Source organism: Streptomyces cellostaticus, assembly GCF_001513965.1.
Classification (GTDB): domain Bacteria; phylum Actinomycetota; class Actinomycetes; order Streptomycetales; family Streptomycetaceae; genus Streptomyces; species Streptomyces cellostaticus.
On sequence record NZ_KQ948022.1, the window covers coordinates 302908 to 360578 of the forward strand.

The following is a 57671-nucleotide window of genomic DNA, read 5'->3' on the forward strand; positions in this document are numbered from 1 at the left end:
TGCGCCGATTCGAATCGTTTGGGATGTTTGACGAGGCGGATCTTCCACGGATGGTTCTCCGATTCGACGCCGCCTGGCTGGAGTTCGGCGTGGGCCATGGCTGACCTCCTCGGCCGAGCCCCGCGGCCTGGCCCCCGCCGCGCGGGGCAAAGTTCCCCCTGCACTTATCGTGCGCCAGGAACCGGTGTGCCGCGACTTGGGCGAAGGCCCTCGGGGCGGCGACGCCGGACCCGCTGACTGTGATCAGCGAGGAACTACTGCTCGTAGCACCGACGCGCGAGATGGACGGTGATGTCGGCGGCAATCTCGACCGTCTCAGGCAGAACCTGCATGATCTGACCGAATACCTGCTCTCGCTCCAAGCTCGGCAGTACGAGATAAGCCGAGACGGTCGAGAGCTGGCCCACGTAGTCGCGAGCACTCATCGTCAGGCGCCGTTCGACCACGGACTGTTGAACACCGGTGAACCACTCGGACCGTTGGAGCTCCGTACCCGGCCACTGCAGGTCATGCCCCGGAGGTGTCCCGTCTGGGGACGGAATCTCGTCGCTCTGCAAGAACGGTGCTCGTGCCGCGCGAACCGCTTCCTCCACCGCCGGGTCAGCCAGCCGGATCGGCCCGCCGAACGAGGCGAACACGCCACCCGGCTCCAGCAGCGAGGCCATGCGGGACCACCGACCCTCCGGGTTGGTCCAATGCAGCGCCGCTGCCGCGTAGACCAGCCCGTACCTCTCGCCCGGTCGCACGTCCTCGAACGCGGCTTGCACCGTCCTGACACTTGCCGGCACATGCTTGCGCAACTCGGCGAGCATGGCTCCGTCAGGCTCGGTCGCGGTGACCACGACCCCCCGTCGAGCGAACAGGCGGGTTGCCTTGCCTGTCCCGGCGCCGATCTCAAGAGCAGTCCGAGCCGGCTGACCCGCGTAGGCCATCACCCTGTCGAAAAGCTCGTCGGGATACCCCGGCCGGAACCGTTCGTATGCTTCCGCCACCGCTCCGAAGCTCAGTGCGCGACCAGACATGCGAGCATCCTGACACGATCCACGTCGAACATGCCTGCTCTTTTGCACGACCTGGCGGCCCCGGCCAAGTCCGCTCCTGAGCGGTCAGTTCCGCGGCGAGCGACGGGGCACCGCTGCGCTCAGGACCTTCAGCGCCACCGAGGGATGGAACAGCACGGCCGGAGAGGCCACCATGTTCACCACCTGCACGAACCTCGCCCACACGGCCGCGTCCTTCACCGCCACATGGAAGAGACGGGTGTTGTACCAGTGGGCGAAGCGCGCGGCGAGGGGCTGGCCTTCCGGGTTCCACATCAGGTCGGAGTTGGTGGACAGCGTCCAGGGGCCCAGCAGCAGGCGGCCCACCTTCTTCTGGAAGCCGCCGGCCAGGCCGTCCAGCCGCGCGGACGCGCTGTGCCGGGCCAGCATGCCCTGCAACAGCTCCGCCTCCATCGCGGCCACGGTCAGGCCCTGGCCGTAGACGGGGTTGAAGACGCAGACGGCGTCGCCGAGGGCGATGAGCCGGTCCGGCCATTGCCGGACGGAGTGGTACGGCCGCCACTGGTTGTCGACGTTGGTGTAGCGATAGGTGGGCTCCTGCACGGTGCGCCGGCCGATCTGCTGTGCCAGGCGCGGGTTGTTCAGGGTCTCGGCGAACGCCAGGTAGCCCTTGTCGTCGGTCGGCGGCTGGTCCTGGAAGCCGAACAGCGAGCACGTCCACCGGTTGCGCTCCACGGCGAGCAGAACCCCGGCCCGGGGCACCCGGGGAGCGAACAGCATCTGGTAGGCGACGTAGAAGTCCGGATGGCCGGGGTGGCTCTCCTCGGCCCGGTCGAAGTTCATCGACGTGTACGTGACCTTGGCCTTCACGGTCCGCTTCGGCGGCACGGCGACCCCCATCGTGCCCAGCCAGTCCGTCAGGGAGCTGGACCGCCCGGAGGCGTCGACGACCAGATCGGCGGCCAGCTCGAAGGGCTCCGCGTCCTGCGGGCTGCACGATACTGCGCTGACCCGGCCCGAGGGGTCCCGGGTCAGGCCCGTGCACTGGGTGGACGGCATGAGCGTGACCTCGGGGAGTGCGAGCACCTTGCGCCGCAGCCGGCGTTCCAGCTCGTCGCGGGTGAAGGTCTGGATCCTCACGCCTGTGCGCTTGCGGGGCGCGAGGCCGACGGGCAGCAGGAAGTCGATGCCTTCCCCGTAGTCGAAGACCGGTGCCCCCGCTTCCCTCAACTCCTCGCGCAGCCCTGGGAACAGCCGCTCCAGGATCTCCCCGCCCTTGGCCAGCATCGCGTGTGCGTGGTAGCCCTGCGGGGCGCCCGGATGGACGCCGGTGTCCTCGTCGACGGCGTCCCGTTCCACGAGGACGACCTCGGTGAAGAAGTCGGCCAGCACCCGCGCGGTCACCAGTCCCGCGTAGCTGCCGCCGATGACTACGGCCTTGCCCCAAGGGCGATCTGCACTCATGTCGTATCCCGTGTGTGACCGGACCAGCGCGTTCAAGCAGGTCAACGACTCCGTCGAGGGCAGGACACGGGGCTTGGGGGGAGCACTGGGGGATCTTGTCGGCGAGTGGTCCGACGGCAACCCGTGTCGCGATCTGGCCAAGCCTGGCTCGGGGCGTTCACGAGGCACATCGGGAGACGAAGCGCCTCGGCCTCGGGGATTGAATGTGCGCCCCTTGCCTGCGTTCCCCCGGTTTTCGCGCAGAGGCGCATACGGATCCTTGACCGCCGCTCGGTACTCCACGATGCTGTGTTGCGACACGTGAGATGTGTGCCGTAATGAGCAACATCTCGACTCTGTACCAGCCGAGGAGTGGCCATGACTCACCAGGTTCGTGCTGTCGTCGCGCGGAGCAAGGGCGCCCCCGTCAGTCTGGAGACGATCGTCGTGCCCGACCCCGGTCCGGGTGAGGTGCTGGTCAAGATCGAGGCCTGCGGTGTCTGCCACACCGATCTGCACTACCGCGAGGGGGGCATCAGTGACGACTTCCCCTTCCTGCTGGGGCATGAGGCGGCGGGCGTGGTGGAGTCGGTGGGCGAGGGTGTCACCGAGGTGGCGCCCGGTGACTTCGTCATCCTGAACTGGCGTGCGGTGTGTGGCCAGTGCCGTGCCTGTCTGCGTGGTCGGCCGTGGTACTGCTTCAACACCCACAACGCGAAGCAGAAGATGACCTTGGCCGACGGCACGGAACTGTCGCCGGCTCTGGGCATCGGCGCCTTCGCCGAGAAGACGCTGGTGGCGGCCGGGCAGTGCACCAAGGTGGACCGGGCCGCGTCGGCTGCCGCCGCCGGGCTGCTGGGATGCGGGGTGATGGCGGGCATCGGCGCGGCGATCAACACCGGCCAGGTGGGGCGCGGTGACAGCGTGGCGGTCATCGGCTGCGGCGGGGTCGGGGACGCGGCGATCGCCGGGGCGCGGCTCGCGGGCGCGGCCAGGATCATCGCGGTGGACATCGACGACCGCAAACTGGCCACGGCCAGGAAACTGGGCGCGACCCACACGGTCAACTCCAAGGAGACCGATCCGGTCGAGGCGGTCCGGGAGCTGACCGGCGGGTTCGGTGCCGACGTCGTCATCGAGGCGGTCGGCCGCCCGGAGACGTACAGGCAGGCCTTCTACGCCCGCGACCTGGCCGGCACCGTCGTTCTCGTCGGCGTGCCCACCCCCGAGATGAAGCTTGAGCTGCCGCTCCTCGACGTCTTCGGCCGGGGCGGATCGCTGAAGTCGTCCTGGTACGGCGACTGTCTGCCCTCCCGCGACTTCCCCATGCTCATCGACCTCCATCTCCAGGGCCGCCTGGACCTGGACGCCTTCGTCACCGAGACCATCGCCCTGGACGATGTCGAGAAGGCCTTCGAGCGGATGCACCACGGCGACGTCCTGCGCTCGGTGGTGGTCTTCTGATGGCCGCCGCACGCATCGAACGCCTCGTCACCTCGGGGACGTTCTCGCTGGACGGCGGCACCTGGGAGGTCGACAACAACGTCTGGATCGTGGGTGACGACCGTGAGGCGGTCGTCGTCGACGCCGCCCATGACGCCGACGCCATCGTCCGGGCCCTCGGCGGACGCGTCCTGCGCGCGATCGTGTGCACCCACGCCCACAACGACCACATCGACGCCGCACCCGATCTCGCCGCCCGCACCGGCGCCCCGATCCTGCTGCATCCCGACGATCTGCCGCTGTGGAAGCAGACCCACCCCGACCGGATGCCGGACGGCGAACTGGCCGACGGGCAGACCCTCACGGTCGCGGGTGCACGGCTGACCGTGCTGCACACCCCCGGCCACGCTCCCGGAGCCGTCTGCCTGTATGCGCCCGACCTCACCGCGCTCTTCAGCGGCGACACGCTGTTCGCGGGCGGGCCGGGCGCGACGGGGAGGTCGTACAGCCATTTCCCCACCATCATCGACTCGATCCGCGAAAAGCTGCTCACGCTGCCGGACGACACCGTGGTGCACACCGGTCATGGGGAGGCCACCGTCGTCGGTGCCGAGGCACCGCACCTTCAGACGTGGATCGACCGCGGCTTCTGACCGCCCGTCGACGGCCTCGCCGCCGGTGACCGTGTCCGATGCCGCCACCGCCCGCAGCGAGGTCGTCGCCGTCCCGTACAGCCCCTGTTCCGCCTGCTCACGCTCGTGGTCCGGGGCGCTTTGGCGTGCGTGAAATGCAGCCGTCGCAAGCGAGTCGCACCGGCCCCTGGATGCCTTGACAACGGTTCCGGGCGGCCTCCAGACTGGCGTTGCGCTAATCGCAATCCGTTTCGTTATACGCACCGAGGTGTCATGATGATTCCCGCGTGCCGTCTCGCGGATCTGCCGCGAGGCGAGGCCCACCGGCTCGACATCGACCCGCCGGTCTCGGTGTTCCACACCGACGACGGCGAGCTCTACGCCATCGACGACACCTGCACCCACCAGGACGCCTCGCTCGCCGACGGCTGGCTGGAGGGCTGCGAGGTGGAATGCCCGCTGCACGCCTCCAAGTTCGACCTGAGGACCGGTGCCGTCGACTCTCCTCCGGCCAAGCTCCCGGTCCGTACCCACGAGGTCGTCGTCGAGGACGGCATGATCTACGTGCGGCTGTCGACGCAGGCTCCCAACCTTCCGCCCTGCGTCGCCGCCCGCCTGGCCGGAGGCCCCGCGTGAGGACCGTGGCCGTGGTCGGCGCCTCGCTGGCCGGACTGTCGGCCGCGCGCTCACTGCGGAAACGGGGGTACGACGGTCGGCTGGTCGTCATCGGCGACGAACTCCACCGTCCGTACGACAGGCCGCCGCTGTCCAAGGAGTTCCTGGCCGGCGCCATCGGCGAAGCGGATCTCGCACTCGAGCGGGACGACGAAGACCTGCGGGCGGAGTGGGTGCTCGGCACCCGTGCCACCGGGCTCGACCGCACCGAGCGGGCGATCCGGCTCGCCGACGGCCGGGACATACGCGCCGACGGCGTGGTCATCGCGACCGGTGCGGCCGCGCGCAGGCTGCCCGGCACCGAAGGCCTGGCCGGCGTGCACGTGCTGCGCACCCTGGACGACGCCCGCGCGCTGCGGGACGACCTGGCCCGGGGCGGACGGCTGGTGGTGATCGGCGGCGGATTCATCGGCGCCGAGGTCGCCGCCACCGGGTACGGCCTCGGACTCGACGTCACGGTGATCGAGGCGGCGCCGACGCCGCTGGCCGGGCCGCTCGGCGAGACCATGGGCGGCATCGTCTCCGCCCTCCATGCCGACCACGGCGTACGGCTGCTGTGCGGTGTGGCGGTCAAGGGGCTGAGCGGGGACGAGCGAAGCGAGATGGGGGTCCCCCCGGACGGAGTCTGGGGGAGGGTCGACGCCGTGCTGCTCGAGGACGGCCGCAGCATCCCCGCCGACACGGTCGTCGTCGGTGTGGGCGCGCGTCCGTGCGTCGACTGGCTGGAGGGGTCCGGCGTCGCGCTCGACAACGGAGTGAAGTGCGGCTCCGACGGCCGCACCAGCCTGGCCGGCGTGGTCGCCGTCGGCGACTGCGCCTCCTGGTACGACCCGCGCACCGGAGCCCACCGCCGGGTCGAGCACTGGACCGGTGCGATGGAGCGTCCCGATGCCGCCGTGGCCACCCTGCTGGCGCACGGCGCGACGCAGCCGGGCGTGCCCCGGCCGCCGTACTTCTGGTCCGACCAGTACGGCGTGAAGATCCAGTTCGTCGGTCACGCCGCCGGCGCCGACAGCGTGACGGTCGAGGAAGGCGCCACCGACGACCGCAGTTTCCTGGCCGTCTACCGGCGGGCCGGCGAACCGGTCGCCGTGCTGGGGATGAACCAGCCGAGGCTGTTCACCCGCTGGCGCAAACAGCTCACCGCCGATCCACGACGTTTCCCGAGGAGTGCAGCGTGACCTCGACAAGCCTGCCGGACAGCCTCATCGCCACCCTCCCCGGCTCCTCCTACACCGACCCGGGCGTCTTCGCCCAGGAGCAGGAGCGCATCTTCGAGGCGATGTGGTTCTGCGTCGCGCGCTCGTCCGACCTGCCGAAGCCCGGCGCCTTCCGCACCGTCGACGTGGGCCGCGAGAGCATCCTCGTCACCCGCGCGCGTGACCACGCGATCCGTGCGTACTTCAACGTGTGCCGGCACCGCGGCGCCAAGCTCTGCACCGAGGAGACCGGCGAGGTCAAGCGCGCCTTCCAGTGCCCGTACCACGCCTGGACGTACGACCTGAGCGGCAAGCTCGTCGCGGCGCCCAACCTCACCAAGATGCCCGACGTCGGCCGCACCGAGTACGGCCTGGTGAGCGTGGCCGTGCGCGAATGGCTCGGCTACGTCTGGGTGTGCCTCGCGGAGAACCCGCCCTCCTTCGAGGAGGACGTCATCGGCGCGGTCGTCGAACGCCTCGGTGACGTGGAGTCCATCGAGCGCTACGACGTCGACAACCTCGCGGTCGGCAAGCGGATCGTCTACGACGTCAAGGCGAACTGGAAGCTCATCATCGAGAACTTCATGGAGTGCTACCACTGCGCCACCATTCACCCCGAACTCACCGAGGTGCTCCCGGAGTTCGCCGACGGCTACGCGGCGCAGTACTACGTCGGTCACGGCGCCGAGTTCGGTGAGGAGATCCAGGGGTTCACCGTCGACGGCAGCGAGGGCCTGGACCGCATTCCCGGCGTGTCGCAGGAGCAGGACCGCCGCTACTACGCGATCACCGTCAAGCCGCAGGTCTTCATCAACCTCGTGCCCGACCACGTGATCTTCCACCGCATGTATCCGGTGGCCGTCGACCGCACGGTGGTCGAGTGCGACTGGCTCTACCTCCCCGGTGTGGTGGAGAGCGGCAAGGACGTCAGCCGGTCCGTGGAGCTCTTCGACCGGGTCAACCGCCAGGACTTCGACGCCTGCGAGCGCACTCAGCCCGCAATGAGCTCCCGGCTGTACGCCAAGGGGGGTGTCCTGGTGCCCAGTGAGCACCACATCGGCGCCTTCCACGACTGGGTGCTCGAGCGCCTGGGCACCCGGCAGCCGTGACCCGGCGGCTCAGCCCAGGTAGCCCATGCGGTGGCTGATCTCCTCCGCGCCCTTGACCAGTACCGGAGCGAGCTCGTGCATCCGCTCCTCGGTGAACCGGTACGAGGGCCCGGACGCGGTGACCGCCGCGATGACCACTCCGTCCCGGTCGCGGATCGGCGCGGCCATCGCGTGCAGCCCGATCTCCAGCTCCTCCAGGGTCCAGGCGTAGCCCCGGTCCCGGGCCTCGGCGAGGTTCTTCTCGAGCTTCGCCTTCGAGGTGATGGTGTGCGGGGTGAGCTTCTTCAGCCCGGCCTCGGTCAGCAGCGCGGCGCGCTCCTTGGCGGGCAGGTGGGCCAGCAGGATCTTGCCGCTGGAGGTGGCGTGCAGCGGGGTCAGCTGGCCGACCCAGTTGTGCGCGGTCACGGCGCTCGGACCGCGCACCTGGAAGAGGTTGATCGCGTAGTGCTCCTGCATCACGGCGATGTTGACGGTCTCGCCGATCTCCTCGGCCAGGCGCTCGCAGACCGGACGCCCCTGCTGGGTGATGTCGATCCGTCCCGTGACCGCCCCCGCCAGGCGTACGATGCCGAAGCCGAGCCGGTACTTGCCGCGCTCGCCCGACTGCTCCACCAGACCGCGCGCCTCCAGGGCACCGAGCAGGCGGAACGCGGTGGACTTGTGCACATCGATCTCGGCGGCCACCTCGCTGACGCCCGCCTCGCCGCGCTGGGCCAGGATCTCCAGGACGCTGATGGCCCGGTCGACGGACTGTACCCCGCCGGCCTGCGAACCGTTCGTTTCGGCATTCGGACTGAAGTTGCTCATAGCGAAACTATACGCGCAGTAAACAACTCTCTTGCAAGCAACGCGCGGGAAACGCAGGCCTCGCAAGTTGCGTGGTTCGCAACCTAGTGCGTATAGCGATACCCGTACTAGCATGCCCCGCGTATCGACAGCGCGAGCGAGACGAGGCACCATGGCTCCCCTGCAGTACGACTTCGTCATCGTCGGTGGTGGATCAGCCGGCAGCGCACTGGCCAATCGACTCTCGGCCGACCCCGGAAACCGGGTGCTGGTGCTGGAGGCGGGCCGGTCCGACTACCCGTGGGACGTGTTCATCCACATGCCCGCGGCGCTGACCTACCCCATCGGCAGCCGCTTCTACGACTGGAAGTACGAGTCCGAGCCCGAACCCCACATGGGCGGCCGGCGCATCTACCACGCCCGCGGCAAGGTGCTGGGCGGCTCCAGCAGCATCAACGGCATGATCTTCCAGCGCGGCAACCCCATGGACTACGAGCGCTGGGCCGCGGACCCCGGCATGGAGACCTGGGACTACGCCCACTGCCTGCCGTACTTCCGGCGGATGGAGAACTGCCTCGCGGCCGATCCCGACGACGAGTTCCGCGGCCACGACGGCCCCCTCGTTCTGGAACGCGGCCCGGCCACCAACCCCCTGTTCGGCGCCTTCCTCAAGGCGACCCAGGAGGCGGGCTACGCCCCCACCGACGACGTCAACGGCTACCGTCAGGAAGGTTTCGCCAAGTTCGACCGGAATGTCCACCGCGGACGCCGACTGTCGGCCTCCAAGGCGTACCTCAAGCCCGCGATGAAGCGGCCCAACCTCACCGTCACCACCCGCGCTCTCGTCACCAGGGTCCTCTTCGAGGGCAAGCGGGCCGTGGGCGTCGAGTACCAGCGCGGCCGGGGCCCGGTCCAGCAGGTCCGCGCGAGGGAAGTCATCCTGTGCGGCGGCGCCGTCAACTCCCCGCAACTGCTCCAGCTCTCCGGCGTCGGCAACGCCACCGAACTGGCCGCCCTCGGCGTCGACGTCGTCCACGACCTGCCGGGCGTCGGCGAGAACATGCAGGACCACCTGGAGGTGTACGTCCAGTACGCCTGCAAGCAGCCCGTCTCCATGCAGCCGTACATGGCGAAGTGGCGTGCCCCCTTCATCGGGCTGCAGTGGCTGTTCAGGAAGGGGCCGGCGGCCACCAACCACTTCGAGGCCGGCGGCTTCGCGCGCAGCAACGAGGACGTGGACTACCCCAACCTGATGTTCCACTTCCTGCCGGTCGCGGTCCGCTACGACGGCTCCTCGCCGGCCGGCGGCCACGGCTACCAGGTGCACGTCGGGCCCATGTACTCCGACGCCATCGGCTCCGTGAAAATCAAGAGCAAGGACCCGCGGGAACACCCGGCGCTGCGCTTCAACTACCTCTCCACCGAACAGGACCGCCGGGAGTGGGTGGAGGCGATCCGCGTCGCCCGCAGGCTGCTCAACCAGCCCGCGCTCGCCCCGTACAACGGCGGCGAGGTCTCGCCGGGGCCCTCGGTGGAGACCGACGAGGAGATCCTCGCCTGGGTCGCCAAGGAGGGCGAGACCGCCCTGCACCCCTCGTGCACCTGCAAGATGGGCACCGACGAGATGGCCGTCGTGGATCCGCTGAGCATGCGGGTGCACGGTCTGGAGGGGCTGCGCGTCGTCGACGCCTCGGTGATGCCGTACGTCACCAACGGCAACATCTACGCGCCGGTGATGATGATCGCCGAGAAGGCGGCCGACCTGATCCTCGGCAAGGAGCCGTCGGCGCCCTCGAAGGCCGCGTACTACCGCCACCGTGACGCCCAGAAGCAGGCCGGGTAGGCCTTGGGTGCCGAGGTCCTGCGGGCGCTGCTCGGCCGCGTCCGCTACGAGGTGCTGCCGGCGAAGGCGACGCAGGAGAAGGTCCTCGCCCATGTCCCGCGCGACGTCGTGGTCACGGTCACGGCCTCGCCGGTCAAGGGACTGGAGCCGACGCTCGGCCTGGCCGAGCGGCTCGCGGCGCACGGCTACCGTGTCGTCCCGCATGTGCCCGCACGGCTGCTGCGGGACGACACACACCTGAAGGAGGTCATCGAGCGGCTGCGCACGGCGGGCGTCGACGACGTCTTCGTCCCGGCGGGCGACGCCGATGCGCCGGCCGGGGTGTACGACGGGGCGCTGCCGGTGCTGCGCAGGCTCGGCGAGCTGGGCAGGCCCTTCGCGCACCTGGGGATCACCGGCTATCCGGAGAGCCATCCGCTCCTCCACGACGACATCACCATCCAGGCGATGTGGGACAAGCGGGCGCACGCCACGTACATCGTCAGCAACCTCTGCTTCGATGCGCGTGTGCTCGGCGACTGGATCGCCCGGATACGGCGCCGCGACGTCACGCTGCCCGTGCACGTGGGCGTCGCCGGGCCCGTGCAGCGGGCGAAGCTGCTGTCCATGGCCACGAAGATCGGGGTGGGGGAGTCCACGCGCTTCCTGACCCGGCACCCCTCCTGGTTCCTGCGGTTCGCGACGCCCGGGGGGTACGTGCCCGAAAAGCTCCTCGACCGCGCCGCGGAGGCGTTCACCGCGCCGTCCGCGGGGGTGGTGGGCCTGCACGTCTTCACGTTCAACCAGATCGCGGAGACCGAGAGGTGGCGCCGGGCGCTGCTCGACCGCCTCGGCTGAGCCCGGGCGGGCGTATACGAACGCCGGGCGGGGCCGGATCCCGTGACATCCCGTGGATCCGGCCCCGCCCGGCTCGGTGCGCGTGGCTCAGCGGAAGACCACCGTGCGGTTGCCGTCCACCATGACGCGGCTCTCCGTGTGCCACTTCACCGCGTGGGCCAGTACCTGGGCCTCCACGTCGCGGCCGACCGTGACGAGGTCGTCGGCATCGAGGGAGTGGTCGACCCGCACCACGTCCTGCTCGATGATCTGTCCCTCGTCCAGGTCCGGCGTCACATAGTGAGCCGTCGCGCCGACCAGCTTCACCCCGCGCTCGTACGCCTGCTGGTAGGGCCGCGCTCCCTTGAAGCTGGGCAGGAAGGAGTGGTGGATGTTGATGGCGCGGCCCTCCAGCTCCTTGCACAGGTCGTCGGAGAGGACCTGCATGTAGCGGGCCAGGACCACGAGGTCGACGTTCAGCTCCCGTACCAGTCCCAGCAGACGCGCCTCGGCCTCGGGCTTGGTCTCCTTCGTCACCGGGACGTGATGGAAGGGGATGCCGTAGGTCTGCGCCAGTGACTCGAAGTCCCGGTGGTTGGAGACGATCGCCGGGATCTCGATGTTGAGGGCGCCGGTGCGGCAGCGGAAGAGCAGGTCGTTGAGGCAGTGGCCGAACCTGGACACCATGATGAGCGTCCGGGTCGGGGTCGCGGCGTCCCGGAGGGTCCAGGAGATCCCGTAGGCCTCGGCGACGGGGCCGAATCGGTAACGCAGACTTTCCCGGTCGACGTCCGGATCGGAAACGTCGAAGTGGACCCTCATGAAGAAACGGCCCTGCTGCCGGTCGTCGAACTGCTGGCTCTCGAGGATGTTGCCGGAGTTCCTGACGAGGAAGCCGCTCACGGCGTGCACCAGTCCGGCCGTGTCCGGACAGGAGAGAGTGAGGACGTACTCACGGCCAGGATGCGGGGCAGGGGACATGCAGGGCCTCCCTTGGTGCGTATGGCACAACTTGGTGAGCGATACGCAACATGGTTGGGTCCGGCGCGGGTCGCGGTCAAGGGGTGGAAGGGCACTCGCCCAGGTGTCCGAATCGGGATCCGCCAACCCCTTGACGTATGTCCGCCCATTCGGCCAGGGTGTTCCACCACAAGCAATTCAATGCACAATGCGCAACGAATTCCATTGGAAGGGCCCGGCGCGTGGCAGATCTGTATGTGGACGGAGAATGGCGGGCCCCGGTGGCCGGCGGCCACCGGGAGATCCGCTGCCCGGCGGACGGCACGCTCGTGGCGACGGTGTCCGAGGGGACCCGCGCCGACACCCGGGCGGCGATCGCCGCGGCCCGGCGCGCCTACGACGAAGGCCCCTGGCCGCGCACCCCCGAGCGTGAGCGCGGCGCACTGCTGCTGCGCACCGCCGACATCCTCGAACGCGACGCCAAGGAGTTCGCCCGCGCCGAGTCGCTGGACACGGGCAAGCGGCTGGTCGAGAGCGAGTACGACATCGCCGACGTCGTCTCCTGCTTCCGCTACTACGGCGGCATCGCCGGCACCAGCGCCGGACGGGTGGTGGACACCGGCCGCGACGACGCCCTCAGCCGGGTCACCTACGAGCCCGTCGGCGTCTGCGGACTGATCACCCCCTGGAACTACCCACTGCTCCAGGCCTCCTGGAAGGTCGCCCCGGCCCTCCTCGCGGGCAACACCGTCGTCCTCAAGCCCAGCGAGCTCACGCCCTCCACCTCGATCCTGCTGATGCGGGCCCTCCAGGAGGCGGGACTCCCGGCCGGTGCCGCCAACCTCGTCCTGGGCGCCGGAGCCGAGGCGGGCGCGCCCCTGTCCGAGGACCCGGGCGTCGACATGGTGTCCTTCACCGGAGGCCTCGAGACCGGCCGGCGCATCATGGCCACCGCCGCGGCGACGGTGAAGAAGGTCGCACTGGAGCTCGGCGGCAAGAACCCGAACGTCGTCTTCGCCGACGCCGACTTCGAGACCGCCGTGGACTTCGCGCTCACCGCCGTCTTCCTGCACTCCGGACAGGTCTGCTCGGCCGGCGCCCGGCTGATCGTCGAGGACTGCCTGCACGACGCCTTCGTGGACGAGGTCGTACGCCGTGCCCGGCTCATCCGTCTCGGGGGGCCCTTCGACCCCGAGGCCGAGACCGGAGCGCTGATCTCCGCGCAGCACCGGGAGAAGGTCGAGGCGTACGTCGCCGCCGGCCTCGCCGAGGGTGCCGTACTGCGCTGCGGCGGCGAGCGCCCCGACGACCCGGCGCTGGCGAACGGCTTCTACTACCCGCCGACCGTCCTCGACGAGTGCCGGCAGGACATGCGCGTGGTGCACGAGGAGTCCTTCGGCCCCGTGCTCACCGTCGAGCGCTTCCGCGACGAGGACGACGCCGTCCGTATCGCCAACGACACGGAGTACGGACTCGCCGGAGCCGTCTGGACGCAGGATGCGGGCAAGGCCCAGCGGGTCGCGCGCCGGCTGCGCCACGGCACGGTGTGGATCAACGACTACCACCCCTACGTGCCGCAGGCGGAGTGGGGTGGGTTCGGGCACTCGGGCGTGGGCCGGGAGCTGGGACCGACAGGTCTGGACGAATACCGAGAGCCCAAGCACGTCTGGCAGAACATCCAACCCCGGCCGCAGCACTGGTTCCGCGGCTGAACGCCGAAAAGAGGTCGATCGTGACCCCAGCACAGACCGAGGTGTCGCAGCGGCGCGACACGTCCGAGGATCCCCAGGACCGCACCCCGGTCATCTCCGTGCGCCGGCTGTGGAAGGTGTTCGGGCCGAAGGCCGACCAGGTGCCGGACTCCGAGGAGCTGTGCGGGCTGACCCGCCGCGAGCTCATGGACCGCGCCGGATGCACCGCCGCCGTGCGCGACGTGAACTTCGAGGTGTCGCCCGGCGAGGTGTTCGTCGTCATGGGCCTGTCCGGCTCCGGCAAGTCCACCCTGGTGCGATGTCTCACCCGGCTGATCGAACCCACCGCGGGCGAGGTCGTCTTCGAGGGCGAGGACATCCGCGGCGCCGACCCCAGGCGGCTGCGTGAACTGCGGCGCAGCAAGTTCTCCATGGTCTTCCAGCACTTCGGTCTGCTGCCCCACCGCAGGGTGGTCGACAACGTGGCGTTCGGCCTGGAGATCCGCGGCATGGGCAAGGCCGAGCGCACCAAGCGGGCCCTGGAGGTGGTCGAGCTGGTCGGCCTCGCCGGCTACGAGAAGTCCTACCCCGACCAGCTCTCCGGCGGCATGCAGCAGCGCGTCGGCCTCGCCCGGGCCCTCGCCGGCGACCCGGACGTCCTCTTCTTCGACGAGCCGTTCTCCGCGCTCGACCCGCTGATCCGCCGGGACATGCAGAACGAGGTCATACGGCTGCACCACGAGGTCGGCAAGACGATGGTGTTCATCACCCACGACCTCTCCGAGGCGCTCAAGCTAGGCGACCGCATCCTCATCATGCGGGACGGCAAGACGGTCCAGTGCGGCACCGGCGACGAGCTCGTCGGGGCGCCCGCCGACGACTACGTACGGGACTTCGTCAAGGACGTGCCGCGCGGCGACGTACTCACCCTGCGCTGGATCATGCGCCCCGCCGAGCCCGACGACGCCCTCGACGGACCCGAGCTGGGCCCGGACGTCGTCGTGCGTGAGGCCACCCGGGCGGTGCTGGCCGCCGAGAAGCCGGTCAAGGTCGTCGAGCACGGCAAGCTGCTCGGCATCGTCGGCGATGAGGAGATCCTCGCGGTGGTGGCCGGGCAGGAGGGCGGCGCGTGATGGCCATAGCCGTGCAGAAACCCGAGAAGACCGACCAGGTCCCGCGGTCGGCGGCGCCCGCGGCGGCCGGACGCAGGATCAGCCGCCCCATGGTGGTGGCGGCGATCCTGGTCGCCTGGCTGGTGCTGTTCGCCGTGCTGCGCGGCCGGCAGACGCTCACCCTCGCCGCGGCCGACCTCACCGGTCTGCACCGCTGGCTGAACGACGTCAACGACAGCGTCGGCGCCAACCGCAACTCCAACCCGCTCTTCCTCTACTTCTTCAACGAGATCCGCCTGGTCATCGACCACCTGGTGACCTTCGTGCAGTCGCTGATCTCCCAGCCCACGGGCACCCGCCCGGTCCCGCAGATCGGCTGGCTCGGGGTCGTGGGACTCACCGGCTACGTCTGCTGGGCCGTGGGCAACTGGCGGGTCGCCCTTCTCGCGGTGGCCGGCTTCACCTTCCTCGGGCTCCAAGGCCTGTGGCAGCAGAGCATGGACACGCTGGCGCTGACGGTGTCGGCGGTCCTCGTGGCGCTGCTCATCGGCATCCCGCTCGGCGTGTGGGCCGGTCTCTCCGACCGGTTCAACCGGATCATGACGCCCTTCCTGGACTTCATGCAGACGATGCCGACCTTCGTCTACCTCGCCCCGCTGACCCTGATCTTCCTCATCGGAGGCGCCTCCGCCGTGATCACCACGGTGATCTACGCGGCACCGCCCGCCATCCGCATCACCGCGCACGCCATCCGCTCGGTACCGGAGACCACCGTCGAGGCGGCCGACTCGCTGGGCACGACCCGACGGCAGCAACTCCTGAAGGTGCTGCTGCCGATGTCCAAGCGCACGGTCGTCATGGGCGTCAACCAGACCATCATGGCCGCCCTGGCCATGGTGACCATCGCCGCCCTGATCGACGCGCCCGGCCTCGGCAAGACCGTCGTCCAGGCCCTGCAGTCCCTCGACGTCGGCACGGCCTTCAACGCCGGTCTCGCCATCGTCGTCATGGCCATCGTGCTCGACCGGGTCACCACCGCGGCGGCCGCACGCGAGGAGGCGACCCGCCGCTCGGGCGACCGCTTCCTGAAGTGGCGTATGCCGCTGCTGGCGGCGGGCGCGGCCGTGTCGGCCGTCCTCGTCTATCTGTCCCACACCTACGTCTGGGCGGCCGAGTTCCCCGGCGAGGGCAGCACCGGCAGCCATATCGCGAGCGCCGCGGACACGGCGACCACCTGGATGCAGGACCATCTGTCGGGCCTCACCAACGGCTTCAGGGACGCGATCACCAACGGCCTGCTCAACCCGTTCCAGACGCTGCTCACCGACTCCCCGTGGTGGCTGGTCGCCGCCGTCCTGATCGGTCTCGGCGTGGTGCTCGGCGGCTGGCGGGCCGGCGTGATCGCGACCGTGTGCGTGGGGCTGCTGGTCGCGACGGGACTGTGGTCGGACAGCATGACCACGCTCGCCTCGTCCGTCGTGGCGACCGTGCTGGTGATGCTCCTCGGCGCCACCTTCGGCGTGTGGATGGGACGCAGCCGGCTGGTGGACCGGCTGGTGCGGCCCACCCTGGACGCCGCCCAGGTCATGCCGCCGTTCGTCTATCTGGTGCCGTTCCTCGCGATGTTCGGCCCCTCGCGGTTCACGGCGATCGTCGCGGCCGTCGTCTACGCGGCGCCTGTAGCGATCAAGATCATCGCGGACGGGGTGCGGAACGTGCCCGAGACCACCGTGGAAGCGGCCACCTCCGCCGGGTGCAACACCTGGCAGATCATCACCAAGGTCCAGCTGCCGATGGCACGCAGCGCCCTGACCCTCGCGACGAACCAGGGTCTGATCTACGTGCTGTCGATGGTTGTGGTGGGCGGCCTGGTAGGGGCCGGCGCCCTCGGCTACGACGTCGTGGCCGGATTCTCACGGGGAGAGCTGTACGGAAAGGGGCTGGCGGCGGGACTCGCCATCGTACTGCTCGGAGTCATGTTCGACCGGATCACTCAGGCTGCGGCGCGACGCACCAGGGCTTAAGGAGCACGACACCATGGCAAGACACTGGCGAGCCGGCGCGGCCGGCCTGGCCGTCCTCGGCCTCACCCTCACGGCCTGCTCGGGGGCGAAGGTCGGCGACAGCTCCTCCGCCGGCTCGAAGAGTTCGGGCGGCAAGTGCGGCACGTTCAACCTCGCCGTGAACCCGTGGGTGGGCTACGAGGCGGACGCGGCGGTCGTCGCATACGTCGCGCAGCACGACCTCGGCTGTACGGTCAACAAGAAGGACCTGAAGGAGGAAATCGCCTGGCAGGGCTTCGGGACCGGCGAGGTCGACGCCGTCCTGGAGAACTGGGGTCACGACGATCTGAAGAAGAAGTACATCACCGGGCAGAAGACCGCCGTCGAGGCGGGGCAGACCGGCAACAAGGGCATCATCGGCTGGTTCGTGCCGCCGTGGCTGGCCAAGGCCCATCCGGACATCACCGACTGGAAGAACCTCGACAAGTACGCCGCCAACTTCAAGACCTCCGAGTCGGGCGGCAAGGGCCAGCTGCTCGACGGCGACCCGTCGTACGTCACCAACGACGCGGCGCTGGTGAAGAACCTGAAGCTGGACTACAAGGTGGTGTACGCGGGCAGCGAGACAGCGCTCATCCAGGCCTTCCGCACCGCCGAGAAGAACAAGCAGTGGGTGATCGGCTACTTCTACGAGCCGCAGTGGTTCCTGTCCGAAGTGCCGCTGGTCAAGGTCAACCTGCCTGCGTACAAGACGGGTTGCGACGCCGATGCGGCCAAGGTCGCCTGCGACTATCCCGTCTACAACCTGGACAAGATCGTCAGCGCGAAGTTCGCCACGTCAGGCAGCCCGGCGTACGACCTGGTGAAGAAGTTCAACTGGACGAACGACGACCAGAACGCCGTGGCCAAGTACATCGCGCAGGACAAGATGTCGCCCGATGCGGCGGCGAAGAAGTGGGTGGAGGCGAACCGGGACAAGGTTGATGCCTGGCTGAAGTAGCGAGCGAGCGACTGGCCGGCCCGTGGGCGACCGCGGGTCCGTCGTGGCTGGTCGCGCCCGCGCGGCGGAGCCGCATATCGACACAGCCTCGCGCCCCTTTGGGGCGCGTGACGTGGCCCGGCAGGCTGCCTGTGCAGCCTGTCGGGCCCTTTGCGTTTTCCGCTGTTCACAGACGCCCTGCGCCCCCTTGACACCCCACCTGGCGACAGGCACATTGAGTTGCGCAACCTGAATCACGTTGCGCAGACAGCAACTGGACTGGCTTCGAGTTCGGAGGTTGGGCGATGGCGGGACCCCGAGTGGTCATCATCGGAGCGGGCGTCGTGGGAGCGGCCCTCGCCGACGAGATCTCCGCACGCGGCTGGACCGAAGTGACCGTGGTCGACCAGGGCCCCCTCCCGGCCACCGGGGGATCCTCCTCGCACGCCCCGGGCCTGGTCTTCCAGACGAACCCCTCCAAGACCATGACGGAGCTGGCCCGCTACACCGTCGAGAAGTTCTGCTCCCTCGACGTCGACGGCAAGCCGTGTTTCCTCCAGGTCGGCGGCCTCGAAGTGGCGACCACGCCCGGACGCCTCACCGAACTCCGCCGCCGGCACGGCTGGATCACCTCCTGGGGCATCGAGGCACGCCTGCTGACCGCCGACGAGTGCGTGGAGCAGCACCCGCTCGTCAACCGCGACAGGGTCCTCGGCGGCCTCCTCGTCCCCACCGACGGCCTCGCCAAGGCCGTCCTCGCCGTGGAGGCGCAGATCCGCCGTGCCACCGAGCGGGGCGTGCGCTTCCTCGCCCGCCACGAAGTCCTCGACGTGCGGCAGAGCGAGGGCCGCGTCACCGGCGTCGTCACGGACCAGGGCGAGATCCCCGCCGACATCGTGGTGTGCTGCGCCGGCATCTGGGGCCCGAAGATCGCCCGCATGGTGGGCATGGACCTCCCGCTCACCCCGCTCGCCCACCAACTGGCCTGGACCGGCCCGGTACCGGCCCTCGCGGGGCAGACCGAGGAGGCGGTGCGCCCGATCCTGCGCCACCAGGACGCCGACCTCTACTACCGTGACCGCTACGACGGCCTGGGCATCGGCTACTACGGCCACCGCCCGATGCCCATCTCCGCCGACGACATCCTCGCCTTCGACGAGGCGGAGGAGATGCCGTCGGTCCTGAAGTTCACCGAGGAGGACTTCGAGGACGCCTGGACCGAGACCCGGTCCCTGCTCCCGGCGACGAAGGAGGCCAAGGTCGAGGAGGGCATCAACGGCCTGTTCTCCTTCACCACCGACGGCTACCCGCTCCTCGGCGAGTCACCCGACGTCAAGGGCTTCTGGGTCGCGGAGGCCGTGTGGGTCACCCACTCCGCGGGCGTCGGCCGGGCCGTCGCCGAATGGCTGGTCGACGGCCACTGCTCCTCCTTCGACCTGCACGAGTGCGACGTCAACCGCTTCGAGCCGCACCAGCTCTCCCCGGAGTACGTCCTGGCCCGCGACTGCCAGAACTTCGCCGAGGTCTACGACATCCTCCACCCCCTCCAGCCGTCCGGGAAGCCGCGCCCGATCCGCACCAGCCCCTTCTACGCCCGCCAGCAGGAACACGGCGCTTTCTTCCTCGAGGCGAACGGCTGGGAGCGGCCCCAGTGGTACGAGGCGAACGCCTCCCTGGTCGAGGGCCGCACCATCCCGGCGCCGGGCGACTGGGCCGCGCAGTACTGGTCGCCGATCGTCGGCGCCGAAGCCCAGGTCACCCGCGAGACCGTCGCCCTCTACGACATGACGGCCCTCAAGCGCCTCGAAGTCAGCGGCCCCGGTGCCGCCGCCTTCCTGGAGCGGCTGTGCACCGGCAAGGTCGCCAAGTCGGTCGGCTCGGTGACGTACACCCTGCTCCTGGACCATGACGGTGGCATCCGCAGTGACATCACCGTCGCCCGGACGGCCCGCGACCTCTTCCAGGTCGGCGCCAACGGCAACCTCGACCTCGACTGGTTCCGCCGCCACCTCCCCGCCGACGGGACGGTCCAGGTCCGCGACATCACCCCCGGCACCTGCTGCATTGGCCTGTGGGGACCGCTCGCCCGCAAGGTGCTGCAGCCCCTCACGGACTCCGACTTCTCGGGCGACGGCCTGAAGTACTTCCGCGCCAAGCGGGCCCACATCGGCAGCGTGCCCGTCACCGCGATGCGCCTGTCGTACGTCGGCGAGCTCGGCTGGGAGCTGTACACCACCGCCGACCAGGGCCTGAAGCTGTGGGACACGCTGTGGCAGGCGGCCCGGCCGCTGGGCGGCATCATCGCCGGCCGCGGCGCCTTCAACAGCCTCCGCCTGGAGAAGGGCTACCGCTCCTTCGGCACCGACATGACCTACGAGCACGACCCCTACGAGGCCGGCGTGGGTTTCGCCGTCAAGCTCGACAAGGAGGACTTCATCGGCAAGGCCGCGTTGGAGCGCCGCAGGGTCGACACATGGAGGAAGTTGACCTGCCTCACCATCGGCGACCCGCGGTCGGTCGTCATGGGCAAGGAGCCGGTTTACGACGGCGACCGCGCGGTCGGCTATGTCACCAGCGCCGCCTATGGCTACACGATCGGCAAGGGCATCGCGTACGCGTGGCTGCCGGCGGAGCTGACCACGCCTGGGACCACCGTTCACATCGGCTACTTCGACCAGCGCGTCGAGGCGGTCGTGGCAGAGGAGCCGTTGTTCGACCCGACGATGTCCCGTCTCCGTGGGTGAGTGGTTCGCGGGGGGTGCCGCGATGGGTTGTCGATCGGCTGCGGGTGCGTCGTGGTTGGTCGTGCCCCGCGGCGGAGCCGCAAATGAACACAGCCCCGCGCCCCTGAGGAAGCTGCAGTTGCCCTATGGGAAGGAGTACCGTCGGTGACCGCTCAACTCCTCGGCGGCAAGGCCACCGCCGCTACCATTCGCCGCGAACTCACCGAGCGCGTGGCCAAGTTGACCGCGAACGGCGCGCGGCCGCCGGGGCTCGGCACGGTCCTGGTCGGCGAGGACCCCGGCAGCCGCGCCTACGTCGCCGGAAAACACCGCGACTGCGCGCAGGTCGGCATCGCCTCCATCCGCCGTGACCTGCCCGCCGACGCCACGCAGCAGCAGGTCGAGGACGTCATCGACGAACTCAACGCCGACCCCGGCTGCACCGGCTACATCGTCCAGCTCCCGCTGCCGCGCCACCTGGACGCCCATGCCGTACTGGAACGCATGGACCCGGCCAAGGACGCCGACGGACTGCACCCCGTCAACCTCGGCCGGCTCGTCCTGGGCGTGGAGGCCCCGCTGCCGTGCACCCCGCGCGGCATCGTGGAGCTCCTGCGCCGTCACGACGTTCCGCTCGCCGGGGCGCGGGTGTGCGTGATCGGCCGGGGCATCACGGTCGGGCGGCCGATCGGCCTGCTCCTCACCCGCCGCTCCGAGAATGCCACCGTCACCCTCTGCCACACCGGAACCAAGGGCCTGGCCTGGCACGTACGCGAGGCGGACATCGTCGTCGCGGCCGCCGGCTCACCCGGACTGATCACCAAGGACATGCTGCGCCCCGGCGCGGCGGTCCTGGACGTCGGCATCACCCGCACCGACCAGGGGCTGGTCGGCGACGTGCACCCGGACGCCGCCCAGGCCGCCGGATGGCTCGCGCCGATGCCCGGGGGCGTAGGACCCATGACCCGGGCGATGCTGCTCGCCAACGTCGTAGAGGCCGCCGAGAGGAACGCGAACACCCTATGAGCGCGCTGAACACCCCCCTGGCGGAGCTGGACCCCGAGGTCCACGCCGCGCTCCGCGCCGAACTGCACCGCCAGCAGTCCACCCTGGAGATGATCGCCTCCGAGAACTTCGCACCCGCCGCGGTGATGGAGGCCCAGGGCTCGGTCCTCACCAACAAGTACGCCGAGGGCTACCCCGGCCGGCGCTACTACGGCGGCTGCGAACACGTGGACGTCACCGAGCGGCTGGCCATCGAGCGCGTCAAGTCACTCTTCGGCGCGGGTTACGCCAATGTCCAGCCGCACTCGGGTGCCCAGGCGAACACGGCCGTCTTCTTCGCCCTCCTCCAGCCCGGCGACACGATCCTCGGCCTCGATCTGGCGCACGGCGGCCACCTCACCCACGGCATGCGCATCAACTACAGCGGCAGGATGCTCAACGTCGTGCCGTACCACGTGACCGAGACGGATCACGTGGTCGACCTGGACGAGGTGGCCCGCCTCGCCAAGGAACACCGCCCCAAGATGATCATCGCGGGCTGGTCGGCGTATCCGAGGCAGCTGGACTTCGCCGCCTTCCGGCGCATCGCCGACGAGGTCGGCGCCCTTCTCATGGTGGACATGGCGCACTTCGCGGGCCTGGTCGCGGCCGGACTGCACCCCAGCCCCGTCCCGCACGCGCACGTGGTCACGACCACGACGCACAAGACGCTCGGCGGTCCTCGCGGCGGAGTCGTCCTCACCAACGAGGCCGACCTCGCCAAGAAGATCAACTCGGCGGTGTTCCCCGGCATGCAGGGCGGCCCGCTGGAGCACGTCATCGCCGCGAAGGCGGTGTCGTTCAAGGTGGCGGCGTCGCCCGAGTTCGCCGAACGCCAAGCCCGTACGCTCGCCGGGGCCCGTATCCTCGCCGACCGCCTCACCCGCCCGGACGCGGCCGCCGCCGGAGTGAAGGTCCTCACCGGCGGCACGGACGTCCACCTGGTCCTCGTCGACCTGCGCGATTCCGAACTCGACGGCAGGCAGGCCGAGGACCTGCTCCACGAGACCGGCATCACCGTCAACCGCAACGCCGTCCCCTTCGACCCGCGCCCGCCCATGGTCACCTCGGGCCTGCGTATCGGCACCCCCGCCCTCGCCACCCGAGGCTTCACCGAGGAGGACTTCGCCGAGGTCGCCGACGTGATCGCGCGGGCCCTCCAGCCCGAGCCGGACGTGGACACACTGCGTGCCCGTACCCGGGCCCTGGCGGCCAAGCACCCGCTCTACCCGCACCTTTCGCACGACGGAGGCGTCCGATGAGTACCCGCACCCCCGGCGCCGACATCCCCGACCACCCCGACCGGCTGTGGCGCACGCCCGAGCCGAAGCGGTCGTACGACGTGGTGATCGTGGGCGGCGGCGGACACGGCCTGGCCACCGCCCACTACCTGGCGAAGAACCACGGCATCACCAACGTCGCCGTGCTGGAGAAGGGCTGGCTCGCGGGCGGCAACATGGCCCGCAACACCACGATCATCCGCTCCAACTACCTGTGGGACGAGAGCGCCGGGATCTACGAGCACGCCCTCAGACTGTGGGAGGGCCTGGAGGAGGAGCTCGACTACCCGATCCTCTTCTCCCAGCGCGGTGTGCTGAACCTCGCCCACAGCCTCCAGGACGTCCGCGACAGTGTGCGCCGCGTCGAGGCCAACCGGCTCAACGGCGTGGATGCCGAATGGCTCGACGCCGAGCAGGTCAAAGAGGTCTGCCCGATCGTCAACGTCTCACCGGACGTGCGCTATCCGGTCCTCGGCGCCACCTACCAGCCGCGCGCGGGCATCGCCAAGCACGACTACGTGGCCTGGGGCTTCGCCCGCCGTGCCGACGCGGCCGGCATCGACATCATCCAGAACTGCGAGGTCACCGGACTCGATGTCGTCGGCGGCCGGATCGTGGGTGTGCAGACCACGCTCGGCCCGATCGCGGCCGGCAAGGTGGCCCTGTGCTCGGCCGGCCACACCTCGGTGCTGGCCGCGATGGCCGGTATCGAACTCCCCCTCCAGAGCCACCCGTTGCAGGCTCTGGTCTCCGAGCTCCTGGAGCCGGTCCACCCCACGGTCGTCATGTCCAACGCCGTCCACGTGTACGTCAGCCAGGCGCACAAGGGCGAGCTGGTGATGGGCGCGGGCATCGACGCGTACAACTCGTACACCCAGCGCGGCGCGTTCCACATCATCGAAGAACAGATGTCCGCCGCCCTGGAGCTCTTCCCGGTCTTCGCCCGCGCCCATGTGCTGCGCACCTGGGGCGGCATCGTCGACGTCAGCCCCGACGCCTCGCCCATCGTCGGCCTCACCCCGGTCGACCACCTCTACGTCAACTGCGGCTGGGGAACGGGCGGCTTCAAGGCCACCCCGGGCGTCGGCTGGGTCTACGCCCACACCATCGCCCACGACACCCCGCACGCCCTCAACGCCCCCTTCTCGCTCGACCGTTTCACCACCGGCGCGCTCGTGGACGAGCACGGCGCGGCCGCGGTGGCCCACTAGGGAGCCGAACCCATGCTGCTCATCCCCTGCCCGTGGTGCGGGCCCCGTGACGAGGCCGAGTTCCACTACGGCGGCCAGGCACACGTGCCCTATCCCGAGGCCCCCGCAGCCCTCACCGACGAGGAGTGGGCGCGCTACCTCTTCTTCCGCGACAACCCGAAGGGCCCGTTCGCCGAGCGATGGAGCCATGCGGCGGGCTGCCGCAGGTGGTTCAACGCGGTGCGGGACACGGCGACGAACGAGATCCTCGCCGTGTACAAGGCGGGGGAGGAGCGTCCGGCACCTGTCGAGCCACGGGCAGCGAATCCAGCCCGTCTGGGGGTACCCCCTCTGGGGGAGTCCGAGGACGAGCCCGAAGGGCGATCCACGACCACCGGCCCGCAGCCGACGACGCATCGGGAAGCTGCCGCAGTGGGTGTTCCGGGGCAAGCATTCCGACGGTCGGCCGGAGGCCGAGTCGACCGCAACGACCAGCTGACCTTCACTTTCGACGGCGCCGCATACCAAGGCTTCCGCGGCGACACCCTCGCCTCCGCCCTCCTGGCCAACGGCGTCATCGCGGCAGCGACCAGCATCAAGCTGGGCCGCCCGCGCGGCATCTTCTCGGCCGGTGTCGAGGAACCCAACGCCGTGGTCCAGATCGAGGAACCCTTCCCCGAGCCGATGCTCCCCGCGACGACCGTCGAGCTCTACGACGGCCTGGTGGCGAGCAGCCTCCCCGGCCAGGGCCGCCTGGCCACCGAACCCGACCCCGCCCGCTACGACGCCGTGCACGCCCACTGCGACCTGCTGGTCGTCGGCGCCGGCCCGGCCGGACTCGCAGCGGCGGCGGCAGCGGCGCGCAGCGGCGCACGCGTCGTCCTCGCCGACGACCAGCCGGAGCCGGGCGGCAGCCTGCTCGGCACCGGCGAACACCTCGACTGGGTGACGGCGACCGCCGCCCGGCTGGACGCCGCCCCCGAGGTGCGCGTACTGCGCCGTACCACCGTCTTCGGCTACTACGACGACAACCACCTCCTGGCCGTCGAGCGCCGCACCAACCACCTCGGCACGGAAGCCCCGGACAACGTCTCCCGTGAACGCGTCTGGCGCATCCGGGCCCACCGAGTCGTCCTCGCCACCGGCGCGCACGAGCGCTCGCTGGCCTTCGGGGACAACGACCGCCCCGGAGTGATGCTGGCCGCCTCGGCCCGTACCTATGTCAACCGCTACGGCGTCCTGCCCGGCCGCCAGGCGGTCGTCTTCACCACCAACGACAGCGCCTACCCCGCCGCACTCGACCTGGCCGCGGCGGGCGTGGGGATCGCGGCGGTCGTCGACACCCGCGCCGAACCGGGGGAGTGGGCCGCCCGTGCCCGGTCCGCCGGGATCGAGGTGCTGGCAGGCCACGCGGTCATCGGAACGGAAGGCGTGGCCCGCGTCACCGCCGTGACGGTCGCCCCCTACGGGGAATCCGCGGGACAGCGGGAGTTCGCCGTCGACCTCCTCCTGGTCTCCGGCGGCTGGAACCCGGTGGCGCACCTGTTCAGTCAGGCGGGCGGCAGGCTCCGTTACGACGACGCACCAGGCGCCTTCGTGCCCGACACCTGCCGTCAGGCCGTCGAGGTCGCGGGCAGCGCGGCCGGCACGTTCGACCTCGCCGCGGTTCTCGTCCAGGGCGCGGCGGCGGGCGCCCGCGCCACCGAGGCCGAGGGCTGCACCCCCGAGGCGCCCGGGCTGCCCGCGGTCGCTGCGCAGCCGCAGTCGCCGCCGATGCACGTCTTCACCGTCCCCGCGCCGACCGACGCCCCCCGCTTCGTGGATCTCCAACGCGACGTCACGGTCCACGACCTGGCCCGTGCGACCGGCGCCGGACTGCGCTCCGTCGAGCACACCAAGCGCTACACCACGGCCGGAACTGCCAACGACCAGGGCAAGACAGCCGGCGTCCTGGCCAGCGGGATCGTCGCCGAACTCCTCGGCGTGGACATCTCCGCCCTCGGCACGACCACGTTCCGCCCGCCCTACACCCCGGTGTCCTTCGCCACCCTCGCGGGCCGCGACCGGGGCGCGCTGCACGACCCGGTCCGCGTGACCGCGCTGCACGCATGGCATGTCCAGCACGGTGCGCTCTTCGAGAACGTCGGCCAGTGGAAGCGGCCCTGGTACTACCCGCAGGACGGCGAGGACATGGAGGCGGCGGTACTGCGCGAGTGCCGCGCCGCCCGCGAGGGCGTGGCCTTCATGGACGCCTCCACTCTCGGCAAGATCGACGTACAGGGCCCGGACGCGGGCGCCTTCCTCGACCTGCTCTACACCAACATGATGAGCACCCTGAAGGTCGGCATGATCCGCTACGGCGTGATGTGCCGCCCGGACGGCATGGTCTTCGACGACGGCACCGTCATCCGTCTCGCCCAGGACCGCTACCTGGTCACCACGACCACGGGCAACGCAGCCGCCGTACTGGACTGGATGGAGGAATGGCTGCAGACGGAGTGGCCCGAACTGCGCGTCCACTGCACCTCGGTCACCGAACAGTGGGCCACCGTCGCCCTGGTCGGCCCGCGCTCCCGCGAGGTTCTCGGCTCGCTCGCGCCCCAACTGGCCGTCGGCAACGACGACTTCCCGTTCATGGCCTGGCGGGAGACGACCGTCGCGGGCGTCGATGCCAGGGTGTGCCGGATCAGCTTCTCCGGCGAACTCGCCTATGAGATCAACGTGTCGCCCTGGCACGCCGTCGACCTGTGGGAGGCGCTGCACCACGCCGGCGCCGCCTACGGCATCACCCCGTACGGCACCGAGACCATGCACGTCCTGCGGGCCGAGAAGGGTTACCCGATCATCGGTCAGGACACCGACGGCACGGTCACGCCCCAGGACCTGGGCATGAGCTGGGCGGTGTCGAAGAAGAAGCCCGACTTCATCGGCAAGCGTTCCTACGCCCGCGCCGACACGGTCCGCGCCGACCGCAAGCATCTGGTCGGCCTGCTGCCCGAGGACCCGGCCGCTTTCCTGCCCGAGGGCACCCACCTGGTCGCGGACAGCGTGCTGCCCGCCCCGCCCGTACCGATGCTCGGCCATGTCACCTCCAGCTACCGCAGCGCGGCACTGGGCCGGACCTTCGCACTCGCCCTGATCAAGGGCGGCCGGGAGCGCATCGGTGAACGTCTCTACGCACCCGTGGGCGACCGACTGCTCCCGGTGACCGTCGCCAGCCCTGTCCTCTACGACCCCGAGGGAGCCCGCCGCGATGGCTGACACCGCCCTGACCGCGCAGCAGCGCAGCCCCCTGGCGCACGCCGCCGACCGCCTGGCGGCCGTGACACGCGCTTCCGGGGGCGCGATCCGCCTGGCCGAACTGCCGTTCCTGGCCCAGGCGAATGTCCGCCTCGACGCCAAGGGAGCGGCGGCGGACGACGTCGGACTCGCCCTGGGAGTCCAGCTGCCCCTGGAGCCCAACACCGTCGTACGCGCCGGGGACCTGACCGCGCTGTGGCTCGGTCCCGACGAATGGCTGGTGGTGGGCCGACCGGGAACCCAGCGGGACCTGGAGAGCCGGATCCGCTCGGCGGCCGGAGACGAACCCGTCTCCGTCACCGATGTCTCCGCCCAGCGCACCACCGTCCTCATCGCCGGACCCCGCGCCCGCGACCTGCTGTCCCACGGCTGCTCACTGGACCTGCACCCGCGCGCCTTCGGCCCCGGCCGCTGCGCCCAGACGACCCTGGCCCGCACCCAGGTCGTCCTGGTCGCCCGCGACGAACCCCGGGCCGGCTTCTGGGTGCTGGTGCGCTCGTCGTTCGCCGACTATCTGAAGGAGTGGGTGCTGGACGCAGCGGTGGAATACGCGTGAAGGGCTGCGCGCTTCAGGCGTCCGCCCACCCCCGGTCGCCGCTCCCGGGCTCCCTGCCCGGCCGGAGCATCTGGCTCGCGGCCAGTTCGCGATAGAGGGCACTGCCGGCCAGCAACTCCTCGTGGCTTCCGCCGGCGGCGGCACGGCCCTCGTGCAGCACCACGATGTGGTCGGCGTGCTGCACGGTGGACAGGCGGTGGGCGATGACCAGCAGGGCGCACTCCTGGGCGACGTCCTTCATGACGGTGGTCAGCGCCGATTCATTGATCGCGTCGAGGTGGGAGGTGGGCTCGTCCAGCAGGAGCAGCGAGGGGCGGGCCAGCAACGCGCGGGCGAGGGCCACTCGTTGGCGTTCGCCGCCGGAGAGGTTGCTGCCGCGTTCGCCGATGACAGCGGCCAGGCCGCCGGGCAGTCGGCCGACGACCTCTTCGAGCCGGGCCAGTTCGACCACGCGCCGGATCTCCGCTTCCGTGGCGTCGGGCACGGCGTAGGTGATGTTGTCGCGCAAGGTGCCGTGGACGACGTGGGTGTTCTGGTCCACGACGGCGATGCCTCGGCGGCATGCGTCACGGGTGAGTTCGGTCGCGGGCCGCCCCTCGAAGAGCAGGGTGCCCGCGGCCGGCTCGTAGAACCGCGCCACCAGGGCGAACACCGTGCTCTTGCCGGCTCCGGACCGGCCCACCAGGGCCACCTGCCGGCGCTGCGGGACGGCGAACGAGACGCCGCGGAGGACCGGCCGCTCCGGGTCGTAGCCGAAGTGGACGTCGCGCAGGGCGAGGGCGGGCTGTTCGCGGGTGACGGGCGGCCCGGTCGGCTTCGGCGCGGGTGCGCGGCCTGCCGGGATCTGCGGTGCGGTGGGCTCCACGGGCAGGCGGAGTGCCTCGTCGACGCGCTGGTAGGCGCCCATCCCGCGCTGGACGAGGCCCACCGCGCGGAAGACGGAGGACAGCGGCAGGGCGAGATACGAGGCGTACAGCAGGAAGGCGACGAGGTCGCCGAGGGATCCGGTGTGGCCCTTGACGCGCAGGCCGCCGATGACCAGGACGATGAGGAAGGAGCCCTGGACGGCGAGTTCGACGGCGGAGCTCATGACGGCGGCGATCTTCGCGGCGCGTACCCCCGAACCGTAGGCCGCGTCGACGCGGGTGCCGATACCGGCCGCCTCGCGCTCCTCGGCGCGGTGCACGCGGACCATCGGCAGCGCACCGAGGGCGCGTTCCAGCTCGGCGGCGACGGCACCGACCGCGTCCTGCATCTGTGCGGACGCGCCTCTGATTCCCGTGAGCAGCGAGGCGACGACCACGGCCGCCGCCCCCACGGTGGCGGCGACCAGGAGCAGCAGCAGCGGGTCGAGCCACGCCATGAGGACGATCGCCCCGGAGGAGACAAGGCTGCCCGTCACCAGATCGACCAGGGCCTGTGACACGACCTCCCGGAGCAAGGTGGTGTCGGCCGTCACCCGGGAGACGAGGTCACCGCCCCGGTGGCGGTCGTACTCCCTCATCTCCAGCCGGAGCAGCCGCCCCACCAGCCCATGACGGAGCTGCCGTACGACGCCTTCGCCCATCCGCTCCAGCAGGAAGCGTCCCGCGGCTCCCGTCGCCGCTTCGACGACGAACAGTGCGCCCAGGAGGCCCAGCAGCGGCCAGACGACCTGCCCGCGGCCGCTCGCGTCCACGACGTCCTTGGCGACGAGCGGCTGGGCCAGTCCCAGGGCGGAACCCACCAGGGTCAGTACGGTGGCCACGGCGATGGCGCTCCGGTGCCCGGCGGTGAGCCGGTACATCGTGGCCAACGCCGCCCAGGTGGACGTGTCAGCCTCGGCGCCCGCGGCCGGGCCGCCGGGCGGAGCCGTCGCGCCGGTCATCGGTCCGTCGACTGAGGCAGCGGGTCGACGGCCACCAGCCGGGCGAAGTAGCCATCCGGCAAACCCTCGCCGACGGCACGGCCCTCCGCCTCGATCCAGGCGTGCGCGGTGAAGGGCGGCACGATGCGTACCCCGGTGCACCAGGTCGGCCACCTTCCGCCGAGCCGGCACAGCAGTGCGGCCCCCAGGGAGCGCGGCAGGCACCCCTTCGGTCCGGCACAGCGCAGGCTGGCGGCGCACATGGCGTCGCGCGCGATCTGGGCCTGCGCGGCGGTGGCGGGTCTGGCGCCGCGCCGCAGGATGCCGAGCACGGTGCGGATGCGGCGGGGCGGCAGCAGGGCGAGGGCGATGGCGGGGAGCAGGACGAGGCGGGCGGCCAGGCGCCGGGACAGGGGCACACCGGCAGGCCGCTCCAGCGCGCTGGGTGTCGTCATGAGGCGAGCCCCGAGCTGCGCAGCTGCCCTACGAGCGCCTCGACGTCCCGACGGGCCTGCGCCTCGTCGATGTCGAATTCCCGGACCAGGGCGGCGGCCGCGTCCGCCTCCTCGCCGCCGTCGAGCAGGGTCCGCACCACCAGGGTGGCCGTCGGGTTCAACTCCCAGTAGGCGCCTGCCCGTTCGTCCAGCAGCACCGTTCCGTAGTCGGTCTGGGCGGTGGAGACGTTGTCACCGAACCGCAGTGGCATGTGAGGGCCTTTCTGATGCGGGGATGCGGTCAGGGGGGATGTGGTCAGGGGTGTGAGACGCGGGTGCGGCTGCGGTCCAGTCCCCGCAGCCACACCTCGGCGGCGATCGTGGAGTACAGGATGGCGTCGGACAGCCCCTTGGAGGCGGGCCGCCGGGCGAGGCGGCGCAGCTCGGCGCCGTCCACCAGGCCGAGCGCCTCCAGCCGTGAGTCCTCCCACAGGGCCAGCAGGTCGCCGCGGTGCTGACGCAGTCCGTTGGCGGCGTCCATGGCGGCCGTCGCCTTGTTGGCCCGCCGCAGGCAGTCCTCGGGCACGATCCCGCGCATCGCGGCGCTCAGGACTGGCTTGTACTGCCAGGGCGTGATGCGCTCGCTCGGACGGACGGCGAGAAACGCCTCGATGACGCGGTCGTCGAAGAAGGGCGAGGCCATCGGCAGGCCCGCGCGCGCCGCCATCCGGTCCCACTGCCGGATGACGCGGGTGCACGAGCGGATCTGCTCCAGGTCGGCGTGGAGTCCACGGTCCGGATGCAGCGGCGAGGCCGTGGCCGCCGCATCGAGCAGTGCCCGGCGGGCCATCCGCTCGGCCTCGGGAGTCACCCAGTCGAACAGGCGCGGGGCCATGCCCCAGCCGAGACTCGTCTCGACGGACGGGGGCAACGGGCCACGCAGCCGGCCGGCTCCGTCGGCGAGCCACTTCCCGTACGGCCGGGAGTCGGCGAGAGCCCGGACCATACCGCCGAGCGGCCACTGCCACAGCGCCCGGTACCCACGCAACTGGCGCAGGGCGAACAGCGGGCGGGTGCGCAGCAGCCGGTGGTAGTACGCATCGGAGCACCATGCCACGTGGTCGCCGCCGATGCCGGTCAGGTGCAACCGGCTGCCGCGTGCGGCGAGGCCGGGCAGGTGGTGCAGGACCCGGGAGCGGTCCATGACGCCGATGGTGGGCTCGTCGAGGAGGTCGTCGATGCCGAGCAGGTCCTCGTAGACCAGCGGCGAGGCGTCGGCGTCCCACACCACGTGCTCGACGTCCGGGAGGTGGCCCATGGCCCGCTCGGCCCAGAGCAAGTCGGTGTCCGCCGGATCGCGTCCCGGCCAGGTACTGGCCACCACATGGGCGGGGGAGCGGTCGGCCAGGAAGCAGACGGAGGTCGAGTCCAGGCCGCCGGACAGATCGCAGCTCACCACGCCGCCCTGACGGGTACGCGCGCCTACGGCCTCCTCCAGCGCCGTCCGGATCAGTGGTGCCGCCTCGGCGAGCGGCCGTACCGGCTCCGGCGGCGTCCACCACCGGGTGTGCCGTGCGGTACGTCCGTCCGCGGCGACGACCACAGCGTCCTGCGGAGCGACGGCGGTGACCGCACGCCACATCGAGGTCTCGAACAGCGGATACGGGGCGGGCCACATCAGCCTGACGGTCAGTTCCTGCACGTCGGGGTCGAGGCCCAGGGCGGCGGCGAGCGTGTCGGCGCGGGTGGCGGCCACTCGTACGCCGTCGATCTCCGCGTGGAAGACGAGCCGCAGACCGGACGCGGTGCCCTGCACCCTGATCCGTCCGTCGAGGGCGCCGACGAGGTGGAAGCTGCCGGGGAGGGATCGGGCCAGGGCGTCGAGCTCCGCGAGATCACGCAACCGTGCGGTCCGGCGCCGTAGTTCGTCGGCATCGGTCGGGCAGCAGCCGACGACGGCGACACGGGCGCCGTCGGCGCTTGCCGTGATGATCTCGTCGTCGTGCCAGTGGCCGACCAGCCAGGGCCGGCCCGACGCATGTGCGAGGGTCCGGCTACCGGGGCGGGCGAAGGAGCGGGCCACGGCGGCCGCGTCCGCACGGTCCGGGAAGACCGTGAAGTGCGCGTCGCCGCGGCCCGTCCCCGCACTTTCGTGCAGTTCAGTCATGACGTTGGGTCAAGGACCGTCGGTCGTCAGTTCTTGCTGAAGATCACTCGGTCGTTGCCGTGGCGCGCCAGGAGCCCCGTCACCTTCCGGAACGTACCGAGCCGGACGAGCGTCGGTGCCTCGTAAGCCTTCTTCATGACTACTCCTCACATGCGGGTTTCCGACCACTTCCCCTGACCGACGGCCCAGGCTCGTCGGAAGCCGGGGCCAGGAAGTGGACGCTGCACATAGCTAGCTGCAGAGCGTGAGACCAAGGCAAGAGCCCCGACGAAGGTCGGATAATAGGCAAAATCCGGCATGCTTGGGTTGTGCGCCCCCGATCGTTTTGGCCGCTGCCGGTGCGCGTGGGTGTGTGACGCGGGTGTGCGTATGCTCGAATAAACGTTTTGACATGGCGCCTGGCACCTGCCGGACGCACCTGCCGGACGCACCTGCCGGACGCGCCTGACGGCGCCCGCGACCGGGCGCCTCCGGGCGCGCCCCTCACCCCTGGACGTGCACCCCCTCCCGGCGCTCTGCGAAAATCTCGTCCGTCCGAGTCCGGATTGATTCGTGCACTCGTGCGAGGTTCACAACGGACAGGACATCGAACAGTGAAGCTTGCCGAGGCGCTGGCAGAACGAGCCGAAGCGTCGCGCCGCGTAGAACAACTACGAGCGCGCATCGTCAGCAGTGCGCGTTACCAGGAGGGCGAGACGCCCGCCGAGGACGCAGCCCAGCTGCTGGCCGAGGCCGATGAGGCACTGCGCACCCTCGAGGCACTGATCCGGCGGATCAACCGGACCGGGCTTGCGGCCGTTCAGGCAGCGGCCCGGTCAGCCGCGCGCAGCGGGCCGAGCGCCTGCGCCCACGCCAGCAGCTCGTCGACCAGCCCGTGTACCTCCGGCACGTGCGACTCCTGCGGCCGGAAGTCGGCAAAGGCCACGAAGTCCTCGCGCAGCGACAGGGCCACCTGCGGCCCGATGTCCGCCATCCGCAACGGGCCCGCCTGCGCGCGCAGTTTCTGCACCGCCATCACCGCGCCGAACAAGCCGTAGCCGACGTAACCGACCGGCTTGCCGCCCCACTCCTCGTAGAGGTAGTCGATGGCATTGGTCAGGGAGGCGGGCGGTGCGGTGTTGTACTCGGGCGTGACGACGATGAAGGCGTCGCACGAGCCGATCCGCTCGGCCCATCGCCGGGTGTGCGGCCGCCGGCCCGGCGCCATGCGCGCCGGCACAGCTTCGTCCAGCAGCGGCAGTGCGTAGTCCTTCAGGTCCACCAGCTCGAAGTCCGCGGCGTCGCCTGCGTGTTCAGCCGCCAGATCCCGCACCCATTCGGCCACCTGGACGCCGTTCCGGCCGGGGCGGGTGCTGCCGATGATGATGCCGATCCTGATCATGTTCGTTCTCCTGTTCTGATGTCTGGTGCGTTGAACCTGCGGTGAGCTCTTCGAGTCAGTCCGCGTCACTGCGAGCCAGCCGCGTTTCGCGCAGGACGGCCCAGGCGTCCGCCACGGGGCCCACATGCCCGAGCTTGTCGGGGTTGCTCACCGTGCGGATCGCCTGGACCCGCCCGTCGAGGATGTCGAGCGTCCAGGTGTTGACGACCTTGCCGTCGCGGTCCCGGAAGATCGCGCCCGGTTGGCCGTTCACCTGGTGCGGCTCCACGACGCCGCCGATGCGCACGAACGGCGGGAGGAAGGCGGTGAGCACCCGGGAGACAGCGGCGGCGCCGAAGAAGCCCCTGGCCCACTGCGGGGCCTTGCCGCCGCTGTCCGCGACCAACGACACGTCGGCGGCGAGCAGTTCCCGCAGCCCGTCGACGTTCCCTTCCCGGAAGGCGTCGAAGAAGCGCTCGGCGAGTTCCTCGCGCTCTTTCCGGTCCGCCTCGAAACGGGGCCGGCCCGCGTTCATGTGGCGGCGCGCCCGCGCCGCGAGCTGGCGGCACGCCGCCTGTGACCTGCCCACCGCCGAGGCGATCTCCGGGAAGCCGAAGGCGAACACCTCCCGCAGCACGAAGACCGCACGCTCCAGCGGGCTGAGCCGCTCCAGCAGCAACAGGGCCGCCATCGACAGCGAGTCGGCCAGCTCCGCCGAGTGCGCCGGATCCTCGTAGGGGTCGGTGAGCAGCGGCTCGGGGAACCACGGCCCGACGTACTCCTCCCGCCGCACCCGGGCCGAGCGCAGCACGTCGACCGAGACCCGGGTGACCACGGCCGACAGGAACGCCCTGGCCGAGGCGGGCCGGGTCGCGGAGAGCTCGTAGCGCAGCCAGGTCTCCTGGACCGCGTCCTCCGCCTCGCTCACGCTGCCCAGGATCCGGTAGGCGATCGAGAACAGCAGCGGCCGCAGCTGTTCGAACTCCTCGACCCGGGTCACGCCAGCCCCTCCTCGAAGCCCGTCCGCCACGACGGATAGCGCAACTCCCAGCCGAGCTCCCGCCTGGCCTTGGCGTTGGAGAAGCCGCGCCCCTCGGTCATCATCGTCACGACCACCTCCCCGGCCAGCAGCCGGGCCAGCCACTTCGGGACCCGCATCGGCGGCTTCGCTCCCGCGCACACGGCCAGATGGGGCAGCCACTCGCTCTCCGGGGCCGGCTCGTCATCGACGATGTTGAACACCCCCCTCGCCCGCTGCTCCACGGCCAGGACGGTGGCGCTCGCCGCGTCGTCGAGATGCACCCACGAGGCGTAGCCGGTGCCCTCCCCGACCAGCGGGAACTGCCGCTTGCGCACGAGCACGAGCTGGTCGTCGGTGGCGCCCGGCCCGTAGAACGCGCCGTATCGCAGCACCGCGCCGCCGGCCCTGCCGACCCCGTCCTCGACGTGGCGGAGCGCCGCCATCGCCGTGTACGCAGCCGTCCCCTCGTACAGGTCCAGCGGATCCTCCTCGGTCTTCACCCAGCCGCCCTCGCGGATTCCGTTCCAGTTGGCGTAGCCCTGCGCGACGAAATGCGACACGCCGGTCGCCTCGGCCGCGGCCAGCAGGTGGTCCGTCCCCTCGGTGCGCAGCCGGATGGTGGGGACGGCCCACCGGTCGAAGTGCTTGAGGTCGGGCTTGCCGGCGTGGGCGGTACTGATCCCGGTCATCTGGTGGACGATCACGTCCGGGCGGGCGGCCGCCACCGCTTCACCGACGGACACCGCGTCCAGCCCGTCCATCACGACGCCGTCCGCGCCCAGTTGCTCCACCAGGCCGAGCTTGGCCGCGCTCGTCGTCGTGGCCGTCACCTGGTGGCCACGTGCCACGAGCTGCGGCACCAGCCGCCGCCCCAGGACCCCGGTCCCGCCCGCCACGAACACCCGCATGACCATCACCTTCCAGATCCCGAAGTCCGTATCCGAGATCTGGGACGAGACAGCCCCGCCGTTTGTGACGTCGGCCGAGCAGGTCCGCGGGCCGACCGAGCTTTCCGGCTGCATGTCACAGACGGCCGGGCTGTCTCGTCTCGGGTTCAGGCGACACGTTCTTGGAAGAACACACCATCCCAGAGCAAGGAGCAGGCCATGAGCGAGCACACCACACACCAGAAGGTCGCGCTGATCACCGGGGCGAACAAGGGGATCGGCCGCGCGGCCGCCGGGCAACTGGCCGCGCTGGGCATGACGGTCCTGATCGGCGCCCGGGACCCGCGGCGCGGCGAAGAGGCCGCGGCGGAACTGCGCGCGGCGGGCGGCGACGCGCACGCGGTCACCCTGGACGTCACCGACCCGGCCACCGTCCGGGCGGCCGCGCAGCAGGTCGAGGAGCGCTTCGGCCACCTCGACGTGCTGGTCAACAACGCCGGCATCACCGGTTCCGGGCAGGTGTCGCCCGAAGACGCCCACGATCAGGTTCCCAGCTCCGTCGATCTGGACATGGTCCGGGCGGTGTTCGAGACCAACGTCTTCGGGGTGATCGCGGTGACCAACGCCATGCTGCCGCTGCTGCGGCGATCACCGGCGCCACGCATCGTCAACGTCAGCAGCGCCGCCGGGTCCCTGACCATCGCCAGTGACCCGCACGGCCCGCTGGCAGGTCTGCTGGCGTCGGCCGCGTACACGCCCTCCAAGACCGCGCTGAACGCGCTGACCGTGCAGTACGCCCATGAGCTGCGGAGGGACGGCATCCTCGTCAACGCGGCCGACCCCGGCTACGTCGACACGGAGATCAACAACCACAGCGGGTACCTCACGGCCGCCCAGGGCGCCGCGCCCTTGGTGCGCCTGGCCATGCTCGGCGCGGACGGGCCGACCGGCGGGTTCTTCGGTGAGGACGGCTCGGTGCCCTGGTGACGGCGGCCCCGGACAGCGGCGGACGGCCGGGGAAGTGGCGCTGGTGACGGTGGCCGAGGGGACGTCCGTCCGGCCCCTGCCCAGGAGGGGAGCACACGAGGTTCGGCTTACGAGCCCGTCTCGGCGGTCGGTCCCGCGGGCGGCGCGCCGGTGACCGCGGCGTCGTACAGGGCCTGGGTGGCGGTGCCGAAGTAGGCGCTGTAGGAGACCTGTGGCGTGTTGCCGCCGGTGTGGTAGCCGCCGATCACTCCGATGACCGCCCAGCCGCCCGGCCACGGCACGAGCATGGGGCCGCCGCTGGTTCCGCCCACGAACGCGTCGCAGGCGATGCGCGGGAACGTCCCCGGGTCGGCCGGGTCGTCGCTGACCCACCTGGTGGTCCAGCTCCAGCACTCCAGCGGCTTCTCCGCGCCGGCCGGATAGCCGATCATCCGCACGGGCGCGTGATAGTAGCCCGTGTCGGTGAGCAGCTGCACACCACCGACCGCGTCCTGCAGCCGAGTTCCGTCCTGGTTGGGCTCGGTGACCGCGAAGGCGAAGTCGTACGCGGCTCCCGCGTGCTCGCCGAGGTCGTAGTACTCCTGGGAGATGTAGACGCCGTCGGTCTGCACCGGGAAGATTCCGAAGGGCTTGAGGGCGTCGTGGTACTGCGGCACAAATCCGAGGTGGCGGCGCGGAGAAGTACCGGCGTAGCCCTTGAGGCAGTGCCCGGCGCTGAGGACCAGGTCGTGGCCGGGGCTGCGGACGACAGAGCCGCTGCACGTACGGCCGGTGCCGGTGGCATCCGTCCAGAAGAAGGTGCCGGCCTGCGGGATGCCGTCGAAGCTCCGGCTCGGCGGGATGTACTCGCCCGGCCGGGGCCCGTCCACCGTGGGCGAGACGGCGGGTGCCTTCGTGCCGGCCTCGGCCCCCTTCATCACGTCGACGGGCAGGGCTGCCGCCATGCGACCCGGGGTCCAGTAGGCGTCGAGCTGGACGGCGGCCCGGTTCGGTTCGGCCCCGGCGCCGTCGGCGGACGCCGCGGTGGCGAGTCCGACCGAGGGCAGGAGAGCTGCCGCGCAGACGGCAACGTACCGGAGGATCCTGGCTCTGAGCACCATCAGTTCCCCTCACCGCAGACACAAGTGACGGCTCACCATAGGCCCGCGGCCGCTGCCGCAGAAGTGCCCGCCACTGTTTTCGGCGAGTCCGCCGGGGACGGTGTGCGCCATCACCGAGTTCCGGCGGACGAGCATCCCGCAGGACACCCTGGGCCGGGTCGACGGGGTGTTCCGCCTGCTGTCGGTGTGCGTGTCGCGCTGCTGACGCTCGCCGCACGCTGATCCGCCACGCCCGCTTCGTGCAGCGCCGGCCACACCCGGTCGCGCGTCAGGGGCAGTTCGGTGAAGCGGAGGCCGGTCGCGTCGCGCAGGGCGTTGGCGAAGGCGGGCGCGACCGGGTTGAAGGGGCTCTCGCTCATCGACTGGGCGCCCAGGGGGCCGAGGGCGTCCGCGGTCTCCGTGAAGTGGACCTCGGTGCGCGGGACGTCGGCGTACTGGGGGAGCCGGTAGCGGCGGAAGGCGGCCGTCTCGACCTCGCCGCGCGCGTCGATGCGGACGTTCTCGAAGAGGATGGCGCCGAGAGCCTGGGCGACACCGCCCTCGACCTGGCCGCGGCACTGCATCGGGTTCATGACCTTGCCCGCGTCGGCGGCGTGCACACTGCGCAGGATGCGGATCTCGCCGGTACCGGGGTCGACGGCCACCTTGAACCACTGGGCGTTGAAGGCGACCGAGCGCGGGGTCCGCCGAAGTGCCCGTCGGCGGTGAACCCGACGCCGACCGCGCGGGCGGCGTCGGCCCGTACGAACGCTGGTGGCTGCACCTGCCGGATGGCGCTGCCGCACCGCCGCGTCTGCTGCACGAGATCACCACCGTCCTGGGCCGCTGCCAGGAGGCGCTGACCCGCCGCCGGGCCGCCGAGCACCGGACGGCGGACGAACTCGGCAGGCTGCTCACCGCCCCTGAAGCCGGTGACCTGACCACCGCGGTGCGGGCCTCAGGTCTGCCGGCCCAGGGCCCGTACCGCGTGATCGTGGCCGACGTCGACGCACGGCACGAGGGGCTGGCGGAAGGCGCGCTGGCGGAAGCGGCCGCGCACACGGCCCCGGCGTTCGCCGCCGTGGGACGCCTGCCCGACGGGACCGCGTTCGCGGTGGTACCCGAGGATGCCGCCACTGCTCTGGCGCAGACCTGGCCGCTGGTGGCCGCCTGCGAGCCGGACGTCCTCCTGCACGGCGGGCTCGCTTCACCGGCCGCCGAGGCGACCGGGCTGCCCGGCGCCCTGGCCGAGGCCCGCTACGCCCTGACGTCCGCACGGGCGACCGGGCCGGGCACCCCGTCCCTGACCGACGCCACCACCCTGACCACGCTGGACACGCTGCTCACCGGCATACCGGCCGAGGTCCGCACGGCCTACAGCCGCACCGTCCTCGGACCGCTTCTCAACCCCCAAAGCGCCTCCGCCGCCGCGCTGCTGAACACCCTGGAGGTGTTCCTCCTCCACGACGGCTCCTGGGCCCGCACGGCCGAGGCCCTGCACCTGCATGTCAACACGGTTCACTACCGGATCCAGCGCATCGAGCACTTCACCGGCCGCGACCTGTCCCGCCTGCGGGACCGCCTCGACCTGTGGGCGGCCCTGCTGTGCCGCACGGATCCGAACAGCACACAGGCCGCTACGACCGCTCGACGTGCACGCTCGTCGACTTCACCCGCGCGATGACCGTGACCCCGACCGCCAGGTCCAGTTCCTCCACCGCCTCCCGAGTCACCAGGGACACGACCTGGTGCGGACCGGCCTGGATCTCCACCCGGGCCACGACATCGTCCACGGCCAGCGCCGTGACGATCCCCGTGAGCGCGTTGCGCACGGAGGTCGGCGGCCCGGCCGTCCCGCCCCGCTCGTCCTCGGCCGCCCGCTCCCGCACGAACCGCGCCAGCCCCACGCCGTCGATCACCCGGTTCCCCGAGCCGTCCCGCCCCATCGGCATCCGGCCCGCGTCCGCCCACCGGCGCACGGTCTCCGGACTCACCCTCAACAGGCGCGCGGCCTGGCCAATGCTGTACGTCGGCACCCTCGAACCCTAGCTGTCCCCTCTCCTCGCGGAGGCCGTGCATGCTGCTGCGCCGGCTGAAGTACCTCGTTGCGCTCGGCGGCGGCCGGAACATCGCCGACTGCGTGGCCCGTTCGTACGGTCTCGAAGGCAATGAGGTGGATCCGAGCAGGCGGGGTCGCCCTTTCGGCTTGCCGCAGTCGCCTGCCGCCGATGTCCGCCCCAGAGTGAGGTGAGTGCCCTGCCGAACGGAGTGTGGGCAGCCGGAACTGAGGAGCGAGCATCGCATGGCCCGACAGAAGGTAGCGGCACGCCGATTCCCCACCGCTGACGACGCCCTCCTGATCGCTGCGGAATGGGCGCCTGCCCACATGGTCGACGCCGAGGAGATCGGTCTGCGCCTGGGCCGCATGATGGCGGACGCGCTTCCGGGGGGTGTGGGCATTCCCTTCTCCGTCCCGCCCGCTGCGGGTTCCGTTGGTCATGCCGACCTTGCCGTCCGGGGCGCAGCCGTGCGAAACCCCGCCGCCGGTACGACGCCGACGTCCGCACCCTTGGCCATGGAACACCTCCAGTCCCTGGTGACCCGGCTCGTGCGCGCAGCGCAACGAGTCCGCAAGGACCACCGGCAGCTGAGCACCGCCGAGCGGGAACGGTTCAACGAGGTGCTGAAGCAGGCCCACGGCGAACCGGACTACAAGGACCTCGTGGCCGCCCACAAGGACATGAGCCACCATCACCACACGATGCCCCACATGCCGCCGTCCGCCACGCAGCGGTTCCTGCCGTGGCACCGTGCCTACTGTCTCGAGATGGAGGAACTGCTCCGTAAGACCGAGCCCATGCTGACGATTCCGTACTGGGACTACGCCAATGACCACGCCCGCCCCGACTGGGTGTGGCAGCCCTCCGGTGTCGACCGGCCGGCTCCCGGGGCGAGCCACGGCGGACACCCTGCGCCCGTCCTGCCGACTCAGGCAACGATCGACGGCCTCCTGGCTCGACCCACCTACACGGCCTTCACCTACGGGAAGATGATGGCCGGCGTGAAGCCGGACGGTCTGGAGATCGCGGCCCACAACAACGTGCACAACTGGTGCGGCGGCTCACTGGGCGACCCCATGACCGCGGCGGAGGACCCGATTTTCTTCCTGCTGCACGCGAACGTCGACCGCATCTGGGACCAGTGGCAGCTCACCCACACCGGCGGCCCCAACGTCACCGGCGTCGACGCAGGGCTGGACCCCTGGTGGACGCAGACTTCCGGAGGTCTCACCACCGACGGCGTCAAGGACATCACTGTCCTGGGCTACTCGTACCAGTAGCAGCAGCGGGTCGGCGACGGCGTCGGGAGGCTCGCCTTCAAGCGTGCGGGCGCTGAAGGAGCTGCCGAGGGTGCAGGTGCGGCGCGGAGGCGTGGCCGTTGCAGGAGTGATGACCACCGCTGCGGGGCACCATCGAGAGGGGGGCGCCCGTTCGGGCGGCCGGGAGGGAGCTGCGCACGTGGCGTATCTGGTGGAACTCCCGCTCGGCGGAGCCGGCGGGCAGCCGGGGGAGACCGTCAGGGTGGCGATCGAGGAGCAGCCCGTGGACGGTCTGGTCCAGGTCGCGCGGCCCGGGCAGGTGGTGGCACGCGCCACCCGGTCCCTCGGTGAACTGCTCTCCGGCGTACGGCCGGTGGCCGAGAACTTCGTCGACACCTTCCGCGGAATGGCGCACGGGCCCGATGAGATCTCCATCGAGTTCGGACTCTCGCTCTCCGCCGAGGCCGATGTGGTGATCAGCAGCACCTCCGCCCAGGCCAACTTCGCCGTACGGCTGACCTGGGACCGCCGGGCGCCGGACGACGGGGCACCGGACGCGGCGTCCGGCGCCCCGGTCGGCCAGTGATGGGTTCCCGGTCCGCCGGCCCGAGCGGTCGAGTGAGGGTTCCGTCACCAGCCGACCCTGGCGGCACCACATGAGCGCCCCCGTGCGGCAGCCGGACAGCGGGGGACCGGGACCGGCCACACTGGGCGCGGCCCTGCTGCGGATCAGCGACGTGCACGGCGGCCCCCGCGGCGTGGGGTTCCTCGTCACCGATGACCTCGCCTTCACCTGCGCGCACGTCGTCTCCGCCGCGCTCGGCCTGCCGGACCGCGTGCAGCCGTCCGCCGCCGCGGAGGTCGCCGTCGACCTGCCCCTGGCGCATGCCCCGGCCGCACCAGGCCCTTCGGCACCCGGCACCCCGGCCGACCCCGGCCCCGTATCCGTGCACCGCGCCAGAGCCCGTATCGCTCACTGGGTGCCCGCGCAGGACTCCGGCGCGGGGGACATCGCGGTGCTGCAACTGGTGTCACCGTTACCGGGGGCGCGGCCGGTGCGTCTTGTCGAGGCCGACGACACCTGGGGGCATCCGGCGCGTGCCTTCGGGTTTCCCGCGGGGCGGCCGGGAGGTGCCTGGCACTCGGGCGTGCTGCGCGACCGGCAGGCCGGCGGATGGGTGCAGGCCGACCTCGGGGCGAGCGGCGGTTACCGGGTCACCGGTGGCTTCAGCGGCAGCCCCGTATGGGACGACGAACTCGGTGGCGTGGTCGGCATGATCACCGTGGCCGAGGCGGGTGAGCCGCCGGCCAGCTATCTGATACCGGCCGGCACGTTGCTCGCCGCTCAGCCAGGACTGCGCGCGCTTGCTCTGCCGCCGTCGCCGTTCCGGGGCCTGGCCGCCTTCCGCGAGGCCGACGCGGACCTCTTCCACGGCCGGGCGGCGGAGAGCACGGAGCTGGCGGACCAGGTCACCGGTCAACGGCGGACCTGTCTGGTCGGCCCGTCGGGCTGCGGCAAGTCGTCGCTCGCGCTGGCCGGAGTGGTGCCGCGGCTGCGGGCCGGGGGATTCGCGGTGGCCGTGCTGCGGCCCGCTTCCGGCAGCGGCCCCGCCGCCGCACTCGCCGCCGCGCTGCTGCCACTGCTCGAACCGGACTTCTCCGAAACCGCCCGGCTCGCCGTACTGCCGAAGGTCACCGCCCTCCTGACCAACGGCTCGTTGCCCGACGTCGTCGCCGGGGTCCTGCGCCGGCAGGGACGCGACCGCCTGCTGATCGTCGTCGACCAGTTGGAGGAGGCGTTCGGCGCCGGGCCCGAACTCGCCGGCGAAGTGGCCACGCTGCTCTTCGGCGACCGGCTCCCGGAACCCGTGCACGTCCTCGCCACCCTGCGCGCCGACTTCCTCGAAGCCGTCCTCGCGCACCCCACGACGGGCCCCGCCGTGCGCCGCGGCCTGTATGCACTCGGCCCGCTGGAGCCCGGACAGCTGCGGGAGATCGTCACCGCCCCGGTCGAGGCGGTACCCGGAGTCGGATACGAGTCCGGACTCGTCGCACGCATCCTCACCGACACCGGCGACGCCCCGGGAGCCCTGCCGCTGCTCGGCTTCACCCTCGACCAGCTCTGGCTGCGGCAGACCGGCGGCCTGCTCACCCACCGGGCGTACGAGGAACTCGGCGGCGTCACCGGCGCCCTGGGCCGGCACGCCGACAAGGAGTGGGGCAGACAGGTACCGGCGGCGGACGAGCCGGCCGCCCGGCGTCTGCTCACCGCGCTGGTCCGGGTGCCGCTCGGCTCGACCGCCGCCACCCGCCGCACGGCCCGGCGCACCGAACTCGACGACACCCGGTGGGAGATCGCGCAGCGGCTCGCCAAGAGCAGGCTTCTGGTCACCGGGCTCAGCCCCGAGGGCGCCGAGACGGTGGAACTCGCCCACGAGGCGCTGATCGGCGGCTGGCCCACGCTGGCCACGCAGGTCGCCGAGGACCGGGCGTTCCTGGTCTGGCGGGAGACGCTCCGGCACGACCTGGACCGCTGGGAGCGCGGCGGACGGGCCGCCGACCTGCTGCCGGGCCCCGCCGCGCTCGCCACCGCCGACCCCTGGCTGCGCGAGCGCCCCGCCGACCTGAGCACCGCGGAACGCGCCTACCTGGAGCAGGGGCGCGCCGACCAGCGTGCCCGCGCCCGCAGGCGCCGCACCTTCCGGTCGGGCCTCGCCCTCGTCGCCGTACTCGTCCTCGTGCTCGGCACACTCTTCGGCTACTACCGCCATGTCAGCGACGAGCGCGCCGCGGATTCCGCCTCCCGCGCGCTCGCCCAGGACTCCGCCGACCAGGCCGACGGCGACCCCGTCCTGTCGGCACAGCTCGCCCTCGCGGCGTACCGCACGTCGCACACCCGCGAGGCACGGGACGCCCTGCTGCGGGCGTACCTGGCGGACAACTTCGCCGACCGTGTCCTGACCGGGCCTCAGGACGCCCCGATCGGAAGCCCGGCCTTCGTCCACATCGTCAACGGTGACGCGGACGCCGTCCAGACCAGCCTCGACGGTGACGTGGTGGTCGCCAACTCGCCGGGCGGCCGGGGCACGGTCTTCGTGCACGCCACCAGCGGCCGCGTACGCAGCATGCGCATCGACGAGGGCGTGCAGATCGCCGCTCCGCTGGTCTCCGGCGACGGGCGGCGGGCCGGTTTTCTCGCCCTGAACGGCGAGTTGATCTGGTACGACGTCCACCGGGACGGCACCGACGAGCACCTGCTCGGGCCCGCGCACCGCCTGTCCGCCGTGACCGGCGCGGGCACCGGCCCCTACGACGGCTACAAGGCGGTGCTGTCCGCGGACGGCCGGATCGCCGCCGCTCTCAGCAACAAGTACCTGCTCTGGTGGGACCTGGACGCGCCGGCCGGGGCGGGGCACAGCGGCCGGGTTCCGGCGCCGTCCGACGTGACGCACGGCCTCCGGCTCAGCCCCGACGGACGCACGCTGCTCGTGGAGGTCACCCAGCTGACCAAGGACGGCTTCAGCGACGGCGTGCTGGCAGTCGACCGGATCACCGGCACATCCCGGACGGTGGTGCAGGGCAAGGACATCAAGGGTGTGAAGATCTCCGGGGACGGCACGGCCGTGGCGGTCTGTGCGCAGCACGGCGACGGGGAGAGCGTCACCCTATGGCGACAGCCCGTCGCGGGCGCGCCGCCGAAGAGCAGGCCGCCCGGTTACAAGGAGAAGGACCTCTGGTGCGACGCGCTGGACAGCGTCGACACCACCGGCCGCCGTGTCTCGGTCAAGGAGAACGGCTGGAACAACCTGGTCGACCTGGAGCACCGGACCCTCGCGGCCAGCGTCGGGCGGACGGCCGACGCCGGCGGGCTCACCGCGTACCCCGTGCTCGGCACCGTCGGCGGTCAGCCCGCGCTGATCGGCGTGGGGACGAACCGCGTGGTCTACACCCGGCTGTCCGAGCCCAACCGGATCGTCCCGGTCGGCGCGCTGGCGCTCACCGACGACGGCCGCAAGGTGGTCGCGATCCTCAAGGACGGCTCGCGCATCGGAATCCTGCCCCTCGGCGCCTCCAAGCCGGCGGTCAGGGTCTACCGCCCCAAGCCCTACTGGCAGCCGAAGAAGGGCGACCTCATCCAGTTCGACCACGGGGGAAAGCACCTGGTGGACCGGGTCGGCAGCAACCGCCTCATGATCCGCACGGCCGCCGACCTCCGCCCGGTCCACGAGATCACCACAGCACCCTTGCCGGGCACCTCCGAGAACAGTTTCAGTTACTTCTTCGACCGGTCCGGGAGTCTGATCACGGTCTCCGGCACGGTGATCCAGCGCTGGGACACCACCAGCGGACGGCAGCTGGCACGCTACGACGCCAAAGTCCTGCACCCGTCCTCGGAGAACGGGTCATTCGACATGATGGTGGCGAGCTACCCCGAACCGGGCCGGGTCGCGATCACCGTTTGGGGCCGGCGGGAGGTACGCATCGTCGATCTGGCCGACGGCCGGACCGAATCCACGCTGGCCACGGGCACGGACACCAACACCGTGGGGTTCGCCAAGGACGGCCGGTACTTCGCGCTGCTGCGCAGGGGCGGTGCGGTGGAGCTGTGGCGGCACGCGCCTGTGCGCAGGGTGATGGCGCCCGTCGGGCTGGGGGACGACAGCACGCAGTACGCCGTCGGTTTCCCCGACACGAAGACGTTCCTGCTGGCCAGCCATGGTCTGATCCACTTCTACCGGCTCGGGGACCCGGCCCGGGAGGGGAACGTCTACAACCTCGGCCCGGCGGTCCCGCAGGGCAGCCCGTACACCTTCCAGGATGTCTCGGGGGACGGCCGGACCGTGCTGTACACCGACGGCTCCGGCCACAGCGCCCCGCTCCGCCTGGACCCCGATGTATGGCGCCACGCCCTCTGCGCGGTCATCGGCTACCGCGAACCGACCCCTGAGGAACGCTCGGGGCTGCCGGTCGAGGCATCCGCCGGGCCGCTCTGCCCGGAGCCGGGCCCTCACGCAGGTGAGCCGAATCCTGGCCGGCCTGAACTGATGTGAGCAGAGGGGGCTTACCGACTTCGCCGAGGACATCGCGGTCTTCGGCCGGCCCCGCAGTGTCCCGGCGCGCGCACTGCTCCTCGTCCGCGGAATCGGCCCCCCGCATGGAGTATCAGTTGCCGGTGGCCTCGGACCTTTGCAGCACGGCGTCCTTTTCATCCCGATAAGATGCCTATTGTGATCAGGTCAGGACGGCACCGGCATCGCCGCCCTCTATACGGCGGCCGACGGGAAGTCGTACTGCTGTCACCGGTGATCCTTACCGTCCTCATCACCGGCCTGGCCTTCGCCACCCCCAGGGAGATCGCCTTCAGCCGCCTCCTGCCCGCGGCACCCGCCCTCGCGGCCACGATGTGGCCCGTCCTGCCGACGATCCTGCTGGGGGCGTTCTGTCTGCTGGTCATGATCGGGCTCAGCCTCGTCTACTCCGACCTGGGGACGCCGTACACGGCTGCTGCGATCGTTGCGGTCACCCTGGCGGCCGCATATGCCAGCCATCTTCGGCTCCAGCGAGAAGAGATGCTCTTCCAGGTGCGGCTCGTCGCTGACGCAGCCCAGAAGGTGCTGCTCCGCCCGCTGCCGCGCCGCATCCAGGACGTCGAAATCGAGTCGCTGTATCTGGCGGCCCAGGAGCAGGCCCGGATCGGAGGCGACTTCTATGAGGCGGCCGACACGCCGTACGGGGTCCGGCTGCTCATCGGCGACGTGCGCGGCAAGGGACTCCCGGCGGTGGGAGCGGCCTCGGCGGTGATCAACTGCTTCAGGGAGAACGCGTACGACCAGCCCGATCTGAGGAGCATCATCCATCGCCTGGAGGCCAGCATCGTCCGCTACAGCCTCACGACCCCCGCCTCGGACCAGCCGGAGCACTTCGCCACCGCGCTGATCGCCGAGATCCCGTACGGCGGTGGGCAGGTCAGGATTCTCAACTGCGGGCACCCGCCGCCCCTGCTCGTGCGGCGCGGGGAGATCCGCGTCCTCGAGTCCAGCATGCCCTCGCCGCCTCTCAACCTCGCGACGCTCCTCGGAGACCACTACTTCGTCGACACCGTCGCCTTCGGCGAGGGCGACCAGATGCTGCTCTACACCGACGGCGTGACGGAGACCCGCGACCGCGATGGCACGTTCTTCCCGCTGTCGGACTGGATGCGGCAGCTCGGCCCGGCGCCGCCCCGTGAGCTGCTGGACCGGCTTCACCGGGACCTGTTGCATTACAGCGGCGGAAGGCTCGAGGACGACATCGCGGCCCTCGCCGTGCGCTGCCGGAACCCCCCGGGTACGCAGCGCTCCGGGTAGCCGGCTGGAAGCCACGCTCGCCCGGAGCCGACCGCGCTCGGCTCAACTTCCGTGCGGCGTGGGGGAAGCTGCTGCCTGCTGTGCGCGTTCGGCAGCCGTGGGAGCCGTCACGGCGAGTCGGCGGTGGATGCGGCGGAGCATGGTGCGGGCCATGAAGGGGTGGACGCGCTTGACCGCGGCCCAGTAGAGCCTGCCGCGCCGGTTGTGGAGCCTGACGACCGTACCGAGCGTGACCTGGTGGTCGTCGACGAGGATCGAGGCGCGGAAGTCGAGGTGTCCGGCGTCCTCGCCCAGCAGCACCTCGCCGCCCTCGCGGCCCACCACCGGGAAGGAGGCCCCGCGCAGGACACCCCGCCACGACTCGGGGTCCCGCGGCATCCCGGGACGCATCCTCATCTGATAGGCGTCGCTGTAGTCGGTCCACTCGAAGGCGGCGCGGGCCAGGCGGGCGCCGGTGGGGAGGTCGCCGGCGTCGGCCCTGTCCCACATCAGCCGGTGGAGCAGCCGGACCCACGGCGACCAGCGGACGGGGCTGGGTGCCGTCCCGGTGGCCCGCTCGACGTTGTCGAAGAGCTCTTCGAGCACCGTGTCGTGCATCCAGCGCACCGCCAGGACCCAGCCCACCAGCATCGGGCCGCGGCGTTTCACCTCCAAGGTGTGCCGCACGCGGCAGCGGTCCCGGCCCAGCGGCTCGATGACGAACTCATGGTGGCCGCTCATGGGCGGGTTGAAGTCGAAGCGGACGCGGCGGCCGGGCTCGTACGCGGTGACGCGGTAGCGGACGAAGCCATGGCCGCCGTCCGCGCCGACACCCAGGGGGCGGTCGAAGCGCATCGGGGGCCAGGCCGGTGCGGGCCAGATCGGGTCCTGGGGCGAGGAAAGCCGGTCGAGCAGGGCGCCGACGGCTCGGGCCGGGGCCTCGATGGTGCGCTCGTGGACATTGCGGATCGTGCTGAACCTGCGCATAACGCGCCTCCATACGCTGCCGTATGTTGTCGACCATACGGTAGCGTATGGTTATGGTGCAACGGAGTGACAAGGCTCTCCGCGAGGGCGGACGCAAGCGGCTCACCGCGCAGGACTGGGCGGACGCGGCCTTGACGGCCATGGGTGAAGGCGGCCTCGCGGCGGTCGCCATCGAGCCGCTCGCCGCTCGTCTGGACACCACCAAGGGCAGCTTCTACTGGCACTTCGCCAACCGCGAGGCGCTGATCGAAGCCGCGCTCGACCGCTGGGAGCAGAAGTCCACCGAGGCGATCATCGCCGGGCTGGCGGCCGAGTCGGATCCGGGGACACGGCTGCGAAGGCTCTTCGCCGAGGCGTCCGAACTCGCCTCCGAAGACCCGCTGGAGGTCTCGCTGCCGGCCTCGGCCGGGCACCCGCGGGTGGCCGCCGTACTGCGCCGGGTGACGGAGCGTCGGGTTGGCTACCTGGCGCAGCTCTTCGCCGAACTGGGCTTCCCTCCGGACGAGGCACACCGCCGTGCACTGCTGGCGTACACCGGCTACCTGGGACACACGCAGCTGACGCACGCGGTGCCGGAGACGCTTCCGGCCGGCGAGGACGGCAGGCGCTATCTGGACTCGGTGCTCGACACGCTGATGAGGGCTGCCCCGGATTCGTGAACCCGGCGGACGGGTCAAGCCCGTCCATGTGCCTCCTGCGAGCGTCGCGACAGGGAGTCGATGACCACCGCGGCGAAGAGCACCCCGCCCGTGATCACGAGCTGGACGGCGGTGGGCGTGTCCGTGAGCGCCATGCCCGACGCGATCGACTGGATGACCAGGATGCCGAGTACGGCGGACCAGGTCGTACCGCGTCCTCCGAACAGGCTGGTGCCGCCGATGACGGCTGCCGCGATGGCATTGAGCAGCAGGACTCCCGAGCCTGATCCCTGGCTCACCGAGGTGATGCGCGAGGCCAGGAACAGGCCGCCGAGCGCGGCCATGGTGCCCGAGACCGCGAGTACCGCGGTCTGCACCCGCATCACGCTGAGACTGGCACGACGCGCCGCCTCGACACCGCCGCCGAGGGCGTAGACCTGCCGTCCGTAGTGCGTGCGCCGGAGAAGGATGTCGAGGCCGGCCACCACCACGAGGAAGATCAGGAGGGCGAGCGGCAGACCCTGGAACCGGTTGAGCACATACGCGCCGGCGAAGGTGATCACCGCGAGTCCTGCCGTACGTGCCGCGATGTCCCGGAGCGAGCGGTGCGGCATGCCGACGGCCTTGCGGCGCCGTCTGTCCAGGTAGGACGCGAGGAAGGCCATGCCCGTGCCGCATGCCGCCAGTCCGTAGGCGGCACCGTGGTTGGTGAAGTAGTAGCTGGTCAGCTTGGCGACGAGCCCGTTCTCGTCGAGGTTGACGGTGCCGCTCGTCCCGAGGATGGAGAGCATGATGCCGTTCCAGGTCAGCAGCCCGGCCAGGGTGACGACGAACGCCGGCACCCGGGTCTTTGCGAAGGAGAAGCCCTGGACGGTTCCCGCCAGGGTGCCCGTGAGCACCGCGACGATGAGGGCGAGCCATTCCGGCACGCCGTTGTTCACGTTCAGAACGGCGAAGACCGCTGCCGCGAGGCCGCTGATCGAGCCCACCGACAGGTCGAGCTCGCCGAGGAGCAGCACGAAGACGATGCCGACCGCGATCAGCCCCGTGCCCACGATGTCCACGCTGAGATTGGACAGGTTCCGGGGAGAGAGGAAGTTCTCGTTCAGGGACTGGAAGATGATCCAGACCACGGCGAGGACGAGGATGACGGGGAGCGAGCCAGGTTCGCCGGCCCGCAGCCTGTGCCGGAAGGCGCCGGCCCAGCCCGTCACGGCGCGGGCGACCGCCCGCACGGGGTGCGGCCGAGGGGCATCGCCGGTGGGTGCGGAGGGTTCGGTCCGCGTGTTGTCCGCCATGTCGTGCATGCCTTTCACCACCCCGCCTCCGGTTGAGCCATCCGGCGGGGCACGTTTTCCGCGGCACCGGTGATGGAGGAGATGATCTGTTCCTGAGACGCGGTGTTCACGTCGAAGAAGCCGTTGTTGCGGCCCAGCCGCAGCACGGCGGCCCGGTCCGCGAGGGCTTTCACATCCCCCAGGTTGTGACTGATGAGCAGCACTCCCAGACCGCGGTCCCGCAGCCGGTCGACGAGGTCCAGGACCTCGGTGGTCTGCTCGAATCCCAGGGCTGCGGTCGGTTCGTCCAGGAGCAGTACCCGCGGGTCACCGAGGAGGGAGCGAGCGATGGCGACGGTCTGCCGCTGCCCGCTGGACAGCGAGACGACGGGGCCGCGCAGATCGGGGACGCCCCTGGTCAGCCGTTCCAGCAGGTGTCTGCTGCGGCGCTCCATCTCCACCTCGTCGAGGAACCCGAACCTGCGGATCTCCCGGCCGAGGAAGAGATTGCCGACGACGTCGAGGTTCCCGCACAGCGCGAGGTCCTGGTAGACGGTGGCGATGCCGAGGCCGCGGGCGTCATGGGGGCGCCTGATATGGACGGTGCGGCCCTCCCACTCGATGACGCCCTTGTCCGCAGGGGCGACCCCGGAGATCACTTTGACCAGGGTGGACTTGCCGGCCCCGTTGTCGCCCAGAAGAGCGAGGACCTGGCCGGCGTGGATCTCCAGCTCGATGTCCATCAGGACATCGACGACGCCGAAGCGCTTGCACACGCCGTGCAGAGCCAGCAAGGGCGGAGCCGGCACGGAAACCATCTCCTTCCCGGGGCCCGGCCGCGGCCGGGCCCGTCAGGTCAGTCCGGCCTTCTCGCAGGCGGCTTCGAGTCCGGGGGTGCAGATCCGCCGGACCGTGTACACGCCGTCCTTCACCAGGGTGCGCTTGATGTCGGCGACGGTCACGGAGACCGGGGTGAGCAGGACGGCCGGAACCCTCGTCCCGCCACGGGGCCTCACCTTGCCCGTGGCGACCCGGTCGAGGCTCTCACCGCGGGCCGCGGCCACGGCCATGGCGCCGGCGGCGGAGGCCTCGGGCCCGAACGGCTTGTAGACCGTCATGTACTGATCGCCGGCGACGATGCGCCGCACGGCCGCGAGTTCGGCGTCCTGGCCGGTGACAGGGGGCAGCGGGTGGACCTTGTTCGCCTTGAGAGCGGAGATGCTTCCGCCGGCGAGGCCGTCGTTGGCGGCGTAGACCCCTTGGATGTTGTCGGCGCCGAGGGCGGAGATGGCGCCGGACATGTTCATGTTCGCCGCCTCAGGCCGCCATTGGAGCGTGTCATACGATTTGGCGATCTTCACCTTCCCGCTGAGTACGGACAGTGCGCCTTTCTTGAACGACACCGCGTTGGGATCGCTGAGATCGCCGTTCATCATGACGATCTGGCCGCTCTTCACCTTGTCGCCCATGGCCTTCAGCAGTGCCCTGCCCTGCAGCCTGCCGACCTCCTCGCCGTCGAAGGAGACGTATCCCGAGATCGGGCCCTCGGCGAGGCGGTCGTAGGCGATGACCGGGATATCTGCTTCATGGGCCTTGCGGACCGTGGGGCCGAGCGCCCTGGCGTCCACGGCCACGAGCACGATGGCATCGACCCCCTCGGTGATCAACGAGTCCATCTGCTCCTGCTGGATGGCCACGTCGTTCTTGGCGTTGGCGTGCTCGACCGAGCAGTCGTGGCACAGCTCCTTGATCCTTTTCTCCAGCAGGGGCCTGTCCTGTGTCTCCCAACGGGCAGTGGTGGCGTCCGGCAGCAGCAGACCGATCTTCGGCGCGTTCCCCCCGCCGGATGTGTTCCCGGCACCCGTCCCGCAGGCGGCGACAGCGACGATCGTCGAGGCGGTGGCCATGGCCATGGCCGCGTTCCCCATGAAGGCCTTCATAGGAGAGACCTCCCCCGTCCTTGCGCCGCGTGGTGGACAGCCGGAAGGGAGACCGGGAGAGCGCTGATGCCTGCCCGCACGGGCAGCGGCACCGACGGCGTCAACCATGACGACACCCGGCTTCCGCACCATGCCACGCGCGCCACCGGGAGCCGGTGGACGGCTACGACGCCGGCCCCCACAGCCCGCCCGGACCACGTGGATGGGGCAAGACGACCATGTCGTCAGTGTGACACCGGCGCGGGTGATCTGCGAACCCAGCCGATCTGTCCGGTTAGCCCGTATATGCGATTCTGGTGGAGGGCCCTCATCTCACCCTGTCGGCATCTCGGCCCGGACGGGAGGTAGGTGCGGACATGCCTCAAGACGGCTGTGCCCGGGCCGGAGTCGCGCAGCTGTGGACGTCCGAGGCCGCCGCCGGTGTTCGCATACTGACGTTCGCCGGTGCGGCGCTGGCAGCGGTCTATGTGCTCGCTGCCGGGCGGGAAGAGCTTCGGCTGGTGGAGACCGCCGGATGTGCCGCTTCCGAGTACGGGCTGCCGGAGCGCCTGAGCCTGTCCGGTGACTCACCGGCGGCCCATGTCGTCCGCACCGGCCGGCCTCTGTGGCTGAATCCCGCAGCGCTCGCCTCCTTCTCCGAGGGCGGCCCGACGCCTCCGCGAGCGGAGACATCGCTCGGCGCACTGCCCCTGGGGACGGAGGGCAGACGTCTGGGCTGCCTCGTCGTCGTGGGCGCCTGCGCCGACGGCTTCGCGGCCGGGCAACGGCATTTCCTGGGCCGGTACGCCGACGCGGTCGCAGGCCTGCTCCAGGCAGCGGCCGGGGGACCCGTGCCGTCGCCGCTGCTGGGTCCCGCCCTGCGCCGGCTGCGCGTCGGCTCGTTCGCCCTGGTGCCGGACACCGGCCTGATCGAGGCGGACGAGACTCTCCTCGAACTGGTCGGTATCACTCCGGACACCTTCGACGGCAAGGCCGACACCCTGCTCGCGCATGCCCTCCCGGAGGACATGCACACCCTGATGTCGGTCCTGGAACCGTCCGCCCAGGCGCTCGGCGGCCGGGAGCTGGAGTTCCGGGTCCGCCGTCCCACCGGCGCAGCGCGCTGGCTGAGCCTGAGCTGCCGCGCGGTTGCCGGCACCGACGACCGGCCGGATCAGGTGCTGTGTGTGGTGACGGCAGCCTCGGTCCTGCCCTGGAGCAGCGACGACGTCTCCAGGATCCAGTGGCTGACCGCCGCGCTCGACGATGCCACCACGGTCGCCGACGTCGGCCAGGTGGTGGTCACCGCGCTCCGGGAGCCGCTCGGCGCTGACCGGGTGGCACTCGCCGAGCTGCGGGACGACCGGCTCATGGTCACCGTGCTCGACCCGACGGAGCCCGCTGCCTGGCCCGAGGCGTGGCGCTCCGAGTGGCGTTCGCACTGGCCCGACGCACCGGTCGGCGCCCTGCCCACCCTTCGGACGGCTCTGCGGGACGGACGGATGGATCTGTGGCCCGCCGGTACGGCCGTCGAACCCGGACTCGCAGGCATCGGCCCCGGAGGTCTGGCCGTCCTGCCGCTGCCTGCCAAGGGCCGGGCCGCCGGCGTGTGCCTGATCGGCTGGGACCGGCCGCACGCGTTCGTCCCCGAGGAACGCTCCCTGCTGACCGCAACCGCGGCGCTGGTCGGGCAGGCCCTCACGCGCGCCCACGCGTACGACGCCGAGCAAGAGCTCGCAACGATGCTGCAGCGCAGCCTGCTGCCCCGGCGCCTGCCCGAACTGTCCGGAGGGACAGCCGTCGCCCGCTATCTGCCCGCCAGACGGGGGTTGCAGGTGGGCGGCGACTGGTACGACGTCATCGCCCTCACCGAGGACCGGGTGGCGCTGGTCATCGGAGACGTACAAGGACACAGCGCCGGAGCAGCGACGATCATGGGCCAGATGCGTACCGCGGTCCGAGCGTACGCGGTGGAGGGCCATCCACCGGACGTGGTCGTCTCACACGCCAACCGGCTCCTCGTCGGCATGGAATCCGATCTGTTCGCCACCTGCTGCTACGCCGAACTGGACATGGAGGAGGGCAACGCCCTGTTCGTCCGGGCCGGACATCTCTCACCGCTGGTACGTCATCCCGACGGCAGCACCGAGGAGGTGCAGGTCGAAGGCGCGCTCCCGCTGGGCATCTCCGCCGAGGCCGAGTTCCCCATGACCGCGGTCGCACTGGCCCCCGGCACGCTACTCGCCCTGGTCACCGACGGCCTGGTCGAGGCCGCCGACCTGCCCCTGGACGAGGGCATGCGGCGGACGAGCGCCGCACTCTCCGCGGCCGATCCGTCGGATCCGGGGCGGGTGGCCGACGCACTGCTCGGTGACGTCGGCCCCCGCGAGGACGACGTGGCGCTGCTGCTGCTGCGCTACGACGGCATGAAGACCCGGCCGATACGGGCCGGATGGGCGGTGTGGCGGCTGCCGGACGCCGTCATGCACGCCCGTCGCTTCACCGCACGCACGCTGCGCCGCTGGCACGTCGACGAAGTGACCGACACGGTCCTGCTGGTCGTGTCCGAACTGGTCACCAACGCCCTGATGCACACCCAGGGACCGGTCCACCTCGACCTGATACTCCGCGGCGACCGGGTGCGCGTCTGCGTCAGCGACTCGTCTCCGCGGGCGCCCGCCAAGCCGGTGATCGTGGACTGGGAGGCGACCGGCGGCCGGGGGCTGCTGCTGGTGGAAGCGATGTCCGAATCCTTCGGCTCGGTGCCGGTCGCCAGCGGCAAACAGGTGTGGAGCGACATCGTCGTACCGCGGCGCGAGCCGGCTCCCACGGGCCCGGGGCTCCGGACGGACCAGGAGGGTCTGCCATGAGAACCCGTCCATGGCACGTCGTCGCCGGACTCGTCGCGGCGCTCATGACGATGCCCCTGGCCGCCTGCGGAGGAGACGGCGAGACGGGCGCGGACAGCTTCACCGTCGGCCTGCTGCTCCCGAGCCGAGCGGTGCCCCGCTGGGAGCAGTTCGACAGGCCGCTCATCGAGAAGCGGCTGAAGGCGCTGTGTCCCCACTGCGCCATGGAGTACGCCAACGCCGACAACGACGCGACGCGACAGCAGCAACAAATGATCTCCATGATCACCAAAGGCGTCAGAGTCCTGATCCTCGACGCCGCCGATACCAGGGCGCTCCGCTCCTCCATCCAGCAGGCGCGCCAGGCGGGAGTCCCCGTCGTCGCCTACGACCGGCTCGCCGAAGGCCCGATCTCGGGCTATGTCAGTTTCAACGGCGCGCAGGTCGGCAAGCTCCAGGCCGAGGCGCTCCTCAAGGCCATGGGCGACCGGGCGAACGGCGGGAACGTCGTCATGATGAACGGCGATCCGGCCAGCTCGAACGCGGCATGGTTCAGGAGCGGGGCGCTGTCCGTCCTCACCGGCAAGGTGAAGATCCGCCGGTCCTACGACACCCCGGGCTGGAGCACGGAGAACGCCCACGCCAACATGTCCGCCGCCATCGCGGCCCTGGGCCCCGGGCGGATCGACGGCGTCCTGGCGGCCAACGACGCCATCGCCGCCGGCGTCATCTCCGCTCTCAAGAGCGCCGGGGTACAGAAGCTTCCCCCCGTCACCGGCCAGGACGCCGACCTCGACGCCGTACGACGCATCATCAAGGGCGAGCAGTACATGACGGTCTACAAACCCTTCAGGACGGAAGCCGCCGCAGTCGCCGCCATGGCCGTCGCCCTGGGGCGCGGAGGGAGTCTGCGCGACGTCGCCACGACCGCGACCGACAGCCCCACCACCCGGCACATCCCGTCCGTCCTGCTCACTCCCAGGGCGGTGACGGTCGGCGACGTCAGGCAGACGCTCGTCAAGGACGGCGTGTACACGATCGGCCAGATCTGCACCCAGGCGCTCCGTCCCGCATGCGACAGGGCCGGACTCGACGTTCGCAGGTCCTAGCGGACGTACCGGGTCGCCGAGCGAGAAGCCGCAGTGTTACAAAAGGGACATGAGCGGACGTGCCCGCTGGCCATGGGCGAGAGCGGCGCCGCCGCCGGGTACACGGCCGTCATCCGGGCCGTCCCGTCGTCCGGGGCCCTGGCCACCACAGGGACGCCGCCTTACGCCGTCTCTGAGCGTCCGCACGCTCGCCGCGCAGGTCTTTCTGCTCCAGGCCCTCATCATGCTGGTGGTGGTCGTGGTGGCGGCCGCCGCCCTGGTGGTGCAGGGGCGGCGCGACGCGGAGCACAACGCCAGGAACCGTTCACTGGCCGCAGCTGAGGGCTTCGCGCATGCGCCGGGCACGGCACTCGCGCTGCGCTCACCGGATCCCACCGCACGGCTGCAGGCGGCGGCGGAACGGGCGCGGCGCGGATCCGGCGTCGATTTCATCACCGTCCTGGACAAACAGGGGGTCCGGCTCACCGACCCAGAGCCCGCCCTGATCGGTACGAAGGCACAGGGCGTCGGCCGAGCCGCCGCGGGGGAGGCGTTCACGGAGACGTTCCACGGCCGGCCGACCGACGCAGTGCGTGCGGTCGTCCCCGTCACGGATGCGAGCAGGCGCGTGGTCGGCATGGTCAGCGCCGGGATCCAGTTCGCGACGCTGGGCCACGTGCTCAACCAGCAGCTGCCGATGCTGCTCGGTTCGGCCGGGGTGGCACTCGCGCTCGCGACCGGCGGCACGGCTCTGGTCAGCCGGCGGCTGCTACGGCAGACCCATGGACTCGGCCCGGCCGAGATGACCCGGATGTACGAGCACCACGACGCCGTGCTGCACGCGGTGCGCGAGGGGGTCCTGATCGTCGGCGGCGACGGGCGGCTGCTGCTCGCCAACGACGAGGCACGCCGCCTGCTGGGCCTTGCCGAGGACGCCGACCTGCGGCAGGCGGCGGAGCTGGGGCTGGGGCCCGCCCTGTCGCGGCTGCTGGTGTCGGGTGAAGCCGCGTCCGACGAGGTGGTCCCGGTCGGGGACCGGCTGCTGGCGGTGAACACCCGGCTCACCGCGCCCTACGGCGGCGCGCAGGGCCTGGTCGCCACCTTCCGTGACACGACGGAGCTGACAGCCCTGACCGGCCAGGCCGAAGTGGCGCGCGGCCGCCTGTCGTTCCTGTACGAGGCCGGCACGCGGATCGGCACCACGCTCGACGTGCGGCGTACCGCCGAGGAGCTTTCCGAGGTGGCGGTCCCGCGCATGGCGGACTTCGTCACCGTGGAGCTCCTCGACTCGGTACTGCGGGGCGAGGAGCCCACGAGCGCCGTCGACCGGATGCGGCGTACAGCACTGCGCGGGGTACAGGCCGGGCATCCGCTGCAACCGGTGGGAGACCTGATCCGTTTCGTCGTCGCCGACACGCCGATGGTGGCGGCGCTGCAACGCGGCAAGGCTGTACTGGTCCCGGACCTGCATGCCGCCCGGGACTGGCGGGCCCAGGACCCGGAAGGGGCTCGGCAGGCGTTGGACTACGGCATCCATTCACTGATCACGGTGCCTTTGCGGGCCCGAGGAATCGTCCTCGGCATGGTCAACTTCTGGCGGGGCGCCGACTCCGCGCGGTTCGAGGAGGAGGACGTCGCGGTGGCCGAGGAACTGGTCGCCCGGACGGCCGTGGCGATCGACAACGCACGCCGGTATTCCCGC

General features: G+C 71.0%; 46 protein-coding genes and 2 pseudogenes (1 of these 48 running past the window's edge). 28 read left to right on the plus strand and 20 right to left on the minus strand.

Annotated features, from left to right (window positions below):
- The 3 genes from AQI88_RS48825 to AQI88_RS18045 all read right to left on the minus strand — a co-directional run.
- On the minus strand, positions 1–164 hold a 164-nt coding region (locus tag AQI88_RS48825), incomplete at its 3' end, for a DUF6424 family protein (RefSeq protein ID WP_341849519.1).
- A gap of 90 nt (positions 165–254) precedes the next feature.
- Positions 255–1022, minus strand: coding sequence for a class I SAM-dependent methyltransferase (locus AQI88_RS18040; protein ID WP_066999847.1), 768 nt, complete (start codon positions 1020–1022; stop codon positions 255–257).
- Between the two features lie 84 nt (positions 1023–1106).
- Positions 1107–2465 (minus strand): FAD-dependent oxidoreductase, encoded by a 1359-nt coding sequence (locus AQI88_RS18045; RefSeq protein WP_159050356.1) that lies wholly within the window; start codon positions 2463–2465, stop codon positions 1107–1109.
- 357 nt (positions 2466–2822) lie between these two features.
- Between AQI88_RS18045 and AQI88_RS18050 the strand changes: the two genes are divergently transcribed.
- The 5 genes from AQI88_RS18050 (at position 2823) to AQI88_RS18070 (ending at position 7502) form a co-directional block, all read left to right on the plus strand.
- Complete coding sequence (locus AQI88_RS18050; protein ID WP_066999853.1) at positions 2823–3908, plus strand: S-(hydroxymethyl)mycothiol dehydrogenase; 1086 nt, start codon at positions 2823–2825, stop codon at positions 3906–3908.
- Entirely contained in the window at positions 3908–4540 is a 633-nt protein-coding gene (locus tag AQI88_RS18055; protein WP_066999856.1) for an MBL fold metallo-hydrolase, read from the plus strand. The genes AQI88_RS18050 and AQI88_RS18055 overlap by 1 nt, the downstream gene beginning before the upstream one ends.
- 252 nt (positions 4541–4792) lie before the next feature.
- Positions 4793–5155 carry a bifunctional 3-phenylpropionate/cinnamic acid dioxygenase ferredoxin subunit gene (locus AQI88_RS18060; protein ID WP_066999858.1) on the plus strand — a complete coding sequence of 121 codons (363 nt, stop codon included), beginning with the start codon at positions 4793–4795 and terminating at the stop codon, positions 5153–5155.
- Entirely contained in the window at positions 5152–6375 is a 1224-nt protein-coding gene (locus tag AQI88_RS18065) for an NAD(P)/FAD-dependent oxidoreductase (protein ID WP_066999861.1), read from the plus strand. Before AQI88_RS18060 ends, AQI88_RS18065 begins: the two co-directional genes overlap by 4 nt.
- Positions 6372–7502 (plus strand): aromatic ring-hydroxylating oxygenase subunit alpha, encoded by a 1131-nt coding sequence (locus AQI88_RS18070; RefSeq protein WP_066999864.1) that lies wholly within the window; start codon positions 6372–6374, stop codon positions 7500–7502. Before AQI88_RS18065 ends, AQI88_RS18070 begins: the two co-directional genes overlap by 4 nt.
- A gap of 9 nt (positions 7503–7511) precedes the next feature.
- Here the strand turns inward: AQI88_RS18070 and AQI88_RS18075 are convergent, their stop codons facing one another.
- Positions 7512–8309 carry an IclR family transcriptional regulator gene (locus AQI88_RS18075; RefSeq protein WP_066999867.1) on the minus strand — a complete coding sequence of 266 codons (798 nt, stop codon included), beginning with the start codon at positions 8307–8309 and terminating at the stop codon, positions 7512–7514.
- 151 nt (positions 8310–8460) lie between these two features.
- Here AQI88_RS18075 and betA point away from each other — a divergent pair, with 151 nt between their 5' ends.
- Both betA and AQI88_RS18085 read left to right on the plus strand, forming a co-directional pair.
- A complete protein-coding gene (gene betA / locus AQI88_RS18080) occupies positions 8461–10131 on the plus strand; it encodes a choline dehydrogenase (protein WP_066999870.1) in 1671 nt (556 codons plus the stop codon).
- A 3-nt stretch (positions 10132–10134) separates the two neighbouring features.
- Positions 10135–10968: a methylenetetrahydrofolate reductase gene (locus tag AQI88_RS18085; protein ID WP_066999872.1), complete on the plus strand. Its 834-nt coding sequence runs from the start codon at positions 10135–10137 to the stop codon at positions 10966–10968.
- Positions 10969–11055: 87 nt separating this feature from the next.
- Here AQI88_RS18085 and purU read toward each other — a convergent pair whose 3' ends face one another.
- The gene (gene purU / locus AQI88_RS18090; protein ID WP_066999879.1) at positions 11056–11928 is read right to left on the minus strand and encodes a formyltetrahydrofolate deformylase; all 873 of its coding nucleotides are present in this window, start codon (positions 11926–11928) and stop codon (positions 11056–11058) included.
- A gap of 221 nt (positions 11929–12149) precedes the next feature.
- Between purU and AQI88_RS18095 the strand changes: the two genes are divergently transcribed.
- The 10 genes from AQI88_RS18095 to AQI88_RS18140 all read left to right on the plus strand — a co-directional run bounded on the left by AQI88_RS18095 (position 12150) and on the right by AQI88_RS18140 (position 27785).
- Positions 12150–13619, plus strand: a complete 1470-nt coding sequence (locus tag AQI88_RS18095) for an aldehyde dehydrogenase family protein (protein ID WP_066999882.1) — start codon at positions 12150–12152, stop codon at positions 13617–13619.
- A 20-nt stretch (positions 13620–13639) separates the two neighbouring features.
- The gene (locus AQI88_RS18100) at positions 13640–14731 is read left to right on the plus strand and encodes a quaternary amine ABC transporter ATP-binding protein (RefSeq protein ID WP_066999885.1); all 1092 of its coding nucleotides are present in this window, start codon (positions 13640–13642) and stop codon (positions 14729–14731) included.
- Entirely contained in the window at positions 14731–16734 is a 2004-nt protein-coding gene (locus AQI88_RS18105) for an ABC transporter permease (protein WP_066999888.1), read from the plus strand. Before AQI88_RS18100 ends, AQI88_RS18105 begins: the two co-directional genes overlap by 1 nt.
- A 13-nt stretch (positions 16735–16747) precedes the next feature.
- Positions 16748–17713, plus strand: coding sequence for an ABC transporter substrate-binding protein (locus AQI88_RS18110; protein WP_066999891.1), 966 nt, complete (start codon positions 16748–16750; stop codon positions 17711–17713).
- A 284-nt stretch (positions 17714–17997) separates the two neighbouring features.
- On the plus strand, positions 17998–20436 hold the full coding sequence (locus AQI88_RS18115) for a GcvT family protein (protein ID WP_066999894.1): 2439 nt from the start codon (positions 17998–18000) through the stop codon (positions 20434–20436).
- 144 nt (positions 20437–20580) lie between these two features.
- A complete protein-coding gene (locus tag AQI88_RS18120) occupies positions 20581–21441 on the plus strand; it encodes a bifunctional methylenetetrahydrofolate dehydrogenase/methenyltetrahydrofolate cyclohydrolase (protein WP_066999897.1) in 861 nt (286 codons plus the stop codon).
- The gene (gene glyA, locus AQI88_RS18125; RefSeq protein ID WP_066999900.1) at positions 21438–22721 is read left to right on the plus strand and encodes a serine hydroxymethyltransferase; all 1284 of its coding nucleotides are present in this window, start codon (positions 21438–21440) and stop codon (positions 22719–22721) included. The genes AQI88_RS18120 and glyA overlap by 4 nt, the downstream gene beginning before the upstream one ends.
- A complete protein-coding gene (locus tag AQI88_RS18130; protein WP_066999903.1) occupies positions 22718–23950 on the plus strand; it encodes a sarcosine oxidase subunit beta family protein in 1233 nt (410 codons plus the stop codon). Before glyA ends, AQI88_RS18130 begins: the two co-directional genes overlap by 4 nt.
- A gap of 12 nt (positions 23951–23962) precedes the next feature.
- Positions 23963–27190, plus strand: a complete 3228-nt coding sequence (locus AQI88_RS18135) for a sarcosine oxidase subunit alpha family protein (RefSeq protein WP_066999905.1) — start codon at positions 23963–23965, stop codon at positions 27188–27190.
- A complete protein-coding gene (locus AQI88_RS18140; RefSeq protein ID WP_066999908.1) occupies positions 27183–27785 on the plus strand; it encodes a sarcosine oxidase subunit gamma in 603 nt (200 codons plus the stop codon). Before AQI88_RS18135 ends, AQI88_RS18140 begins: the two co-directional genes overlap by 8 nt.
- Positions 27786–27798: 13 nt before the next feature.
- Here AQI88_RS18140 and AQI88_RS18145 read toward each other — a convergent pair whose 3' ends face one another.
- The 5 genes from AQI88_RS18145 to AQI88_RS45090 are packed head-to-tail and all read right to left on the minus strand — an operon-like array spanning position 27799 to position 32369.
- On the minus strand, positions 27799–29652 hold the full coding sequence (locus AQI88_RS18145) for an ABC transporter ATP-binding protein (RefSeq protein WP_066999911.1): 1854 nt from the start codon (positions 29650–29652) through the stop codon (positions 27799–27801).
- A complete protein-coding gene (locus tag AQI88_RS18150) occupies positions 29649–30086 on the minus strand; it encodes a lasso peptide biosynthesis B2 protein (protein WP_066999913.1) in 438 nt (145 codons plus the stop codon). Before AQI88_RS18150 ends, AQI88_RS18145 begins: the two co-directional genes overlap by 4 nt.
- The gene (locus AQI88_RS18155) at positions 30083–30337 is read right to left on the minus strand and encodes a lasso peptide biosynthesis PqqD family chaperone (protein ID WP_066999917.1); all 255 of its coding nucleotides are present in this window, start codon (positions 30335–30337) and stop codon (positions 30083–30085) included. Before AQI88_RS18155 ends, AQI88_RS18150 begins: the two co-directional genes overlap by 4 nt.
- 44 nt (positions 30338–30381) lie before the next feature.
- Positions 30382–32232, minus strand: a complete 1851-nt coding sequence (locus AQI88_RS18160; RefSeq protein WP_066999920.1) for a lasso peptide isopeptide bond-forming cyclase — start codon at positions 32230–32232, stop codon at positions 30382–30384.
- A gap of 26 nt (positions 32233–32258) precedes the next feature.
- On the minus strand, positions 32259–32369 hold the full coding sequence (locus tag AQI88_RS45090; RefSeq protein ID WP_107118585.1) for a keywimysin-related RiPP: 111 nt from the start codon (positions 32367–32369) through the stop codon (positions 32259–32261).
- A 456-nt stretch (positions 32370–32825) separates the two neighbouring features.
- On the opposite strand from AQI88_RS45090, the pseudogene AQI88_RS43205 reads away from it, so the two are divergent.
- Positions 32826–33020: pseudogene (locus tag AQI88_RS43205) on the plus strand (DIP1984 family protein); the annotation flags it as partial.
- Between the two features lie 11 nt (positions 33021–33031).
- On the opposite strand, the gene AQI88_RS18165 reads toward AQI88_RS43205, so the two are convergent.
- The 3 genes from AQI88_RS18165 to AQI88_RS18175 are packed head-to-tail and all read right to left on the minus strand — an operon-like array spanning position 33032 to position 35527.
- Positions 33032–33613 carry an NADPH-dependent FMN reductase gene (locus AQI88_RS18165; RefSeq protein ID WP_066999923.1) on the minus strand — a complete coding sequence of 194 codons (582 nt, stop codon included), beginning with the start codon at positions 33611–33613 and terminating at the stop codon, positions 33032–33034.
- Positions 33614–33668: 55 nt separating this feature from the next.
- Positions 33669–34592, minus strand: coding sequence for an RNA polymerase sigma-70 factor (locus tag AQI88_RS18170; protein WP_066999927.1), 924 nt, complete (start codon positions 34590–34592; stop codon positions 33669–33671).
- Entirely contained in the window at positions 34589–35527 is a 939-nt protein-coding gene (locus AQI88_RS18175) for an NAD-dependent epimerase/dehydratase family protein (protein ID WP_208615826.1), read from the minus strand. Before AQI88_RS18175 ends, AQI88_RS18170 begins: the two co-directional genes overlap by 4 nt.
- A gap of 192 nt (positions 35528–35719) precedes the next feature.
- Between AQI88_RS18175 and AQI88_RS18180 the strand changes: the two genes are divergently transcribed.
- Entirely contained in the window at positions 35720–36487 is a 768-nt protein-coding gene (locus AQI88_RS18180) for an SDR family NAD(P)-dependent oxidoreductase (RefSeq protein ID WP_066999929.1), read from the plus strand.
- A 107-nt stretch (positions 36488–36594) separates the two neighbouring features.
- On the opposite strand, the gene AQI88_RS18185 is transcribed toward AQI88_RS18180, so the two are convergent.
- Both AQI88_RS18185 and AQI88_RS18190 read right to left on the minus strand, forming a co-directional pair.
- A complete protein-coding gene (locus tag AQI88_RS18185; RefSeq protein ID WP_107118586.1) occupies positions 36595–37587 on the minus strand; it encodes a trypsin-like serine peptidase in 993 nt (330 codons plus the stop codon).
- A 233-nt stretch (positions 37588–37820) separates the two neighbouring features.
- Positions 37821–38320: pseudogene (locus AQI88_RS18190) on the minus strand (molybdopterin cofactor-binding domain-containing protein); the annotation flags it as partial.
- Between AQI88_RS18190 and AQI88_RS18195 the strand changes: the two are divergent.
- On the plus strand, positions 38279–39250 hold the full coding sequence (locus AQI88_RS18195) for a PucR family transcriptional regulator (RefSeq protein ID WP_079057637.1): 972 nt from the start codon (positions 38279–38281) through the stop codon (positions 39248–39250). The pseudogene AQI88_RS18190 and the gene AQI88_RS18195 sit on opposite strands and share 42 nt — an antisense overlap.
- Here AQI88_RS18195 and AQI88_RS18200 read toward each other — a convergent pair.
- Positions 39204–39602 carry a TOBE domain-containing protein gene (locus tag AQI88_RS18200; RefSeq protein ID WP_066999935.1) on the minus strand — a complete coding sequence of 133 codons (399 nt, stop codon included), beginning with the start codon at positions 39600–39602 and terminating at the stop codon, positions 39204–39206. The genes AQI88_RS18195 and AQI88_RS18200 overlap by 47 nt on opposite strands.
- Before the next feature lie 266 nt (positions 39603–39868).
- Between AQI88_RS18200 and AQI88_RS18205 the strand changes: the two genes are divergently transcribed.
- From AQI88_RS18205 to AQI88_RS18220, 4 genes are all read left to right on the plus strand, one after another.
- Positions 39869–40906, plus strand: a complete 1038-nt coding sequence (locus AQI88_RS18205) for a tyrosinase family protein (protein ID WP_066999938.1) — start codon at positions 39869–39871, stop codon at positions 40904–40906.
- 178 nt (positions 40907–41084) lie between these two features.
- Positions 41085–41471: a CU044_2847 family protein gene (locus AQI88_RS18210; RefSeq protein WP_066999941.1), complete on the plus strand. Its 387-nt coding sequence runs from the start codon at positions 41085–41087 to the stop codon at positions 41469–41471.
- 70 nt (positions 41472–41541) lie between these two features.
- On the plus strand, positions 41542–45936 hold the full coding sequence (locus AQI88_RS18215) for a S1 family peptidase (RefSeq protein WP_066999944.1): 4395 nt from the start codon (positions 41542–41544) through the stop codon (positions 45934–45936).
- Positions 45937–46113: 177 nt separating this feature from the next.
- Positions 46114–47232 (plus strand): PP2C family protein-serine/threonine phosphatase, encoded by a 1119-nt coding sequence (locus AQI88_RS18220; RefSeq protein WP_066999947.1) that lies wholly within the window; start codon positions 46114–46116, stop codon positions 47230–47232.
- A gap of 42 nt (positions 47233–47274) precedes the next feature.
- Here AQI88_RS18220 and AQI88_RS18225 read toward each other — a convergent pair whose 3' ends face one another.
- A complete protein-coding gene (locus AQI88_RS18225) occupies positions 47275–48198 on the minus strand; it encodes a DUF2867 domain-containing protein (RefSeq protein ID WP_066999949.1) in 924 nt (307 codons plus the stop codon).
- Positions 48199–48245: 47 nt separating this feature from the next.
- Between AQI88_RS18225 and AQI88_RS18230 the strand changes: the two genes are divergently transcribed.
- Positions 48246–48857, plus strand: a complete 612-nt coding sequence (locus tag AQI88_RS18230) for a TetR/AcrR family transcriptional regulator (RefSeq protein WP_066999952.1) — start codon at positions 48246–48248, stop codon at positions 48855–48857.
- A 14-nt stretch (positions 48858–48871) separates the two neighbouring features.
- Here the strand turns inward: AQI88_RS18230 and AQI88_RS18235 are convergent, their stop codons facing one another.
- Genes AQI88_RS18235 through AQI88_RS18245 form a run of 3 tightly spaced genes read right to left on the minus strand, consistent with a single transcriptional unit; the run spans position 48872 to position 52053 of the window.
- Positions 48872–50143 carry a sugar ABC transporter permease gene (locus tag AQI88_RS18235; RefSeq protein WP_079057648.1) on the minus strand — a complete coding sequence of 424 codons (1272 nt, stop codon included), beginning with the start codon at positions 50141–50143 and terminating at the stop codon, positions 48872–48874.
- A gap of 5 nt (positions 50144–50148) precedes the next feature.
- Positions 50149–50931 carry an ATP-binding cassette domain-containing protein gene (locus tag AQI88_RS18240; RefSeq protein WP_066999954.1) on the minus strand — a complete coding sequence of 261 codons (783 nt, stop codon included), beginning with the start codon at positions 50929–50931 and terminating at the stop codon, positions 50149–50151.
- Between the two features lie 33 nt (positions 50932–50964).
- Positions 50965–52053: a substrate-binding domain-containing protein gene (locus AQI88_RS18245; RefSeq protein ID WP_066999957.1), complete on the minus strand. Its 1089-nt coding sequence runs from the start codon at positions 52051–52053 to the stop codon at positions 50965–50967.
- A gap of 356 nt (positions 52054–52409) precedes the next feature.
- Between AQI88_RS18245 and AQI88_RS18250 the strand changes: the two genes are divergently transcribed.
- The 3 genes from AQI88_RS18250 to AQI88_RS18260 form a co-directional block, all read left to right on the plus strand.
- Entirely contained in the window at positions 52410–54902 is a 2493-nt protein-coding gene (locus tag AQI88_RS18250; RefSeq protein ID WP_066999960.1) for a SpoIIE family protein phosphatase, read from the plus strand.
- Positions 54899–55990 (plus strand): sugar ABC transporter substrate-binding protein, encoded by a 1092-nt coding sequence (locus tag AQI88_RS18255; RefSeq protein ID WP_066999963.1) that lies wholly within the window; start codon positions 54899–54901, stop codon positions 55988–55990. Before AQI88_RS18250 ends, AQI88_RS18255 begins: the two co-directional genes overlap by 4 nt.
- Before the next feature lie 223 nt (positions 55991–56213).
- Positions 56214–57671 carry the 5' portion of a SpoIIE family protein phosphatase gene (locus AQI88_RS18260; RefSeq protein ID WP_244184196.1) on the plus strand. It continues 1155 nt past the right edge of the window, so 1458 of the gene's 2613 nt are visible here — the first part of the coding sequence; it begins with the start codon at positions 56214–56216; its stop codon lies off the right edge, out of view.

Excerpts from the sequence above, each read along its gene's own strand:
- AQI88_RS18215 (WP_066999944.1), top strand. The coding sequence starts at position 41,542 with ATGAGCGCCCCCGTGCGGCAGCCGGACAGCGGGGGACCGGGACCGGCC.
- AQI88_RS18055 (WP_066999856.1), top strand. The coding sequence starts at position 3,908 with ATGGCCGCCGCACGCATCGAACGCCTCGTCACCTCGGGGACGTTCTCG.
- AQI88_RS18105 (WP_066999888.1), top strand. The coding sequence starts at position 14,731 with ATGGCCATAGCCGTGCAGAAACCCGAGAAGACCGACCAGGTCCCGCGG.
- AQI88_RS18155 (WP_066999917.1), bottom strand. The coding sequence starts at position 30,337 with ATGCCACTGCGGTTCGGTGACAACGTCTCCACCGCCCAGACCGACTAC.
- AQI88_RS18230 (WP_066999952.1), top strand. The coding sequence starts at position 48,246 with ATGGTTATGGTGCAACGGAGTGACAAGGCTCTCCGCGAGGGCGGACGC.
- AQI88_RS18255 (WP_066999963.1), top strand. The coding sequence starts at position 54,899 with ATGAGAACCCGTCCATGGCACGTCGTCGCCGGACTCGTCGCGGCGCTC.
- AQI88_RS18040 (WP_066999847.1), bottom strand. The coding sequence starts at position 1,022 with ATGTCTGGTCGCGCACTGAGCTTCGGAGCGGTGGCGGAAGCATACGAA.
- AQI88_RS18050 (WP_066999853.1), top strand. The coding sequence starts at position 2,823 with ATGACTCACCAGGTTCGTGCTGTCGTCGCGCGGAGCAAGGGCGCCCCC.
- glyA (WP_066999900.1), top strand. The coding sequence starts at position 21,438 with ATGAGCGCGCTGAACACCCCCCTGGCGGAGCTGGACCCCGAGGTCCAC.
- AQI88_RS18205 (WP_066999938.1), top strand. The coding sequence starts at position 39,869 with ATGGCCCGACAGAAGGTAGCGGCACGCCGATTCCCCACCGCTGACGAC.
- AQI88_RS18165 (WP_066999923.1), bottom strand. The coding sequence starts at position 33,613 with ATGATCAGGATCGGCATCATCATCGGCAGCACCCGCCCCGGCCGGAAC.
- AQI88_RS18130 (WP_066999903.1), top strand. The coding sequence starts at position 22,718 with ATGAGTACCCGCACCCCCGGCGCCGACATCCCCGACCACCCCGACCGG.
- betA (WP_066999870.1), top strand. The coding sequence starts at position 8,461 with ATGGCTCCCCTGCAGTACGACTTCGTCATCGTCGGTGGTGGATCAGCC.
- AQI88_RS18140 (WP_066999908.1), top strand. The coding sequence starts at position 27,183 with ATGGCTGACACCGCCCTGACCGCGCAGCAGCGCAGCCCCCTGGCGCAC.
- AQI88_RS18250 (WP_066999960.1), top strand. The coding sequence starts at position 52,410 with ATGCCTCAAGACGGCTGTGCCCGGGCCGGAGTCGCGCAGCTGTGGACG.
- AQI88_RS18235 (WP_079057648.1), bottom strand. The coding sequence starts at position 50,143 with ATGCACGACATGGCGGACAACACGCGGACCGAACCCTCCGCACCCACC.
- AQI88_RS18150 (WP_066999913.1), bottom strand. The coding sequence starts at position 30,086 with ATGACGACACCCAGCGCGCTGGAGCGGCCTGCCGGTGTGCCCCTGTCC.
- AQI88_RS18110 (WP_066999891.1), top strand. The coding sequence starts at position 16,748 with ATGGCAAGACACTGGCGAGCCGGCGCGGCCGGCCTGGCCGTCCTCGGC.
- AQI88_RS18240 (WP_066999954.1), bottom strand. The coding sequence starts at position 50,931 with ATGGTTTCCGTGCCGGCTCCGCCCTTGCTGGCTCTGCACGGCGTGTGC.
- AQI88_RS18060 (WP_066999858.1), top strand. The coding sequence starts at position 4,793 with ATGATGATTCCCGCGTGCCGTCTCGCGGATCTGCCGCGAGGCGAGGCC.
- AQI88_RS18180 (WP_066999929.1), top strand. The coding sequence starts at position 35,720 with ATGAGCGAGCACACCACACACCAGAAGGTCGCGCTGATCACCGGGGCG.
- AQI88_RS18145 (WP_066999911.1), bottom strand. The coding sequence starts at position 29,652 with ATGACCGGCGCGACGGCTCCGCCCGGCGGCCCGGCCGCGGGCGCCGAG.
- AQI88_RS18045 (WP_159050356.1), bottom strand. The coding sequence starts at position 2,465 with ATGAGTGCAGATCGCCCTTGGGGCAAGGCCGTAGTCATCGGCGGCAGC.
- AQI88_RS18245 (WP_066999957.1), bottom strand. The coding sequence starts at position 52,053 with ATGAAGGCCTTCATGGGGAACGCGGCCATGGCCATGGCCACCGCCTCG.
- AQI88_RS18185 (WP_107118586.1), bottom strand. The coding sequence starts at position 37,587 with ATGGTGCTCAGAGCCAGGATCCTCCGGTACGTTGCCGTCTGCGCGGCA.
- AQI88_RS18135 (WP_066999905.1), top strand. The coding sequence starts at position 23,963 with ATGCTGCTCATCCCCTGCCCGTGGTGCGGGCCCCGTGACGAGGCCGAG.
- AQI88_RS18115 (WP_066999894.1), top strand. The coding sequence starts at position 17,998 with ATGGCGGGACCCCGAGTGGTCATCATCGGAGCGGGCGTCGTGGGAGCG.
- AQI88_RS18075 (WP_066999867.1), bottom strand. The coding sequence starts at position 8,309 with ATGAGCAACTTCAGTCCGAATGCCGAAACGAACGGTTCGCAGGCCGGC.
- AQI88_RS45090 (WP_107118585.1), bottom strand. The coding sequence starts at position 32,369 with ATGAAGAAGGCTTACGAGGCACCGACGCTCGTCCGGCTCGGTACGTTC.
- purU (WP_066999879.1), bottom strand. The coding sequence starts at position 11,928 with ATGTCCCCTGCCCCGCATCCTGGCCGTGAGTACGTCCTCACTCTCTCC.
- AQI88_RS18225 (WP_066999949.1), bottom strand. The coding sequence starts at position 48,198 with ATGCGCAGGTTCAGCACGATCCGCAATGTCCACGAGCGCACCATCGAG.
- AQI88_RS18175 (WP_208615826.1), bottom strand. The coding sequence starts at position 35,527 with ATGGTCATGCGGGTGTTCGTGGCGGGCGGGACCGGGGTCCTGGGGCGG.
- AQI88_RS18160 (WP_066999920.1), bottom strand. The coding sequence starts at position 32,232 with ATGACTGAACTGCACGAAAGTGCGGGGACGGGCCGCGGCGACGCGCAC.